This window comes from Arthrobacter sp. HY1533, from assembly GCF_027568515.1.
In the GTDB taxonomy this organism is placed as follows: Bacteria; Actinomycetota; Actinomycetes; order Actinomycetales; family Micrococcaceae; genus Specibacter.
This window is the reverse complement of the sequence record NZ_JANKZF010000021.1, coordinates 1-57671: the sequence shown is the minus strand read 5'-3', so window position 1 is coordinate 57671 and position 57671 is coordinate 1. Positions and strand designations below refer to the sequence as shown.

Below are 57671 nucleotides of genomic sequence, written 5' to 3'. Positions count from 1 at the left end.
GTCCGTGGCCATGATGGCGTCCAGTTCCGGGATCCTGTCAATGGCGATGACCAGCGGTGCGCGCCGGGCCCGGATGTTGACCTCAACGCCCCAGTCGGTGCTGCCGGCCACGAGCACGGCTTCGGGGTTGCCGGACAGCAGCGCCAGGGCCTGCGGCAGCGTTGTGGCGCGGACAAAGACCCCGTCCGTGCGTTCCAGCAGGGTGTTGCGGGGCGCCGGTGCCGGCGATTCCGCCCGGCCGGCCATGGCGTCGTTGCCGGGCGGGCCCAGTGCGTAGGCGGCATCGCGGATGGGGCGGTAGCCCGTGCAGCGGCACAGGTTTCCGCTGAGGGACTCCAGTTCGAAGCCGTTGGGGCCCGTTTCGCCCCCGCCGCCATCAGGCCCCTGCGGCGCCGGTGTTCTGTCCCTGCGGTAGTACTCCGAGGCCATGCTGCACACAAATCCCGGCGTGCAGTAGCCGCATTGGGACCCGCCGGCCGCGGCCATGGCCGCCTGGACGGGGTGCATGTGCTCCGGCGTGCCCAGGCCCTCGGCGCTCACCAGTTCCTGTCCATCCAGGGAGGCCATGGGCACCAGGCATGAGTTGACAGCCGTCCAGGATGTTCCACCGTTCCCATCGCCCTGGGCCACGAGAATGGCGCAGGCGCCGCATTCACCCTCGGCGCAACCTTCCTTGGCACCCGTGAGGCCGTTGTCCCGCAGCCAGTCAAGGGCCGTGGTGTGTGCGGAAACCTGGCCAAAGGGGCGCACGGTGCCGTTGACGGTGAATGCCGGCTCCGTGTCGGCCAGGGGGTCGGGGTTGTTCATGGTGGTGCTCCAACTTCATTGTCGAAAGCATGCAGTTCCTTATGACACAGAGCGTACATGCCTGTCAGCCCGGGGCAAGGGGGCAGGAGTGCCCGGGTTGCGGAGTGGCCAGGGAATTGTCAGCACTGGGGCGCGTTGCTAGTCTCAAGCCAAAGCGACCCAGTGGCCGGCCGGCCCCATCCCGGCGCACGAACACAAGGAAAAGCCCATGGACGATTCACAGCAGCCCAGCCACTTCCTCGCCAAGGCCGTTGAACTGGCCACGGAGAACGTCCGCAACAATGGCGGCCCGTTCGGGGCCATTGTGGTCACCGCCGACGGCCGGGAGTTTGCCGGGCTGAACCGGGTCACGGCCACCCTGGATCCCACCGCGCACGCCGAGGTGACAGCGATCCGGGCGGCCTGCCAGGGCGTGGGCAGCTTCGATTTGTCCGGGGCCACCCTCTACTCCAGCTGTGAGCCCTGCCCCATGTGCCTGGCCTCGTCGCTGTGGGCCCGGATCGGGCATGTCTATTTCGCTGCCGACCGCCATGACGCGGCGGACGCCGGATTCGACGACGCCTTGTTCTACGAGTACTTTGACGCTGCCGGCGACCGCGCCCTGATGCCGGTGGCCAAGGCGGAACCGGAGGCCGGGCGTGCCGTGGACCCGTTCGATGCGTGGCGGGCCAACACCGGGCGGATCGACTACTAGCGGCTGGGCCGCCTGTCGGGGCCTGGCCGGGCCAGGCCTTAAGCTGGTCCCATGAGTGCCCCCGTGACCCTTTGCTTCCTGCTGCGCACGTTCGACGGCGTGGAGCAGGTGCTGCTGGGGTTGAAAAAGACCGGTTTCGGCACGGGAAAAGTGGTGGGCATCGGCGGGCATGTGGAGCCGGGGGAGAGCACCGTGGCGGCCATCTGCCGGGAGGTCGCTGAGGAAACCTCCATCAGCGTGGCGCCCCTGGACCTGGAACCGGCCGGCACGGTTGAGTTCGTGTTCCCCGCCCGGCCCGAGTGGGACATGTTTACAACGGTGTTCCTGGCCCGGCGCTACGCCGGGGAGGCACAGGAAAGCAGCGAAATTGCACCCCGCTGGTACCCCGTCGATGAGCTGCCGCTGGAGAATATGTGGGCCGATGCCGGGCACTGGCTGCCGGCCTTCCTGGCCGGGGAGCGCGGCGACTGGCGCGTGGTGCTCAATGCCGACAATGAAACCGTGGCCTCCAGCACCCACACGGCGGCCCGCGGCGCCCTGCCCGGGGACGGGCAGGGCAGCTAGCAGGCTAGGGCTTGGCGACCGTCAGCAGGAACGCCGAGTCCTCCAGTGCGTGCACCGAATGCCGGGCCTGCGGCACCACGAGGTGGTCGCCGGGTGAGCCCTCCCATTCGACGTCGCCGCAGCGCAGCAGCACCCGGCCGCGCAGGACCTGCACGGTGGCCTCGCCCGGGTTGTCGTGTTCATCCAGCGAGTTCCCGGATGTCAGAGCCACCAGGGTTTGGCGCAGGACCCGCTCATGGCCGCCCACGACGGTCCGGGAGCTGCGGCCGCTGCTCTTGGTCTTCGCCGCGGCAAGGAGCTCCCGTGCCAGTGCTGTCAGGGACGATTTTTCCATGATGCTCCTTGTGGGCTGAACGGGGCGTTGCTTGAAGGGTACCCTCCCGCCTGTGGCCGTGGACACAGGCGGGCTTCCAACTACCCCAGGTGGCGCTCTGCAACCCCGTTGTAGGCGCTCAGGGGCCGGATCAGCGCATTGGCGGCGCGCTGTTCCATGATGTGCGCCGTCCAGCCGGTGATGCGGGCGGCAATGAAGATGGGCGTGAACATGTCGGTGTCAAAGCCCATCAGGTGGTACGTGGGCCCGGCCGGGTAGTCGAGGTTCGGCTTGATGGCCTTGGCCTCATCCATGGCCTGTTCGAGTCCGTCGTACAGGCCCATCATTTCCGGCCGCCCGTAGTGGGCCACCATGCGCTCCAGGGCGGCCTTCATGGTGGGCACGCGGGAGTCGCCGTGCTTGTAGACGCGGTGCCCGAAGCCCATGACCTTCTTCTTGGCGGCAAGGGCTGCCTCCATCCACTCCTTGGCGCGGGCAGCGGCCTCCTCCCGGGACTCGTCGGCACGGATGCCGATCTCATCGAAGGTGTGCATGACGGCCTCGTTGGCGCCGCCGTGCAATGGGCCCTTCAAGGCGCCGATGGCGCCCGTCACGGCCGAATGCAGGTCCGAGAGCGTGGAGGTGATGACCCTGGCCGTGAACGTTGAGGCATTGAAGGAATGCTCGGCGTACAGGACCATGGACACGCGGAACGCATCCACCACCTCGGGCGCCGCGGCCTCGCCAAACACCATCCACAGGAAGTTGGCCGAGTAGTCCAGGTCCACTCGGGGCTCCACGGGGCCCTGCCCGCGGCGCCGGCGCTGGTCGTACGCCACGACGGCCGGGAACTGGGCAAACAAGGACTTTGCCTTGTCCAGCTCCGCCTCGGGGGAGGAGTCCTCGGCCAGGGGGTGGGCCGCGCCCAGCACGGAGACGGCCGTGCGGCCCACGTCCATGGGGTGGCAGTCCAGGGGCAGCAGGTCGATCGCCGCCTGCACCCGGCTGTCCAGGGCCCGGTTGGCCCGCTCAAACGCCTCGAAGGAGGTCAGCTCCGCCTCGGAGGGCAGCTCGCCGGTCCACAGGAGCAGCGCAACCTCCTCAAAGGACTTGTGCGCTGCCAGTTCCTGCACGGGGTAGCCGCGGTAGAGCAGGGAATTGGATTCGGGGTTGACCTTGGAGACGGCGGTGTAGTCGGCAACCACACCGGCCAGGCCCTTGCGTACTTCTTCTTCGCCCACTGTGTGCACTCCTTCGTGAAACGTGTGTTGTTGTTCTAGAGGTTCGCGTTGTTGCCCGTGATGTCCAGGCCGGGGACCTGGAAGTTGAAGATGCCGGTGTCGAATTGGTTGTACGCCTCATAGTCAACCAGATCATAAAGGCGCGCCCTTGTCAGCATGTCGGGCACGGCGGATTCCTGTGTGCCGTGCGCGCTGATGGCGTCGAGCACGCGCTCGGCCGCACCCATGGCGCTGCGCAGCAGGGTGACAGGGTAGATGACCATGGCGACGCCCGCCGCGGCGAGCTGGTCACGGGTGAACAGCTCGCTTTTGCCGAACTCCGTCATGTTGGCCAGCACGGGGACATTGACGGCCTTGCACACGGCCTCAAACTCCGTCACATCCTTCATGGCCTCCGGGAAGATGGCGTCCGCCCCGGCGTCGACAAGGGCCTTGGCCCGCTCGATGGCGGCGTCCAGCCCCTCCACGGCCCGGATGTCCGTCCTGGCCATGATCAGGAAGTTCGGGTCCCGGCGGGCATCGGCGGCCGCGGCAATGCGCTTGACGGCCGTGTCCAAATCCACCATGTTCTTGCCGTCGAGGTGGCCGCAGCGCTTGGGGTTGAACTGGTCCTCGATGTGGCAGCCGGCCAGGCCCGCGTTCTCCAGTTCCTGGATGGTGCGGGCCACGTTCATGGGCTCGCCAAAGCCGGTGTCGGCGTCAATCAGGCAGGGGAGGTCCGTCATGCGGGCAATCTGCCCGCCGCGGGCGGCCACCTCGGTCAGGGTGGTCATGCCGATGTCCGGCAGGCCCAGGTCGTTGGCCAGCACGGCACCGGAGATGTACACGCCGTCGAACTTCTTCTCCCCGATGAGGCGGGCCGACAGCGGGTTGAAGGCCCCCGGGAACTGCACGGCCGCGCCGGGGACCAGCATGGCGCGCAGCTCCCGGCGCTTTTCCTCAGCGGACTTCTTGGAGTACAGCATGTTAGAACAGGCCCTTGGGTGCCGCGGCCAGGTCCACGACGCCGGGAGCTGCCGTGATGTTGAGCTGGTCCAGTTCCCCGGCGGCCAGGTTGGGAAGGTTCTCCGCTGCCGCGATGAAGCGGTTGATCTCCTCTTCCTCGACCAGGCCCGCGGCCAGGGTGCGGAACTTGTTGATGTACTGTTCGCGGGCAAAGGGCCGGGCGCCGAGCGGGTGGGCGTCGGCCACGGCGATCGACTCGGTGATGACAGTCCCGTCAGTGAGTGTGATGACCACCGTGCCGCCGAACGCCTTCTCGGCGATGTCCAGGGAGTGGTAGCGGCGCGTCCATTCCGCGTCCTCCTCCGTGGTCACCTTGTGCCACAGGGCCACAGTGTCGGGGCGGTTGGCTCGTTCGGGGGAGTAGGAGTCAACATGGTGCCAGGCACCGTCCTGCAGCGCCACCGTGAAGATGTACGGGATGGAGTGGTCAAGGGTTTCCCGTGAGGCGGAGGGATCGTACTTCTGGGGATCGTTCGCGCCGGAGCCGATCACGTAGTGGGTGTGGTGGCTGGTCTGGATCAGCACGCTCTCCACCTTGGCCGGGTCGGTGGCCTCGGGGTGCTCGCCGTGGAGCTTGCGGGCCAGGTCGATCCACGCCTGCGCCTGGTATTCGGCGGAGTGTTCCTTGGTGTAGGTGTCCATGATGGCGCGCTTGGCCTCGCCCGGGGCGGGCAGGGGCACGGTGTAGCTGGCGTCGGGGCCGTCCAGCATCCAGGCGATGACGCCGTCCTCGCCCTCATAGATCGGCACGGGGGAGGTCTGCCCGCGCATGGCACGGTCGGCTGCCTCCACGGCCATCTTGCCGGCAAATGCCGGGGCGTGGGCCTTCCAGGTGGAGATCTCGCCCTTGCGGGACTGGCGGGTTGCCGTGGTGGTGTGCAGGCCCTGGCCCACGGCCTGGAAGATGGTTTCCACCTCAAGGCCCAGCAGGGTGCCGATGCCCGCGGCCGCGGAGGGGCCCAGGTGGGCCACGTGGTCAATCTTGTGGGCATGCAGGCAGATGGCCTTCACCAGGTCCACCTGGACCTCATAGCCGGTGGCAATGCCGCGGATGAGCTGCGCACCGGATGCGCCGGTGTGCTGGGCCACGGCCAGGATCGGGGGAATGTTGTCGCCCGGGTGGGAGTAGTCGGCAGCCAGGAAGGTGTCGTGGTAGTCCAGCTCACGCACGGCCACGCCGTTGGCCCAGGCCGCCCATTCGGGGGAAACCTTTTCTGTGATGCCAAAGACGGAGGCGCCGGCGCCCCCCGTGGACGGGGCGTGGGTGAGCGCCTGGGCGCGGGCTGCAACGATGGGGGCGCGGTTCAGCGAGGCAATGGCCACGGAGGCGTTGTCGATGATGCGGTTGATGATCATGCCTGTGACCTCATCGGTCACGGCCACGGGGTCCGCTGCCACCTTGGCGATCTTGTGGGCCAGCTGGTCCTCACGGGCCAGGTTCTCTTCGCTCTTGTACACGCGCACGTTGTGCTCAATGGTCATGGTGTTCCTTTCAAAGGGTGTTCGCATTAGGGGCAATGCAGGTCAGGGAGCCGTACCCAGTAGGTGGCGCAGGCTGTTGTCCAGGTGGAGGGTGGTGGCGGCGCTCGCCACGGCGGGGTTGCCGTGGGCTATGGCCAGCGCAATGGCTGCGTGTTCGCGGGCGGCATCACGCAGCCGTTCCGGATTGTCCTTGCCCAGGCGGCGCACCCGCACCAGCTGCACGCGCAGCATCTTCAGCGCCTGGCGCAGGTAGTGGTTGCCGGCAGCGTCGTCGACGGCGGTGTCCAGCTCCGCTGCCAGCAGGTAGTAGCCGGAACGGCTGGGGTCGTCCTCGGTGATGAGGGCGCCGGCGTTGCTGAGCTGGCGGTGCAGGGCCAGGAACGTTGCCGGATCGCCGCGGCGGGCCGCAAGTTCCGCCGCCCGGCATTCCAGTGCGGAGCGGAGCTCAAACAGTTCATCGAGGTGGTCCAGTGAAATTTCGCTGACAACCGTGCCGCGCCCGCTCTGCGGCTCCGCCAGGCCCTCGGCCACGAGCCTGGCCAGTGCCTCGCGGATGGGGGTGCGTGAGACGCCCAGGCGCTCGGAGAGCTCCACCTCGCCAAGAACGGTTCCGGGGGCGAGCCTCCAATTGATGATGTCGCTGTACAGGGCGGCATAGGCCCGTTCGCCTGCGCGCATGGTCCCTCCCTGTTCTGTGTGGTGCGGCTGGGGCAGTGCACCAGCTTTCATCATCAGTGTATACAAAGAACACGCATTTTGGGAGAAAGGCTGAAAAATTCCCGGGCCGCGCCAAAACTATGTATACATCGAAGGCAAATGCCCGTTCGTCAGGTGGTCATGGGTTTTCGGCCCCAAACAGTGGCGGACGCGGCCCGGCGCTGATATGTTGTTAGTCACACCAAAATAGCGGCGCGAACGCAAGGGAGCCACAGCATGGCACAGCAGCAAACGCAGGGCAGGGAACGGGAAAGCAACTGGGCCGGAAACCACCACTACCGGGCTGCGGCGCTGCACCGGCCGGAGACCGTGGAGCAGTTGCAGGAGTTGGTGCGCGGAGCGGCGGCCGTGCAGGCACTGGGCTCCGGGCACTCCTTCAATGCCATCTCAGACTGCGACGGCATCCAGGTCTGCCTGGACAAGATGCCCCCGCTTGCCAGGATCGATGAACAGGCCATGACGGTCACCGTGGACGGAGGCAGCAGCTACGGAGCACTGGCCACGGCGCTCGCAGCCCGCGGCTTCGCCCTGGCCAACCTGGCCTCCCTGCCGCACATCTCCGTGGCCGGCGCGATTGCCACCGCGACCCACGGCTCGGGCGACGGCAACGCAAACCTGGCGGCCGCCGTCGTCGGCTTGACGCTGGTGGACGGGACGGGGGAGGTGCGCCAGGTGGACGCCAAGGACACCCCCGACTTTGCCGGGTACGTGGTGGGGCTCGGCGCGCTGGGCATCGTCACCGAGGTCACCCTGGCGATCGAGCCGGCCTTCACGGTGGCCCAGCACGTCTACCGGGACCTCCCCTGGGAGCAGCTGCTGGCGGACTTCGACGCGGTGACCGGCCGGGCCTACTCGGTCAGCCTGTTCACCGACTGGAGCGGGGACACTGTGGGCCAGGCCTGGTTCAAGCAGCGGCCCGGCGACGGGCGCACCGACGACTACCCGGCGGAACTCCTTGGCGGCACGGCGGCAACAGCTGCCATGCACCCGCTGCCGGGCGTCTCGGCGGTGAATTGCACGCAACAGCTGGGCGTTGCCGGGCCGTGGCAGGACAGGCTCTCCCACTTCCGGATGGCCTTCATGCCCAGTGCGGGTGAGGAAATCCAGTCCGAATACCTGGTGGACCGCGCCCACGCCGTGCCGGCCATCAACGCCCTGCGTGCCCTCTCCGGGATCATCACGCCCCTGCTGCAGGTTGCCGAGATTCGAACGGTTGCCGCGGACGGCCTGTGGCTGAGCACCGCTTCCGGGCGGGACAGCGTGGCCTTCCACTTCACCTGGCTCCGCGAGCAGGCCGCGGTGGAGGAGGTGGTGAAGGCGGTCGAGGCTGCCCTGGCGCCGTTTGGCGCCCGCCCGCACTGGGGCAAGGTGTTCGACGCCGGCTCCGGCGCCCTGGCCCCCCTGTACCCGCGCTTCGCGGACTTCGTGGAGCTCGCGCAGCGGCTGGACCCGGAGGGCAAGTTCCGCAACGCCTTCCTGGATGAAAAGGTGTTTGGCATTTAGCGAAAGTCCCAGGCATCCGGGGTGAGTACAAGGCTGGCTGCGCCAAGCCGAGGACAGCCGATGTGCCGGGCCTTGCCATGCCCTCCGCAGTGATATGTTGTCAAGATATTTGGCATCTTTTTCAATAGGGAGGGAAGTGCCCGTGTCAGAAGGTCAAGGCGCCGCCGATGGGTCCGATGAACGTTACAGGCCGGGCTATGAGCTTGTGGCGGAGCGCATCCTGGGCCACATTGGCGAATCTGGGTTGAAACCGGGCGACAGGCTCCCCACCGAAAAGGGCCTGGCCGCCTTGCTTGGTGTCACCCACAACGTCACGCGGGAGGCGCTGAAGGTCCTCGCGGCCATGGGCCGGGTCAACGTGCGCAAGGGTGCCGGAATTTTCGTTGCATCTCCCGTCAACACCTCGGCCGGTGAGCTGCTGGCCGACTTTCGGCCCACGGACATGGAGCATGTGCTCATGCTGCTCGACTACCGGGCGCTCGTCGAGACCGAGACAACGCGCCTGGCGGCGACGGCGGCGACACCCAAAGAGGTGCGCTTGATTCGCGAGACGGCAGCCCGCAGCCTGGAAGCCGCCAGGGTCAGCCCCGAGTCGTTCGCCGAGGCGGATGCCCTGTTCCACGATGCCGTGGGGGCGGCCTCGCACAATGTCTTCCTGCACGCGACGGTGTCCAACATCCGCAGGTATTCACACCAGACCAGCACGTTCCTGTTTCATGGCGAGGCGGCCGGCCCGCTGGAGACTGCCGGTGAACAGCACCAGGCCATTGCCAAGGCAATTGGGAACGGGGATCCGGAAGGTGCCATGGACTTGATGTCGATCCACCTGGAAACCACCAAGCAGCAGCTGGAGAGCAGGATCCACAACCGCCTGTTCAGCGGGGACCCCGCAACAGCCGCCCGTTCAAGCCGCTAACACAAAGCGCCCGCCACCCCACCTCTGCCGTTCTGGCAGCTGTGGGATGGCGGGCGCCTTGCTTTTTTGGGCGGGCCCTGTTGAGCGGCGTGCTACTTGGCCAGGGCGTGCTCCTCGGCCTCGCTGCCTTCAGCCGGGTCCACTACCTCGTCGGCAGGATCCTGGGCCTGGGCGCCGAGCCGGCCGCGGGTGAGCTTGTTCAGGACCATCGCGATCGCGCCGTCGCCTGTCACGTTGGTGGCCGTGCCGAAGCTGTCTAGGGCAATGTAGGCCGCAAACATGAGCCCCACCTCGACCTCGCCGAAACCAAGCATCTGGGCCAGCAGGCCGGCTGCCGCTGCAATTGCGCCGCCGGGCACGCCGGGGGCCGCGATCATCATGACGCCGAGCATCAGGATGAAGGGCATGTAGGCGCCGAAGGTGACGTCGCCGCCGGTGAGCAGCAGCACGGCGATGGAGAAGCAGGTGATTTTGACCATCGAACCGGACAGGTGGATCGTGGCGCACAACGGCACCACGAAACCTGCCACGGAGTCACTCACGCCGTTTTTCTTCGTCGAGGCCAAGGTCACGGGAATCGTGGCGGCCGAGGACGAGGTGCCCAGTGCCGTGAAGTAGGCATCGCGCATGTTCCACAGGGCCTTGAACGGGTTGGTCCCGTTCATTGCACCCGCAATGGAGTACTGCAGGATGAGCACCACGAAGGTCAGGGCAAAGGACACCAGGGCCACGAGCAGGAACTTCGTCACGACCGTGACGGCTGCGCCGCTGGCGGACAGGTCCATGAAGATGCCGAAGATGAACAGCGGCAGTGCGGGCACGATGATGCGCCGGATCACGGCCTCGATGATGGTGCGGAACTCAACAACGCCGCGGAACAGGACCTTGCTGTGGAACGAGGTCAGGCCGATGCCGATCACGAAGGCCAGCACCAGGGCGCTCATGACGTCGATGACCGGCGGCAGCACAATCTCCGTTGCGGAGCCGCCGGCCTTGCCCACGACTGTCAGGAACGGGGTGAAGCCAGAGCCGGATTCCTCACCCAGTGCATCGAGGCCTCCGCCTGCAAGCACCGGGGTGAACAGCCAACGGCTCACGAAGTACGCCAGCAGCCCGGCGATGATGGTGGAACCGTACGCGATGGCTGCGGTGATTCCAAGCCACTTGCCGGCACCCTTGCCCAGCTCCGCAATGGCGGGGGCAACCAGGCCCAGGATGATCAGCGGCACAACAAAACCGAGGAACCCCGAGAAGATGGAGTTGTACGTCAGGAACACCCCGCCGAGCCAGGCGGGCATCAGCGGGCCGGCCAGGATGCCCAAAACGATGGCTATGACAATCCAGCCGAGCAGGGGGATCGATTTCAAGAGCTTCAATGCAAGTCCTCAGGTTGTGGCGGGGGCGGCCCGGCCTGTGGGCAGGGGCACACCTGTGGCGCACGACACGCCCCAGCCATAGTAGGGGCTGCCGGCCGTTCCCCGAAATCCGCCGGCTGCCCTCACCGGGGCCGGGACCAGCTGTACTCCAGCTCGGGGCGCCCCGGTGAACCGTGCCGCGGCGCCTTGGCCGCCGAGCCGTTTTCCACCAGGTGGTCCAGGTAGCGGCGGGCCGTGACCCGGGACATGGACAGGCCCGCGGCGGCCTCGGTGGCCGACGCCGGCCCCTCCTGTTCCCGGAGCCAGCCGGCCACGGCGCGCAGGGTTTCCGGCAGCATGCCCTTGGGCAGCAGGATCTTCCCGGAGGGCCGCAGTTGCGACAGGGCCCGGTCGATTGCCTCCTGCGATGCGGGGGCCCGGTCGGTGAGGGCGTCGTGGTACTTGCGGTAGCTCTCCAGTTTTTCCCGGAAGGCGGCAAAGGTGAAGGGCTTGACCAAGTAGGCGGTGATGCCCAGCGCAATGGCGGAGCGCACCACGTGCACCTCCCGCACGGCCGTGATGGCCACTACGTCCGGCACCAGCCCCAGGCCGTGGATGCGGCGCAGCAGGTCCAGCCCGTGCCCGTCGGTCAGGTTCATGTCCAGCAGGACCAGCTGGATGGCGGGGACTGCCGGGTCGTGCAGCGCGGCAAGCGCCGCCCCCATGCCGTTCGCCTCCGCCGCCACCTCGAAGCCGTCCATTCGCCGGACGTAGTCCGCGTGGGCGGCCAGGGCGATGGGCTCGTCGTCCACCACAAGGACCCTGATGGGCGTTGTTCCCGTCATGGCGTGCCTCCCTCGGCTGCCCCGCGGGTGAGCGGCACGACGGCGGTCATGACGGCGCCGCCGTCGTTCTCGCCGGAGACGCTGCCGCCCAGGGCGGCCGCGGCGCGCCGGATCAGGGCCATGCCGTAGCCGCGCCCGCCCGGGGCAACAGAGGTCTTGCCCGTGGTGCCAATCCTGCCCAGCACATCGAGGTCGGTGGTGGGCAGGCCCGGGCCGTTGTCGGCCACCGTGATGGTCAGGGAACCGTCGGCCACCAGCAGGTCCACCCAGACCGTTGGGTGCGGGCCATGCGCCGCCGCGGCCTCGATGGCGTTGTCCACCAGGTTGCCCAGGAGGGTCACGAGCTCGCGGGCGTCGAGCATGTCCGGCGGCAGTGTGCCGGCGGCGGTGAGTTCCAGTTCCACCCCGCGTTCATCGGCCTGGGCGCGCTTGCCCAGCAGCAGGGCCGCCAGGAAGGGCTCGTCCAGGGCGCCGACGAACTCCCCGCCCAACTGCACGTTCTGGGCGTGCTCGGCGGCGGCAAAGTCCAGCGCCTCCCGCGGCCGGTCCAGCTCGATCAGGGAGATGATGGCGTGGAGCCGGTTGGCGTGCTCGTGGGTTTGCGCGCGGAGCGCCTCAACAAGTGTCTCGGTGCTGTTCAGGCGCCCGGCCAGCCCGGTCAGTTCGGTGTGGTCGCGCAGGGTGGCCACCGTCCCGGCGGGGGAGTTGGCTCCCGGGGCGCGGGCGGGACGTTGGCTGACGACCAGCAGCCTGTCACCGGCCAGGTGCACCTCGTCAGTGGCCGTGCGCCCGCTCGCCAGCAGCTCGCGCAGCGAATCGGGCAGACCCAGCGCGTCCAGGCGCGTGCCGCTTGCCTGGCCCCGGGGCCCCGGGGAATTCGACGGCGGCGGATCGATGCCCAGCAGCAGGGCGGCGTGGTCGTTGTAGAGGACCATGGAGCCGTGGGTGTCCAGCAGCACGAGTCCCTCGCGCACGGAATGCAGCACCGACTCGTAGTAGGCGAACAGCTGGCCCAGTTCCGCCGGGCCCCAGCCAAATGTCACGCGCTTGAGGTACCGGCCCAGGGCCCAGGCGGCCAGGGACCCGGCGAGCAGCAGCGCCGTGGCAAGGCCAAGCACCGCCGGGATCCGGGCCGCCACGAGGACCTGGACGTTGCTGACAGTCACGCCGGCGGCCACCATTCCGGTGACCGTGCCGGCCGCGTCCTTGATGGGCACAATGACGCGCACTGAGGGGCCCAGCGTGCCGGCCGTGGTCTCAAAATACGTGTTTCCCGCCTGGGCCTGGGCAATGGAGCCCACATAGGGCTTGCCGATTTCCGCCGGGTTGGGGTGGGTCCAGCGGATGCCCCGCGGATCCATGATGGTGATGAAGTCAACGTGGGCGTCGCGCATGACCTCCTGCGCATAAGGCTGGAGAACCGCCGACGGGTCGGGGGCCGCGGCCGCTGCCGCCACGAACGGGGAATCGGCCAGCGCCGTGGCCACCGAAAGCATGCGCTGGCTGGTCTGCTCGTGGGTGCGGGAGCCGGCGTCGGCCACCATGGCGGCGGCCAGGCCGGCCGTCAAAACAAGAACAAAGAGCAGATTTGCAGCAAACAGCCTGCTGGCAATGCTCCATCGCCGCCACACCATTGTGAACCCTTTCGTGCGACCAATATGAACACAACAGTGAGGTGTGTCACTTTCCGGGACAGTCTTGTGTGAGGCGGATCGCACGCCACACCCACCAATGCTAATCACCAGCGACACAAGGAGTCACCATGAGCTCTCAAGGACGAGGGACAGCCGCCACGGCAACGCCGCCGCGGCGCCGGATGGACAAGACCCATTGGCTTTACATTGCAGTCATCGCGGCGGTGGTTCTCGGCGCGGCGATCGGCCTGCTGGCCCCCGAACTGGGCAAGGCGCTCAAGCCGCTGGGCACCATGTTCATCTCGCTCATCAAGATGGTCATTGCGCCCATCATCTTCTGCACACTGGTGATTGGCGTGGGCTCCATTGCCAAGGCGGCGACGGTGGGCAAGGTGGGCGGCCTGGCGCTGCTGTACTTCATGACCATGTCCACCGTGGCGCTGGGAATCGGCCTGGTGGTGGGCAACATCATCCACCCCGGGGCCGGCCTGCACCTGCAGCCGTACAAGGCCGGCGGCGGCGCCGAGGAGAACTCCACGGTGAAGTTCCTGATGGAAATGATCCCGGGCGACATCCCCGTGCTGCCCACCCTGGTGCTGGCCCTCATGGTCGGTTTCGCAGTGCAGTCCCTGGGCAAGTCAGGCGAACCGGTCCTGAACGCCGTCAAGCACATCCAAAAAGTGGTGTTCAAGCTCATGACCATGATCATGTGGCTGGCCCCGATCGGTGCCTTTGGCGCCATTGCCGCAGTGGTTGGCGCCACGGGCTGGGCCGCGATTGGCTCCATGGCCATCCTCATGGGTGCGTTCTACCTAACCTGCGCCCTGTTCATCGTGGTCATACTCGGCTCCCTGCTGCGCCTGGTCACCGGCCTGAACATCTTCACCCTGATGCGCTACCTGGGCCGCGAATACCTGCTGATCTTCGCCACCTCCTCCTCCGAATCGGCGCTGCCGCGACTCATGGCCAAGATGGAACACGCCGGCGTGTCCAAGCCGGTTGTTGGCATCACGGTCCCCACCGGCTACTCCTTCAACCTGGACGGCACGGCCATCTACCTGACCATGAGCGCCCTGTTCATCTCCACCGCCATGGGCCTGCCCATGAACCTCGGCGAGCAGATCGGCCTGCTGGTCTTCATGGTGATCGCCTCCAAGGGCGCCGCCGGGGTCACGGGTGCCGGCCTGGCCACGCTGGCCGCAGGGCTCGCCGCCCACAAGCCGGTGCTGCTGGATGGCATGGGTGTCATTGTGGGCATCGACAAGTTCATGTCCGAGTGCCGCGCGCTGACCAACTTCACGGGCAACGCCGTGGCCACGCTGCTGATCGGCAAGTGGACGCGGGAGCTGGACGTTGACAAGGCCCGCGAGGTCCTGGCCGGCCGCGACCCCTTCGATGAGTTGTCAGTTGACGACGACGGCCACGGCTCGGACTCCAACGGCGCCGACAACGGGGGAGCCGGGGCGGAAAACGGGGGAACCGGGGCGCAGGATCCGGTGCGCGTGCCCGTCGCGGTCTAGTTCTCCCGGCCCCTGTTCGTCGATTCTGCGGGACAGGGCAGTGGGAGACGTTGCGCAACGTCTCCCTCGGCACTTCTCCGTCAGACTCGACGCGTGGGGCACCCGGGCGTGGGTCCTACTTGGCCGGTTGCACGGCAGGTTTTGGCTTGCGGATGTGGGTGCCCCACAGGAACGCCAGCCACGTGAGCGTCAGTTGGGCGGGGAACGCCACGAGCGGGACGCCGCCGGAAATGAGGCAGATTAGCACGGGCAGCAGCACAATGAGCGTCAGGTCCGGGCCAATCAGGAACGAGCGGATGGCACCTGTGGGAATGGGGCCGGTGGGGGAGGCCACGGCCGGCATGTTCCAGTCAGGGGCCGGGCGGAATGCCGCACGCAGCGTGGCCGCACCCAGGCCGGGCCCGGCCAGGAAGGCCAGCGTCAGCAGTGCCGGGGACCCCACGCCCAGGGCCAGCAGCAGCCCGAAGCACAGGGGCATCCAGACCGTCATGAGCACGCCGGGAACCAGGAAGTGCACCTGCCGCACGGTCTTGGCCGGCAACGGCATGAGCATGTCAACGGCGGGATTTCCCGCCGAAAAGCGTGCAGTGGCGCCCAGCGCCGTCGCGGCAAAGTGGGCGCACAGGTACAGGGCCACGGCGATCAGCACGGCGTTGCCCAAAAACTCCACGGACGCCAGTGAGGCCGGTATCGCGGCCAGCACCAGGACGCGCAGCAGCACGGCGGGGGAGCGCAGCGCCATGGTGGCATGCGTTGCCGCCAGGGTCTTGACGCTGCGGGCCAAGTCCGTCCCGCCCTTGAATGCCAGCTTGAGCCTCACCTTGGTGCTGCCCGTGGCCGTGCCTCCGCCCAGTGAGCGGGACAGCTCGGTGGCATCCATGGACAGCAGCGAACTGGCCGCGTAGGCGCCCGCCGCGGCCGCCTTCTTCAGCGCCGCCGTCGAAATCCGCTCCAGGTTGGCGTTGACCAGCACCAGCAACCCCAGCGCAAGGGCCACGATGAGCAGCGGCCAGGTGGCGCCGTCGGCCACCAGGAGGGGCCAGCTGGTGGGGAGGTATTCCATCCACGCCGTCTGGTGGCCCGTGATGGCTGCAGCCCCGGCACCGTTGTTGTAGAGGGCCGTGGCCACCAGCGTCAGCGGCGCCAACAGGGTGATGGCGCCCATGGCCTTGCGCAGCCACGCACCGGAGCCGGTCACCTGGCACCAGGCGGCAATGCCGTACAGCAGCCAGGCCAGCCCGGCACCGCACAGCACCGAAAGGGCCAGGCGGCCCGGCGTCGGAGAGCTGGCCATGCCCAACGCCATGGGCAGGACCACCACCACGGCCGCAATGGTGGGCCACAGCAGGGACTTGAGGAAGCCGGGCTGGATGAAGCCGCGGCGCCGCACGGGCAGGCCAAGCCACCAGGCAGTCTGCGGCAGTGTCATGGCCACCGGCCCCATGGTCATTTCCACGCTGAGCAGCGCGGCGGCCAGGGTCAGCAGCACGGTGGCACTGGCCTGCAGCAGCGTCACGGAATGGAATCCGGGGGCGACGGCGGAGGCCAGGAGGGCGGATTCGTCGCCAACGCCCAGGTTGTGGCGCAGGGCCACGATGAGGGCACCCGCCATGGTGAGCAGGGTCAGCCCGCCCAGGATGGAGGTGTACACCTCCGAGATGAGTTCCATGAGCCCGCCCTGGGTGCGGCTGAGCCCGGCCCGGAACGTGTATTGGCGGATTTCCCTGGCGCTGAAGCGCTCGCTCGTCTGCATGGCTGCCATGGCGGCTAGTCCGCGTGCGGGTTCTCGGAGGCGATGGCCGCGGCCGCCTGCCGGGGAGTCATGGTGTGGATGGTGTCGGCAATGAACAGGGCCTTGGTGGCCACGGCGGCCAGGAAGTCGGGGTCGTGCGTGACAACCAGCAGGGCCAGCCCGGCGTCCACCTCGGCGCGCAGCCGGTCCGCCAGCTTGTGCCGCATGGCCGTGTCCAGGCGCTGCTCGGGCTCGTCGAGCACCAGCAGCGACCGCGGGCGCACAAACGCGGCGGCCAGCAGCATGCGCCGGCGCTGCCCCGAGGACAGGTTGTAGGGACGGGACTTGGCCAGGGCGGCCAGGCCAAAGAACTCCAGCTCGGCGGCAATGACCGCCTCCACGTCTTCCACGCCATGCCCGGCGGAGACAATCGCCAGGTGTTCCTCCACCGTCAGGGCCGGGAAGAACGCGTCGTCGTCGAACACCACGGCAACCTCGCGGCGGAAGTCCAGCGTCCTGTCGTCAACCTCGGCACCATTGACCAGCGTGGTTCCGGAGACGGCCTCGAGCTGACCCACAACGGTTTTCACCACTGTCGACTTGCCTGCGCCGTTGGGGCCCACCAGGGCCAGGGCCTGGGCCGCGTGGAGGCTGAAGCTGACCACGCCGCACACTGCCTTTCCGGCATAGCCGGCCTGCAGTTTTTCGGCCCGCACCACGTCCCGCCGGGGGGACTGCGGGCTTTCTGGGGGAACGTTGTTCTGGGCGCCGCCTGCTTTGCTGTTCACCTTCGAAGTATAGGCGCGCGGTAACGTTCAGCCTCAAGTTGAGGGTCAAGGCTCAAAAGGTGATGGGCGCCAAATGTCCAAAACATGCCCCCGCCACCCGGTAACCTAGGAGATGGCAGTGGTGAGAAACAATTAAGCAGCGAAAGTGTGGACTGACAGGTGAGCAACGAGCAGGGTGCAACGGCATTCGCCGGCGAGGATGTATTGGGCCCCACCGGCCGGCCCCTGACCGAATTCCCGGAGCCCCCCGTCCTTAGCTCCCATGGCCCCGCACGCATCATCGCCATGGTGAACCAAAAGGGCGGCGTGGGAAAGACCACCTCCACCATCAACCTCGGTGCGGCACTGGCAGAGTCCGGCCGCAGGGTCCTCATGGTCGACTTCGACCCGCAGGGCGCACTCTCGGCCGGCCTGGGCACCAACCCCCACGAACTCGACATGACCGTCTACAACGTCCTGATGGACCGCAAGGTTGACATCCGCGACGCCATCATCCACACCGACGTGGAAAACATTGACCTGCTGCCGGCCAACATCGACCTCTCCGCCGCCGAGGTCCAGCTGGTCAATGAAGTTGCCCGCGAGCAAGTCCTGGCCAGCGCGCTGCGCAAGGTCGAGGACGACTACGACGTGGTCCTGATCGACTGCCAGCCCTCCCTGGGACTGCTGACCGTCAACGCCCTGACTGCCGCCCACGGCGTCATCATCCCGCTCATCTGCGAGTTCTTCGCCCTGCGCGCCGTGGCACTGCTCGTGGAGACCATTGACAAGGTGCAGGACCGCCTGAACCCGGGCCTGCAGGTGGACGGCGTGCTCGCCACCATGTACGACGCGCGGACCCTCCACGCCCGTGAAGTCCTGGCCCGCCTCGTGGAGGCCTTCGGCGACAAGGTCTTCGAAACAGTCATCAAGCGCACCATCAAGTTCGCCGACGCCTCCGTGGCCGCCGAACCCATCACCTCCTACGCCGCCAACCACCAGGGCGCCGAGTCCTACCGCCGGCTGGCCAAGGAACTGATCGCCCGCGGCGGTTCCCCCTAACTTGAATTCACCATCGGAGGCCGCGGGGATCGCGGCAGGGCCCGCCCGGGAGGGCGGCGAGAACCACGGCGCCAGGCGCTTTGAGGTGCGGCTGGAGAATTTCACCGGCCCCTTTGACCTGCTGTTGGGGCTGATTTCCAAGCATGAGATGGACATCACCGATGTTGCGCTGGCCACTGTCACGGACGAGTTCATCAGCTACCTGAAGGCACTGCAGGACCTGGGCCAGGAGTGGGCGCTCGACGAGGCCAGCGAGTTCCTGGTCCTCGCCGCCACCCTCCTTGACCTGAAGGCCGCCCGGCTGCTGCCAGCCGGCGAGGTGGAGAACGACGACGACCTGGCACTTTTGGAGGCACGGGACCTCCTGTTCGCCCGGCTCCTGCAATACAAGGCATTCAAGGAAGTGGCCTCCCTCATGGGTGCCGAACTGGACCGCGAAGCGCGGCGCTTCCCCCGCCAGGCCGGCCTGGAACCCCACTTTGCGGCCCTTCTGCCGGAGCTTGTCTGGCGCCACACGCCCCAACAGTTCGCAGAACTGGCGGCCAAGGCCATGGAACCCAAGGAAGCCCGCAGCAGGGAAGTCGGGCTGGCCCACCTGCACGTTCAGCCCGTCAGCGTACGGGAACAGTCCGCGATCCTGGTGGCCATGCTGACCGAAGGGATGCCCGAGGACGCCGACGCCCCCGCCGGCTGGGAGGGCGCCCCCCTGTCCTTTGCCCAGCTCAGCGCCGACGCGGAATCGTCCGTGGTGGTCATTGCCCGCTTCCTGGCGCTGCTGGAACTGTTCCGCGACCAGCTGGTGGCCTTTGACCAGCCCAACCCGCTCGGTGAACTGCTGGTGCGCTGGAGCGCCGGGCCATCCATCGCCGCCGGCAGCGGCAGTGACTTTGACGACGACAGCGACGGGGAGGAACTGCCATGAGCGAAGAGCAGGCAACGCAGGAATCTCGCGCCCACGTGCGGGCCGCACTGGAGGCGGTCCTCATGGTGGTGGACGAGCCCGTGTCCGAGGAGGCCCTGGCGTCCGTGGTGGGCTTGCCCACAAACGCGGTGCGTGAGCTATTGCACGAACTGGCGCGGGAGTACGACGGTTATACTGGAAAAGGTGGCACTGTACCCGTGCGCGGCTTTGAACTACGGCAACTTGCCGGGGGATGGCGTGTTTATTCACGCGCTGCGTACGCCGATATCGTGTCACAGTTTGTTGTGGACGGCCAGACAGCCCGTCTCACGCAGGCAGCCTTGGAGACATTGGCGGTGATTGCCTACCGCCAACCCGTGTCCAGGGCCCGCGTTTCCGCCATTCGAGGCGTCAACGTGGATTCTGTGGTGAGGACGCTGGTGCAGCGCGGGCTGATTGAGGAAGTGGGCACCGATCCGGTGTCCGGGGCATTCCTGTACCGGACCACGGCGTACTTTCTGGAAAGGCTGGGGATGGGGAGCGTGGACGAGCTGCCGCAAATTGCACCTCACCTGCCCGGCCTGGAAAACCTCCAGGATTTTGACGAACCACACTTTTAGCACGACCCACACATTCAAGTATTTTAAGGATTGAACCTCATGACTCCGTCACCCCGCTCCGGAAGCTCTTCCGGCAACAACCAGCCCCGTGGCGGCAAGCCCCGCTCCGGCGCGCCCAAGGCCGGCGGCTTCAAGTCCGGTGCCCCGAAGTCGGGCGGCTTCAAGTCCGGTGCGCCCAAGGCCGGCGGCTCCAAGTTCGGTGCCCCGAAGGCCGGCGGCTCCAAGCCCGGCGCCCGCAAGCCCAGCCAGAGCGGTGCCCGCCCGTACAACAACGAGCAGTACGGCCGCACCGTAAGCTCCAGCAAGAACCGCCCCACCGAGCAGAACCGCCGCCCCGAGCGCACCACCGATGACATTGACATCCACAATGCCGAGGGCGTGCGCCTGCAAAAGGTCATGGCCATGGCCGGTGTGGCATCGCGCCGCCTGTGCGAGGACATGATCCTTGAAGGCCGCGTCCAGGTCGACGGCGTGACCGTCAACCAGCTGGGCCTGCGCGTTGACCCCGAAACCGTTGAAATTGCCGTGGACGGCATGACCATCCAGACCAACGACTCCATGGTCTACATGGTCTTCAACAAGCCCCGCGGCGTTGTCTCCACCATGGATGACCCCGAGGGCCGCCCGTGCATCAGCGACTTCCTGAAGAAGAAGCAGACCCGTGAGCGCCTCTTCCACGTGGGCCGCCTGGACACCAACACCGAGGGCCTGCTGCTGCTGACCAACGACGGCGAGCTGGCCAACCGCCTCAGCCACCCCAAGTACGGCATCCCGAAGACCTACCTGGTGCAGGTCCGCGGCCCGATGGCACACGGCGTCGGCGCCCAGCTCAAGGACGGCGTGGAGCTCGAGGACGGCTGGCAGAAGGTTGACTCCTTCCGCCTGGTCGACTCGACCCCCGGCCACGTCCTGGCCGAGGTTGTGCTGCACTCCGGCAAGAACCGCATTGTGCGCCGCATGTTCGACGCCGTCGGCTACCCCGTGGAGCGCCTGGTGCGCGTCAAGTTCGGCCCCATCTCCCTGGGCGACCAGCGCCAGGGCAGCGTCCGCGTGCTGGGCCGCCACGAGGTGGGCTACCTGCTTGCAGACGTGGGGATGTAGGACGCATCCATGAATCCTTCGCACTTGAGCGGACCGGTGCTGGTCCTCGGCACCGGTCTGCTGGGGGCCAGCATTGGTTTGGGGCTGCGTGCCCGCGGCCTTGACGTTGTCCTGAGCGACCCCTCGCCGTCGGCCCAGGCCGTGGCCGTGGACATTGGCGCCGGGCGCCCCTTTGACGCTGCCGAAAAACTCGATCCCCAGCTGGTGGTCGTGGCGGCACCGCCGGATGTCACGGCGGCCGTGGTGGCCGGCGCGCTCAAGGCGCACCCGTCCGCCGTCGTGGTGGACATTGCCAGCGTCAAGGGCGCCATCCTGGACGAACTTGCTGCGATGGATTCCCTCGGCGGGGCGGAACTTTCCCGCTACGTGGGCACACACCCCATGGCCGGCCGCGAACGCTCCGGCCCCGTGGCCGCCCGCGGCGAGCTGTTCAACTCCATGCCGTGGGTGCTGTGCGCCTCGGATGCGAGCACGCCGCACGCCGTCAAGGTGGCGCACTCGCTCGCGATTGACCTGGATGCGGTGGTGTTCCGCTTCACCCCCGAGGAGCACGACGGCGCCGTGGCCCTGGTCTCGCACCTGCCGCAGGTCATGTCCTCCCTCGTGGCCAGCAGGCTGCAGGAGACCCCGTCGCACGCACTGTCACTGGCGGGCAACGGGCTGCGCGACGTGACACGCATTGCCGCCAGCGACCCCTCACTCTGGGTGCAGATCCTGGGTGCCAACGCGCCCAAGCTGCTGGAGATCATGCAGGGCGTGCGTGCCGACCTGGACAGGCTCATCAACACGCTCAGCGCCCCCACGGCGCCGGGCGCGCGCCTGGACCTGGCCCAGCTCATGGCTGAGGGCAACGCGGGCCAGAGCCGGATCCCCGGCAAGCACGGCGGCCCCGCCCAGCAGTACTCCTGGCTCACCGTCCTGGTGGACGACAAGCCGGGCCAGATTGCCAGGCTGCTCACCGAGATCGGCGAGATCGGCGTGAACGTCGAGGACCTGCGCCTGGACCACTCGGCCGGGCTGCAGGTGGGCATGGTGGAACTTTCCGTGTTGCCCTCGCGCAGGGTGGCACTGGTGGATGAATTGACGCAACGCGGTTGGAAGGTACTTCAATGAGCAACACGGAAGCAACGCAGGAACACTCCCCGGAGCAGACGCTGCGCCAGGGCAAGCCGCTCGTGGTGGCCGTTGACGGGCCCTCCGGCTCGGGCAAGTCCAGTGTCAGCAAGGCCGTGGCCAAGCGCCTGGGCCTGGCTTTCCTTGACACTGGCGCCATGTACCGCAGCGTGGCCTGGCACTGCCTGAACGGCCGCATCAACCTGGAGAACGCGGCAGCCGTGGAGGCCGCCGCACGCACCATCACCATGGAGCAGACCATGAGCCCGGACGTGGAGCTGTTCCGCGTCAACGGCATCAACGTCACCGACGCGATCCGTGAACCCAAGATCTCCGCAGCCGTCAGCGCCGTGGCCACGAACCTGGGCGCCCGCGCCGAACTGGTGCGCCGCCAGCGTGCCTTGATCGCCGAGCACCACCGCCGCATCGTGGTCGAGGGCCGGGACATCACCACAGTGGTGGCCCCCGACGCCGAGGCACGCCTGATCCTGACTGCCAGCGAGGAGGCCCGGCTGCGACGCCGCGGCCTGCAGCTCGGCGGCACCCAGAGCGCCGAGCAGCTGGTGGAGCAGGTCCTGGCCCGCGACGCCAAGGACTCCACAGTGGTTGACTTCCACCGTGCCGCCGACGGCGTGTACACGGTGGATTCCTCGGACCTCGACTTTGAGCAGACCGTTGACGCCGTCATCGCCGTGGTGCGCCAGGCCGTCAACGCGGGCCCGGCTGCATGAGCGGAGGCAACAAGCCGCTGCGCGTGCTGACGGCGGCCCCGCCCCGCTGGAAGACCCGTTGGAGCCGGCCACTGGGCCGGGTCCTGGACCATATTGTGTACAGCACAAAGGTTTTAGGGCGCGAAAACATCCCGGCCACCGGTCCCGTGGTGTTCGCGGCAAACCACCTGAGCTACCTTGACGGGCCCGTCATGGTTGGCGCCAGCAGCCGGTACATGCACGTCATGGTCCGCCACGACATGTTCAAGGGATTCCTTGGCTGGGTGCTGCACGCCTCGGGGCAAATTCCGGTCAACCGAAGCGGCGACCGGGCAGCCCTCGCCTACGCCAGGGAAGTCCTGGACCGCGGCGACTGCATCGGCATCCTGCCCGAAGGAACCCGGGGGACAGGCGATGCCTCAACCATGAACAGCGGGGTGGCGTGGCTGGCACTGAACTCGGGTGCCGCCGTCGTTCCCGTGGCCATCCTGGGCACCCGACGCAACGGCGAACACCGGGACACCATTCCGGCCCCGCGCCGCAGGCTGCACGTGGTGTTTGGGGAGCCGCTGCAAATTGGGCGTGAGCCGGGAGTTTCCGGCCGTGTTTCAATGGACAGGGCAACAGAACACATCCGCCTGCGGCTGGCGGCGCACATTTCCGCGGCACAATCCGCAACCGGGCAGCAACTGCCCGTGCACGACCACCCATCTTCACAGCAAAAAGGACAGCAACAATGAGCGACTCCACGTCAGCAAAACCCGCAGGTGCTGGTGAGCTTGGCCACCAGGACTACGAGCCCACAGGCACTGACCAGATTGCTGAGCGGCTAGCGGCGATCTCCGATGAGGACGCCGATGCCCGCGCAGCCAGCCTCCTCGCCGGCCTGGCCAACTACGAGCTCGACGCCGAGGATGCAGCCCTGCTCTCCGGCGAGTTCGACGACGGCACCAGCGCGGACTCGCTGCGCCAGGACCCCGTGCTGGCCATTGTGGGACGTCCCAACGTTGGCAAGTCCACGCTGGTCAACCGCATCCTGGGCCGCCGCGAGGCCGTTGTGGAGGACACCCCCGGCGTGACCCGCGACCGCGTCCAGTACTCCGCCGAATGGAACGGGCGCAACTTCACGCTCGTTGACACCGGCGGCTGGGAACGCGACGCCCGCGGCCTCGATCTGCGCGTGGCCGAACAGGCCGAAATCGCCGTGGAAATGGCCGACGCCGTGCTGCTGGTGGTGGACGCCATTGTTGGCATCACCGCCTCCGACGAGGCCATTGTGCGCATGCTGCGCAAGTCCAAGAAGCCCGTCATCCTGGTGGGCAACAAGGTTGATGACCTGGTGCAGGAAGCCGACGCAGCATCGCTGTGGGGCCTGGGCCTGGGCGAGCCCCACCCGGTTTCGGCCGTGCATGGCCGCGGCGTTGCCGACATGCTGGACCGCGTCATGGACGTCCTGCCCGAGTTCTCCGCCGTCGCCGGCGTCGAGCGCACGGGCGGCCCGCGCCGCATCGCCCTGATCGGGCGCCCCAACGTTGGCAAGTCCTCACTGCTGAACAAGCTGGTGGGCTCCGAGCGCGTTGTGGTTGACAACGTGGCCGGCACCACCCGCGACCCCGTCGATGAGCTCATCGAACTGGGCGACCGCACCTGGCGCTTCGTCGACACCGCAGGCATCCGCCGCCGCCAGCACATGGCCCAGGGCGCCGACTTCTACGCCTCCCTGCGCACCCAGGGTGCCCTGGAAAAGGCCGAGGTGGCCCTGGTGCTGCTGGCCGTGGACGAGGTCCTCAGCGAGCAGGACGTGCGCATCCTGCAGCTGGCCATCGAGTCCGGCCGCGCCCTGGTGCTCGCCTTCAACAAGTGGGACCTGCTGGACGACGAGCGCCGCAAGTACCTGGAACGGGAAATTGAGCAGGACCTGGCCCACGTGGCCTGGGCCCCGCGCGTGAACATGTCGGCCAAGACCGGCTGGCACAAGGACAAGCTGGTGCCCGCCCTGGACCTGGCGCTGGAAAACTGGGACCGCCGCATTCCCACGGGCCGCCTGAACGCGTTCCTGGGCGAGCTGGTTGCCGAGCACCCCCACCCGGTCCGCGGCGGCAAGCAGCCCCGCATCCTCTTCGGCACGCAGGCCTCCAGCCGGCCGCCGAAGTTCGTGCTGTTCACCACCGGGTTCCTGGATCCCGGCTACCGCCGCTTCATCACGCGCCGCCTGCGCGAAACGTTCGGCTTCGAGGGCACGCCCATCGAGGTCAGCATGCGCGTGCGCGAAAAGCGCAGCCGAAAGAAGTAGCAAAGCCCCCATTTCCCGGCCGGATTCCACTCCGGCCGGGAAATGAGATGGCCATCACAGCAGGATTGGTCAAAGCGCCCCAAAATATGGGGTAAGCTTTTTCCGTTGGTTCAGCCGGTGGAGATAATCTCCGAGGGAATGAACTTTCGGGCTGTAGCGCAGCTTGGTAGCGCACTTGACTGGGGGTCAAGGGGTCGCAGGTTCAAATCCTGTCAGCCCGACCGAACAAAAACCGCTCAAACACTGGGAACACCCGGGGTTTGGGCGGTTTTTTGTTGCCCCGGCACTTTCTGACGCCGATCCCGCCTTTCGATCCCGGGATTCCGGGATCAGTTTGGGGGACCGGTGTCATTTCCCGGATGCGGAGCGGGAACCCCGGCCTGGGGCGGCTCAGCCGCCGGACAGTGTGACGCGCAGGCGCCCGTCGCCGGCCACGTCCACGCGCACTTGCGCCAGGCTGTGCACCAGGAAATCGGCTTCCAGCTCCGAGGCCTCGCTGGTTCCCGCCACGGCCAGTGTCACAGCCCCGGCGGCGCGCCCCGCGGCCAGCCCCGCCGGGGCGTCTTCCAGCACCAGGCAGCTGCCAATGTCCACACCAAGCCGGCTGGCGCCCAGGAGGAACGGCTCGGGGTGGGGCTTGCCCTTCGAAACCTGGTCCGCCGTGACCATGTGGGGAGGCTGCGCTAGCCGGGCGGTCCCCAGGCGGGCCTGTGCAAGGCCCTGCGTGCAGGAGGTGACGATGGTCCAGGATCCCGGCGGCAGCCCCTCCAGCAGCGCCTTGGCGCCGTCCTTGCACACCACGCCTGCGGTGTCGGAGGTTTCGAGCTCCTTGATCAACTCAAACGCCTCGGCCCAACGGGCCGGTTCCACCACCTGTTCCACGAGGGCCTGGGCCGGGATGCCGTGTGCGCCGTAGCTGAAATTCTCCAGCCCCATGCGCAGGCCCCACGTGCGCCAGGCCCGCTCCGTGGCGGGGGTGGAGTCGATGAGCGTGCCGTCCAGGTCGAACAGCAGCGCGTCGACGATGAACTGGCGCACGCCAGGGGATGTCACGTGGGTGGATTTGTCGGTGGCCATGGCACCACCCTAACGGCGGCATACGAAGTTGCACGCCCGGCTGGCGCTGCAGGAGGGCCGCCGGCCGGCCGAAGCGTATCGAAGAATGTGACTAATACTCCACGATTGACCTGTCCAATCGGCTAGTTGTTCGGAAATTGTCCCGTCATGCCGATTAAATGGCTGAAGTCAACCCTTGTTCGCCTGAAATTGATCTGATCTACTTCCTTTCGACGCGATGCATTAGTTTCGATGCATACCGTTCTCCGGCGGCCTAACGCCGCCAACTCAACGAAGAGCTAAGGACGCAATGATGAAGAGATTGCGCATTGCAGCGCACAGAACGGCAGCCGTGGCCATGACCACGGCCCTGCTGGCCTCCGGCGCAGTGCTGGCGACGCCGCCGGCACAAGCCATGCAGACAGGCGGCACCGCGCCCTACCAAAACCAGTGGCTGGTCTCGGGCCCGTTCACGGCGCCCGTGGCCGAGGGCAACGCCGGTGCCGTGACACCCGTGCTTGGCGCCAAACTGGCGGCACCCGGCAGCGCCGAAGAATCCAGTTGGCAGTATTTCGACGACCGGATATTCAACCGCAACTACGACGACTACAACGACCTGATGGGCTACTTCGACGTCAAGCAGGGCCAGCCCACCGACGACAAATGGGTCCTGGCGGCCACGTACGTCTTCAGCCCTACCGCCAAGGACGTGCAGTGGCAGCTTGGCGGGTCAGGTGTCTACCGGGTTTACGCCAATGATGCGCGCGTGGGCGCCCAAACGGCCATAGCGAACCGGGTGAGCAAGTCCGGGACGCGCTACCCGGTCTCGCTGAAGGCCGGCTGGAACAAGTTGGTCCTCGAGATCCAGCACAAGGACCCCGGGGCCAACAAGAATTTCCTGGGCTTTTATTCACGGATCTCCGACACCGCCGGCAACGAGGTGCCCAATCTGAGCTATTCCGTGGCGGGCGGCACCGGCGGGCTGTCCATCGCAACAGGCGGGCTCGACGTCGACAAGCAAGCCTTCGAGGCGCGCAACGCCAACGTGCCTGCCAACGAGTTCCCGGCCAACGTCCTGCCGTACGCCTACGACGAGAACCCCTATGTCGCCATGAAGGCCACCCTTGACGGCAAGGCAAACACCTCCTCAATCGCGCCCCAGGCCTCGGCATTCACCTTCCAGGCCGCGGGCGGAGCGCCCGGCTACAGCTGGAGCCTTGCCGGCGGGGACCTTCCTCCGGGCCTGGCCCTTGCAGCCGATGGCCGCATCGAGGGCACGGTCAAGGACGGGGCCCACGGGAGCGGGGCCAAGGACTACGCCTTCACAGTCAAGGTCACCGACGCCGATGGCGGCACCGCGAGCAAGCAGTTCACCATCACGGCCAAGAAGAACCCCGTGGACTGGTTCATCGACGGGAAAATGTCCGCACTGTCGCACACCACCGGCACCATGCCCAACCTCTATGACCCGAACTACAACTATGACGAGTGGGCCCAGACGGCAAAAGAGATGGGCATGACCATGCTCTCCACCGAGACCGTCCAAAACACCGTGTATTTCTGGCCCTCCCCGAACGCCAACCTGACACCGAACAACGGCAACAAGCTGTTCAAGTACAACGCCCTGCAGCAGGCCGGCGACGGCAGCTGGCATGTGCGCGACCGGGTCCAGCAGGCAAAGGAAGCGGCCGAACGCCAAGGCCTGAAATTCGGCGTCTACCTCTCCTCGCTGTACGAAGGCCGTGAAATCCTTGAAAGCGACATCCAAGGCCTGGTGGCAAAGTACGATCCCTGGTACGTGTTTGCCGACGGCGGCCCCGAGTCATACTCCAACGTTGACGTGGCCTGGAGCTCGGCCCGTAACTTCAATGACCGGGTCCTGATCGATGCAAACCCCAATGCCCAGACTGGTGACCAGGACATCACCTTGCACGAGCGGCCCTTCTGGCACGCCGAACCTTACAACGAGGGCGGCTGGGTCAACGGCATCCTCAAACAGGGCCGCAAGACCGCCCACGAAGAGTGGAACGATCCCTACACCACGGCCCTGGACGTCTGGACTCAGTACGCCAAGGGCAACGAGCGTGATGACTGGACCCAGGCCACCAAGGAGATGATCAACCAATACGGCCACGGATACGTCATGAATTATGACTCCTCGATCACCGTCAGCCGCGGCATGGACAACCTCAGTTCCAACCTGGACAACGAGAACATCTTCTCCATGGTGCCCATCTCCTCCCAGCAGCTCTCGGACATGCGCAAGTCAATCATCACCTGGATGGACAACTCCGGTGGACCGGACCTGCGCGAGTCCCTCTATGGCACCACGCCCTACACGCTCGACTACGACCTCAAGCCGGGATGGTTCGAGGACCCCCAGAAGGCGATTGCGTTCGGGCAGGGGCCCGACTGGGGCTACGCCATGGCCCGCGACCAGTACGTCTACCTGCACCTGATCGAGAACTACATCAAGGGAACGGCCAAGTCCGGGTTGGCCGGCCAGGAACAATTGAGCGAAATTGGACCGTTCAGCCACCCCGTCACGAAGGTCGAATGGCTCAACGAAGGCAAATCATTGGACTTCACCTCCAAGAGGGTGGGGGAGAAGTACTATGCCACCATTGACAGCTCCACGGTCAGCGCCGATCCGATCGACACCATCTTGAAGGTCACCACGGACAACCCTGTGCGCGACTACAAGCTGAGCGGCGTCAAGGCCTTCAGCAGCCAAAAGGATGCAGGCACCCTGCAGCTCCGTGCCGAAAGCTACCTGAACGGCCTCACCAACGTCCTGGCACCGGCAAAGTTGACGTACAGCAGCGACAACAAGTCGGTCGCTTCGCCCAGCGGGGCGAGCGGAAAAATCAAGGCCAAGGGTGACGGCACAGCGACAATCACCGTCACCGCAACTTACAAGGACGGCGTGAATGCGGCGCAGGTGAAGACAGACACCTACCCGGTGATCGTCCGCGACGGCGTCATCTCACCAAACCTTCCGCTCACCGGCGTCGAGATGACAACCGGCGGAGCGCAGTTCTGGAAGGAGCTGCAGGTCCGCCAGCAGGTGCCCGTTGCCTTCCAGGCGTACACCGAGAAGGGCGGCCAGGTCGACATCCCGAATGCGGGCGACGTGAAGTACCACTTTGCGACAGTCAATGGACGCCGCGACATCCCCTCCGGCAAGGTTGACATCAGCGAGGTCACAGCCGACAAGGTGCCCTTCGACGTCAAGGACGGGGTCCTGGAAGTCACCGGCAGCGTCACCAAGCCCACCATGTACAGCTACTGGGCCGATGTCACCATCGACGGCAAGGCCTTCACCTCGACCCGCAACTTTGTCACCATCAAGCCGGACAGCAACGCGGCGGCCGGAATTGTTCCTGAGGTTTCCACGGACACCGACCATGCGAAGAGCCTTTCGAATGGCACGATCAATGATGCCGCAGGCGGCAATGCAGACAAGTGGGTGGTTCCCGCAGGGGAGGCCGGCAGCCTGAGCTACGACCTGAAGTCAGTCCAGGACCTCAGTCGCGTGAATGTCTTCTTCAACCACCACATGCCCAACCGGGACAATGTCACGTACTACAACGTGCCGAAGCAGCTGAAGATTGAGTACAGCAAGGACGGTGAGAGCTGGACAACGGGAACGGAAACCTCGGAGCTCTCCGGCGGCGGGCTTCCCACCCAGCGCAACACCAAGGCAGTGCCCAAGAGTGACACCACGCTGTATGGCTGGGAACAGGAAGGGCTCTACTACAACTACCCCGTGGATCCGAACCACACCACCGTGCAGGCCCGGTATGTCCGGGTGTCCTTCCCCGGGGGAGGCCAGGACGGCAGCCCCGTCGACGTCCTGGAAGTGCAGGTCCACTCCCTGCGTGACATGACGGCGCTGGGAAGCATCGCCCTTGAGGCGGATGTGGCCAAGGACCGCCGGACCGCGAAGATCAAGAGCCAGGGCAAGTCCTTCATGGACCAGCCCGTTGACCTGAAGAAGGGTGAGCTGGCCTACTCCAGTGCGAACCCGGCCGTTGCCACGGTCGACGCGCGGGGGACTGCCACCGCTGTTGCGCCGGGGCGGGCCAAGATTGCCGTGGCTGCCAGCCGCAATGGCTACCGCGCCGCTGGGGAACTGTACGTGGACGTGGACCAGGACCTGCGCATCACGCTGCCCACGTACCTGACCTCCGCAACACTGAAGCTGGACAAAGCGAACATCCGCGTCGGATCCCCTGTGGTTGCCACCCTGGAAGGGGTCTTGAACACAGGTGAGCCGGCCAACGTGGCAGGCGCGGAGGTAACCTATTCCTTCAGCGACAACCGGCTCCAGCAAGTGCCCGGCAGCAACGTCATCGTCCTGAAGGAGCCCATTGCGGGAACGTTCAGCTCAAGCGTTGTGGCCACCGTGACCCTGGACGGCGTGGTTGTCAGCACCAACACCGCAACCCTGCAAGCCAGCGGCGACAACCTCGCCGGACTGGCCGAAGTGAGCGTGTCATCCGTGCGTGACCGCAACGGCAACCCGGACGGAAACGATGCGGACTCACGCTATGTGGGAGCCAAGGCCCTCGATGGGAACAAGTCGACGTCCTGGGCGGCAAAGAAGTCCGACGCGACACCCACCATTACCCTCCGCTTCCCCAATCCCGTGCAGATTGACCGGATCAACCTGGTGGAGCGCGGCGCCGCGGTGGACCGCGCCGGTGAAGGCCTGCTCGAGTGGGAAGGCGGGTCCAAGATGGTCACCGGCATGAAATGGGATGGCCAGCCGGACAACATCGTGCAGCTCGATGCCCCAGTCACCACCTCGTGGCTGAAGTTCACCATTGACCCGAACATGCCCTTTGACAATGTGGCGATCGGATCCGAATCCGGCCTGGCCGAATTCCAGGTCTTCGGCCCGCAAACTGAACGGGCCGTCGCCGACGCCATCACCACGGTGGCGGACACGGTTGTCGGTGCCCTGCCGGCGCTGCCGGCACAGGTCAATGCGGTGTTCACCGACGGCAGCACCGAAGCCGTCCCGGTCAGCTGGGCACCAATCCCGGCAGCCGACGTCGCCGCGGCCGGATGGTTCGCCGTCGAGGGCACCATTGCCGGCACCCCGGTCAAGGCCAAGGCGGTGGTGACCGTCAAGCGGCCGTAGTTCCAGTCCCGTGGCGCGGATCCCCGCGCCCGGGACGCAAGTGACAGGCTCAAGCGCCCGGTGCTGCCCCCAAGGCGGCGCCGGGCGTTTCTGTGCCCACGGGATCACTGTTAATTTATCCAAGGTCACTGCTTCGGGCGTGCCAACGCCGAAGTTGCATGCGCTGCGTGAAGAGTTGCGCAAGGCTGCACCGGAGGACTTCGTGGCAGTGGCTCAACGGCTACCGCGTGTCGGCACACCCGCTGCCCCAGATGCACGACCACGCATGGGCAGCCATGGCAGCCGCGGATGCGCCTCTACGTCCCGTGACCGGCAACCCGGCCTCGGCTGAACCGGGACCCCGCACAAGCAATGAGGCGCCGCACCCAGAAGGGGTGCGGCGCCTCATTTCTACTTGCCGTTGATAGCGACCTCGAGCAGGTCCAGGGTGGATCCCTGCGAACCCTCCGGGAAGGAAACCCGGACATACTTGGCCGAGCCCGCCAGCGGGTAGCTGTTGATGGTGCCGAAGTAGGACTGGCCGCCAGGGCCGTTCACGGTCCCCGCATCAACCCAGGTGGCACCGTCGGCGCTGGTCTGGAGGTTGATCTTCTTCGGAGCATTGACGTAGCGGTGGTTGGCCACATTGAACTTCAGCTCGACGCCGGACAGGACAGCAGTCTTGCCGAGCTCAAACTGGACCCAGGAGGCCTTCTCGCCCGGTGCCGACCAGCCGGAACCGGCGAGGTTGGCAGCATCGATGCCGATCCCGTCGACCAGCTTGGCCGCTGAGGGGGAGTTGTCGCTGGCCGTGGCCTTCGCTGTTGCGGCGAGGTTGCCTGTGGGCAGCATGTCGAAGAACACCCGGTTGCTGGTGACGGACTTTCCGCCCAGCTTGACCTCGGCCCAGACAACGCCGCGCGTTGTTGACGAGACGTGGGGCATGGTGACCTTGCCGTCGGCAATGGTGAACGTGTCCACCTCGGTGATGGCAATGGGTGCCGTCTTGGTGCCGCCCGACAAAGCGACTGTGCCGGTGTGCCACGTAATGTCGGCTGCATCCAGGCGGACGGACTGGCCGTTCACCGAGCGCCCGTCGAGTGCATAGGAAGCTGCCGCGCCGTTGCCAAATGTCCCGAACGCCTCCTTGCCGTCGAGGCGCAGCACGGCCCCGGTCAGGTCCTCGCCGATGAAGGCAACACCGTTGAGGACCGAGACCTTGACCTCTGTGGCCTTCTTGACACCGCCGGACTCGGCCGTGATGGCGACCGTTGCCGTGCCGTCCGCGCCGGGCTCCACCACGCCGTCCTTGCGGACCTTGGCGACCTTGTTGCTGGAGGACTTGAACTTGACCTTCTCCACCGAGGTGGCCAGCGAGGGGTACTTCATGTATCCGCCGGCACTCAGCGCCAGCTTGCCCTCATCCAGCGGCTGCGCATCGACTGTCAGGTTCGTCAGCTGGTACTTGCGTGCCTTGTCGTCGGTTTCGATCTTGATGATGGTGTCGATCGGGTCTGCGGCGATGCCGGACAGGTCAATGGCCAGCGATGCGCCGTCTTGCTTGAAGGACTTGACCGGCTTGTTCGTGTTGAGCAGCGTGACGGACTTGACCTTGTGTGCAATGCCGCCGACGTCCAGGGAATTGCCCGTGATGGCGTCGAAGCCCTTCTTGCCGTCGGGGCCCTTCACGATGTGAAGGTAGATGTTGTTGTCGCGGCTTGTTGCGTAGCCCCACTGCGGGCCGGTGGCCGCGTTCGGGTGGGCGAATTTGTCGTAGTTGCCCTGCCCGTCGTCTTCGTAGCCGTATCCGGGCAGGAAGCGGGGGGTCGTGCCGGTGATCGATTCATGCAGGTTGATGCCCGCCGCCGGCTGCCACCAGTCGACCATGGCTTCGCGCACATCGATGAATTCCTGGACACCCTTGGGGTAGCGGGTTGCCATCTCCGTGGGGGAGTGCCAGTTCGGTCCGCGGCTGTCGATCACCGTCTGGTCGTTGTTGTCGACGTAGCCGCGCCCGGCGTTCATGATGGTCTCCTGGGCCACCATCCGGAAATCGTCGCGCTGGCCGTAGTACGGTGACTGCTGGTTCTGGGTGCGGATCATCTTCCAGGGCTCCACCGGTGTGCGCTTGGCCAGGTGGTTGGCGCCTGCATTGGAGAACATGCCCGAGGCCTCATCGGTGCGGATGTCTGGATCGCCGAATTCCTCGCCCCAGGCATTTGAATCAATGACGACGTCGTTGCCGTGGTTGCGCACGGCGCTGTACATCACGTCGTAGTTCGCCCCGGGCATGGCCTGCGGGCCGTCAAAGTAGAGGTAGCTGGGGTTGTAGCGCTCCAGCAGGTCCTCCACGTTCTGCACGAAAACATCCGTTGAGTAGTGCTGGAGCCCGCCGCCCTCGGTGGCGTAGTAGATTCCCAGGTCCATGCCGTAGCGGCGCACGGCGTCGGCGAACGGCTTGAGTCCGTCCACCACCTTGCCGTTGGCATCCTTGGGCATGTACTGGTTGCGGTCATGCGCAGGATCGGCAAACTTTGACGGCCAGTGGTAGTTCTGCTGCAGGGCCTCGAGGGCAACGAGTGAGTGGCCCTGCTTCTGGGCCCGCTGGGCCCACTGGTCCACCGAGTAGTTCGGGTCCACAAAGTAGTTGTAGATGGGTGTTGCGTGCGTCAAGGCACTGACGCGCCCCTCCTCAAAGTCACGGTTGGGCCGGTCCTTGACGGTGAGCGTGAACTCCTTGTTCACTGTTGCGCCCGAGGCATCCGTGACGGCCAGGGTGAACTTGTAGTCGCCAATGCGTGCAGAGGCGCTGATGATGCCCTTGCCGCTGGCGAGGTCGGGCTTGCCGTTAACGAACCCGTCGGCGATCCGGCCGTCCGGGGTCAGCTCCAGCCCGTCGGGGAGTGCGCCGTCCACCAGCTTCCAGGTGTAACCGGGCTGGCCGCCGCTGGCGATGAACTGGAAGGCCGAGGCCGAGACGCCGTAGCGGTTGTTGGTGACCGAGCCGTTCCATACATACGGCCACTCGAGGTAACCGGTCGGTAGTGTTCCGGACGGCAGTGAATCCTCCCCGCCACCTTGATTCTTCAGCGCCTGGGTGTCGATCGACAGCGCCTTGCCGGGGCCCTCGACGGAGCTTTGAATCCCGTCAATGCGGTTGCCGTTGGCATCACTGATGCGGCCATAGAACCCGAGGTAGGCCACATTCTGGTCCTTGGCGGCCGGGACGCCATTGGCGTTCAGGTCCTCGGTGTACGTGTGCTGGATCTGGAGCAGGACCTTGTTCCAGCCTGCCTTGAGCTCAACTTCCTGCCGCGTCTGGTCTTTCTGGACCTCGGCGGGGGTGCTCGGTGCCGTCATGCAGCGGTCGTTGACGTAGAGGCGGTATGAACCGCTGGCGCCGACGTTGACAAATGCCTTCCGGGCCTCGGGGCTGTACACGTAGCTGTGGGCGTAGACGTACTTGTTGCGGGTGTCTTCGCCCTTTTTGACCGAAAAGTAGCCGTACAGGTCCTGGTAGTCGTCGTAGTTGCGGTTGTACACGCGGTCATCGAAGTACTCCCACTTGCCGTCCGTGGCGCCGGGGGTGAGCTGTCCGCCGAGGGCAGGGGTGATCGGTTCCTTGCCCTCTGCCGGCTGCGACCGTTCATAGACCTCGATCTCGGACAGGCCCGTGATGGAGGGGTAGGGGACCAGGCCCGGGTCAACGGCCACCGTCACCGACACGACGCCCTGCAGCGTCGAGGGATGGGTGTAAATCGTGGGTGAGGTGGGGGAGCCGGACGTGCTGGCCACCCGCGGCGACTCGACACTCGAGCCGTCGGCGAGCGTGAACGTGAGCTGGTAGGCGCCGTTCACATGGCGGCCGTCGCCCCATTGCGCGATCCGGACCTCGTTCAGGGAGATGGGCGATGCCCACGTCAACTTGGCCCAGGGGGCCGTGTCGCCCTCGGCCACCCACTGCTTGCGGACGTCGCCGTCATTGAGCTGTGCCGCCGGATTGGGCGCCAGCGCAGAGGAGGCCGTCGCTGTTGCGGACCTGGCGAGGTTGCTGACCGTGGGCACAGTGCAGCCGTAAATCCCGTCGGCCACGGCCGTGTCGTAGGGGCCGGAGACCAGCCACGAGTTGATGAAGGGGGCGTTGCCGGGGACTTGCTGCGCTTGCGCAGCACCCGGCAGGGCCAGGCCCGCGGCGATGAGCGCTGCAGCCCCGGTCAGGGCAACACGCCGCAGGGCGCGCGGTGGACTTGCTGACATCATTGTCATTCCTTTTGTTCTCTGTTGGGTGGGGAACATGCCTATCAGGGGAAGACAGGCAATTCTTCGACGAACTCAGAAAGCTCGGCGGGATAGTCGATGAACGCCGGCAAGGAGATGCCGGGTGAGGTGGGTGCGTGCAGCATGCCGTTGGCGTCGATGTGCGGGTCGCGCACCACGGCGGTGCTGGTGACGAGGGACTCGAAGTAGGTGGCGTTGGGGACGGCCATGCACAGGTGGTGTGTTGGCAGGTCGGAACCGTGGGGTTCTGCGCGGAGGCGGAAGGAGTCTGCGAGGTGCGCCGTGCGCATGGCACCCGTGACGCCACCGCGCAGATTCGTGCTGATCCTTACGCCGAAGGTGGCGGCGCCGGCAGCGATGAAGTCGGCGGAGTTCATGTGGGCGCCATCGGAGGTCTCGGCCACCAGGAGCGGCACGCGCACGGTTTCGGCCAGGCGCCGGTAGGCGGTGATGCTGAATTCGCGCATGGGTTCCTCGTACCAGAGGTAGCCGGCGTCGGCGAGGGCATGGCCCAGGTAGGTGGCGTCGGGCAGGTCAAAGCCGGCGGATCCGTCGTACATCAGGGGGACGTCCCCGCCTACGTGCTCGCGCAGGGCCTGGGATAGCTTGGCGTCGCGGCGGGCGTCGCCCCAGGCGTGGAGTTTGATGCCCTGGTATCCGAGCTCGAGGCATTGTGTGGCGACGTCGAGAAATTCCGGGATGTTGGCGAAGGTGGATGTTGATGCGTAGGCCGGGATCTTGTCACGGAAGCCGCCCAAAACTTCCCACAGGGGTAGGCCTTGCAGCCGGGCGGCCAGGTCCCAAAGGGCGGTGTCCACCAGGCCAAGGGCTGGAAGCGGGATTTCGTCGATGCGGTCCAGTTCCCAGAGGCGGTGCCACAGGTATTCGCGGCGCAACGGGTCCTGGCCAACGAGTTCCGCGCGCAGGAGCCTGTCCACCAGGTCCTGCAACATGGTTGCGGCGCCCGGACGGGCAAAGACGGCAACGCCTTCTGCCCCAACATCGGTGGAGATGCGCAGGACGGCGCCCTCATAGGGGCCCGAACTTCCCGGTAGGCCATCGCGCCATTTGAAGGCAGGTTCGGCTGCGGGCACCTTGACAGGCACAACGCGCACGTGGGTGATTTTCATCGAATGGGCCCTCCCCTGGAAGTTGTGCCCTCAAACGGGGCCTATTCGTTCGCTGCGCCACCCCTGGCCATGGCCCGGGCGGCTCACATTGGCCGCCGTTCGCAGGACTCCAATGGATCTGATTCATTGTGGCAATGATGGGCATTTGGAAGCAATAGAGTCGAACTAAGCTAAGCCAAAAGGACAATAGATATGAGTTATATTGGAAATATTGTTGCTTCCGGGAAGAAAATGGTGTTCATCCTGTAACGGCGCCACTTTGTGCCGGCGGCCCAGCTGACCCCTTGGTGCCGGCGGCAACCATGCACTAGCCTTCAAGCGACCGCCCGGGCCGGACACGGTCCGGACCGGGATTGGAACAAGAACGAGAGGCATGGGGAACATGGGTGTGCTTCGGCATGAAGGCAAGGTCGTCATCGTCACTGGCGGGTCAACGGGGATCGGGCGCGGTGCCGTCGAGGCCTTCGCAGCCGAGGGTGCCGCCGTCGTGGTCCACGGACTGACGCAGGCGCCGGTGGAATCCGCGGTGGCCCAGGTCCTCGGGGCCGGCGGCAGGGCCGTGGGAATCTGGGGAGACGTCGCAAGCGAGGATGTGCACCGGCGCACAGTTGCACTGGCCCTGTCCGAGTTTGGCCGCATCGACCACCTGGTCACCTCGGCGGGCATCCAAACATACGGGGACGCGGAGACCACCACGCCGGAGGACTTTGACCGCGTCTACGCCGTCAATGTCCGCGGCGTCTTCCTGGCAGTCCACGCGGCCATCGCGGAAATCCGCCGCACGCAAGGCACCATCACCCTCATCTCATCCGTGCAGGGTGTCGCGGCGCAAAACAATGTGGTTGGCTACGCCATGACCAAGGGTGCACTTAACGCCATGGCCCGCGCACTCGCCGTCGACGAGGCCCGCCATGGCGTCCGGGTCAACTCCCTGCTCCCGGGCTCCATTGACACGCCCATGCTGCGGCAGGCGGCCGCCGACTGGTCAGACGGCTCTCCCGAGGGCATTGAGCGGACCATCGCCAACTGGGGCACGGCCCATGCGCTGGGCCGGGTGGGGCAGCCCCTGGAAGTGGGCAAGGTGGCCTGCTTCCTGGCCAGCAGCGAGGCCAGCTTTGTCACCGGCGCCGAGATCAGGGCCGACGGCGGCATGCTCGCCCGCATCCCCGCCGCCCTTCCGGAAAAGGACTAGCGGCGCGTGGAAAAGTATGACATCAAGAGGGCACACAGGGAGTTGTACGCCCCCAGTGCGCGAAGCTTCTCAATCGTCCAGGTCCCGCCGCTGGCATACCTTGCCATCGACGGCCATGGCGACCCCAACACCGCGCCCGCCTACACCGAGGCGCTCGAGGCCCTGTACTCCGTTGCGTACGCGCTGAAGTTCCACGGCAAAAAGGAACTGGGGCAGGACTGTGTCGTGGCACCCCTGGAGGGCCTGTGGTGGGCGCGGGACATGGCGGCCTTCACCGCACGCGACAAGGCAAGCTGGGATTGGACCATGATGATCGCACTGCCTGGTTGGGCCCCGGCGGACCTCGTGGCGCCCATGGTCCGGCTGGTGGCCGGCAAGAAGGAGCTGCCGGGGTTGCCCCGCCTGCGCGTTGCGGAGCTCGATGAGGGCCTGTGCGTGCAGATCATGCACATTGGTCCCTATGATGCCGAGGGCCCCGTCCTGGAACGCCTCCACCACGAATTCATGCCGGAGCACGGCCTGCACTTCAACGGCAGGCACCATGAAATCTATCTGGGCGACCCGCGCAAGGCCGCCCCCGAAAAACTCAAGACCATCCTGCGCCAGCCCGTGGCCCGAGGCGGGGAACCGCCCGCGGGCCACGGCCAGGCGGCAGCAGGCTAGCGGCGCACCTTGCGGGCCGTGCCGGCGAGCCCGGCGGCGTCGAGCGCGAACAGGTCACCGGAACCGGCCGTGGCGGCGCCCAGCAGGCCGGCGCACTGCGGCAGGACCTGGCCGGCGTAAAAGCGGGCCAGGACCAGCTGCTCGCGGGCCAGCTCGGCGTCCCCCGTCCCCGCGGCCGCGACTGCGGCACGGGCCAGCATCCAGGCGCTCGTGCACAGCCCCCACATGCGCAGGTACGGCGTCGATCCGGACAAGACGGCATTGGGGTCGGCCAGCCCCGTCTTCAGCATCCAGTGCGTGGCCTGCTCCAGGGCAGTGAACTGGCGCCCCAGCTCCTCGCGGATGCCTTCGAAGCCGCTGCCGGCCGCCGCCAGCTCCGTGTCAATCTCCCGCATGGTGGCCAGGAACTCCAGCACTGAGGCGCCGCCGCGGACGCCGAGCTTGCGGCCCACAAGGTCCGCGGCCTGGATGCCGTTGGTCCCCTCGTAGATGGCGGCGATCCGCACGTCGCGCACGTGCTGGGCGGCGCCGGTCTCCTCGATGAAGCCCATGCCGCCGTGGACCTGCAGCGCCAGGGACGTGAGCTCGTTGCCCATGTCCGTGCCGAAGGACTTGCAGATGGGCGTCAGCAGGCCAACAATCTCCTCGGCCCGGGCCCGCCCGGCGGCGTCGGGGGCCTTCATGGACAGGTCCACATACTTTGCATCAAGGAGCATGAGATAGCGCAGTGCGGCAATGCCGGCCCGCTGCGTCAGGAGCATCCGGCGCACGTCGGGGAATTCAATGATGGCGGAGCCGCCGCCCGTGGCACCGATGGCCTGGCCCTGCACCCGCTGCTGCGCGTACTCCAGCGACTGCTGGTATGCGCGCTCCGCCAGGGAAAGGCCCTGCACGCCGACGCCGAGCCGGGCGCTGTTCATCATGACGAACATGATCCGCATGCCCTTGTTTTCCTCGCCAATGAGGTAGCCGGTGGCGTTCTCGTACTGCAGCACGCAGGTGGGGGAGGCGTGGATGCCCATCTTGTGTTCCAGCGACACCGTCTCCACGGCGTTCCGCGCGCCCAGCGATCCATCGTCGTTGACGGCGAACTTGGGCACAATGAAGCAGGAAATGCCGCGGGTGCCCTCGGGCGCCCCCGGCGTGCGGGCCAGGACCAGGTGGACAATCTGCCCGGCCATGTCATGGTCGCCGTAGGTGATGAAGATCTTTTGGCCCGTGATGGCGTAGCTGCCGTCGGCGTTCGGCACGGCACGGGTGGTCAGGGCACCCACGTCGGAGCCGGCCTGCGGCTCGGTCAGGTTCATGGTGCCGGTCCACTCGCCGCTGACCATCTTGGGCAGGTAGCGCGCCTTGAGCTCGTCGCTGCCGTAGTGCAGCAGGGCCTCAATGGCGCCCTGGGTGAGCAGAGGGCACAGGGAGAACGCCATGTTGGCGCTGGTCATGAGTTCCTGGATGGCCACGCCAATGGTCCGAGGGAAGCCGCCGCCGCCGAACTCCTCCGGCAGCGGCACCGAGCCCCATCCGGCGTCGGCGTATTGCGCATACGCCTCCTTGAAGCCGTCGGGGGTCACCACCGAACCGTCCGCCAGGAGCCGGGAGCCCTGCACGTCGCCCTGCCGGTTGAGCGGTGCCACGGCCTCGGCCATGAACTCCCCGCACTGCTCCAGAAGCTCGACGGCGGTGTCGAGGTCTGCGTGCTCGAAGCCCGGCAATGCGGCTATGTCCGGGTATCCCACAACATGCTCAAGGGCGAAGGCTATGTCTGCAATTGGAGGTTGGTATTGGCTCATGGACGCCAGCGTACCCCGGCCGATCGCGTTTGGGGAGGCATTTTGTTACTTGTCAGTAATGTTGCGTGGGTCACCCCCAAAAACAGCCCTTTCCACCACCGCGCCACGGAGCCTAAACTGGCCCAGTTCCCCATCCAACCCCGCCGGGAGGAATGCCATGGAAAACCAGCACGTCATTGCCACAGGGATCGGCATGGGGGAGTCGGCGCGCTGGCACGGGGGACGGTTTTGGTTTGCGGACTGGAAGGCACTGCTCATCCACGTGGTGGACCCGGACGGCACCGAGCACCAGCGCTTTCCTGTCCCGTCCTTCCCCATCACTTTTGACTGGCTGCCCGACGGCGAGCTCCTGGTGGTTTCCGGGGCCGACGGCGAGCTGCTGGCGCTGACGCCCGCGGGCACGCTGGCCAAGTTTGCCGCCCTGGACGGGCTGTCCGGCACCCCCTGGAATGAGGTCGCCACGCATGGCGGCAACGCCTATGTGAACTGCATCGGCTACAACTACCCCGGACCGGCGTCGGCGCACGGGCTCATTGCCCTCGTGACGCCCGACGGCGGTGCCCGGGTTGTGGCGCGGGACCTCGCCTTCCCCAATGGCATGGCCATTGCCGACGGCGGCCGCACGCTGGTCGTTGCCGAATCGAACGCCGGCTGCCTCACCGCCTTCGACATCCTGCCCGACGGGTCCCTGGCCGGTCGCCGGGTCTGGGCCGCGGTGCCCGGCAGCGCACCCGACGGCATCTGCCTGGGTGACGGTGGCATCTGGTATGCAGATGTGCCCAATGCGAGCTGTGTGCTGGTGGCCCAGGGCGGGGACGTGCTCCGGCGGGTGGACATTGGCCAGGGGGCGTTCTCCTGTGCCGTGGGCGGGGAGGAGGCGGACACGCTGCTCGTCATGGTCGCCGACTGGCCCGGCGCACTGGACCCCGCGGCGTCGGCTTCGGGGCGGGCGGTGCTCATCGGCCTCGGTGGCGGTGCCGCGCAGCTGTGACTTCCGGCTCAATGCCGTCTGTGGATGCGCGCCTTCGCCCCGGAGGCAGGTAATGTTCTTTCTAGCCAATGCGCTCTTCTCAGAGTTAGCTGCGGTTAGGCCCGTACGAGTATCTCGCCGATGCTCGCACGGGCTGACTTGTTTAAGCTGCGCGACATTTCCCTCAATTTGTACAAATGTAGCCACGATATGGGCAGGCCCCGGAGCAATCCGGGGCACGCATGGCAAAGTATGGTTATGTTGTAAACATATTCGGGGCCTGCCCCCGGGTCCGCGGCGGCCCGGGCGGCACGGCCGTGGCCCACAACACGCGGGGGAAGCCCTTTGGCCTCACATGACGCGCTGCTGCAAGCGCTGCCGCCCAGGCTGCACTGGCCCATCGTGGGGCGCGAGGCTGAAATTGCCCTCCTGTCCTCCCGCTTGGCCGGCGGAAGCGGCGGGACAGCCATCATGGGCTCCCCGGGACTGGGCAAGTCCACGGTGGCTGCCAGGGCCCTTGCCGGGCTGGAAGCCGAGGGCTACGCCGTCGTGCGCTTGCCTGCTCCCCAGGAACACGGCACGGGTGCGGTCTACATCGAGCAATGGCTGGGCATTCCGGTGCCATCGTCCGCGCCGCCGGAAATGCTCGCCGCGCACGCAGCCGCCATCATCGGTGCCATGGTGCCCGGTGCCGTGCCGCTGCTTGGCTGCGACGACCTGCACCTGCTCGACGACGTCAGCGCCGGCGTGCTGGCGAGCCTCGTAGCGGGCGGGGCGGCCCGGCTGGTCGGCTCAGCGCGGGAGAACCCCGGCCTGCCGCGGGCGCTGGACGCCCTGTGGCGCAGCGGGCACCTGGACCGCACCGACCTCACGCCGCTTGCCTACGACGCCGTCCGGCTGATCCTTGGCAAGGTGCTGCCCGGCCCGTCATCCAACGAGATGGCTTACCGGCTGTGGCACGCCACGGGGGGCAACCCGCTGCATGTCCGTGAGCTGCTGTTTTCCATTGTGGAGGCCGGGGACGTGGTCCATTCCGGGCACGCCTGGACTTGGACCGCCCCCTTGCGGAGCAACCGGCGCCTGGCCGACCTGCTGGCCGCAGACGTCACGGCGCTGACTGGACCCGCCCGCGACGTGGTGGACCTTGTGGCCCTGGCCGAGGCCGTGCCGCTGCACGCACTGGGGCCGGCGGCCACGGACGCGGACCTGAAGCACCTCGTGGAGCGCGGCCTCGTCACCATATCCGCCGCGCAGGGCCCGGAAATCGTGCGCATCGGCCACCCCCTGTACGCCGAGACACTCCGCGGGCTCCTGTACCCCCGCCGCCGCAGGGCGCTCTTTGACCTCCTGCCCGCACCCGAGCCCGGCCCCCACAACCACCAGGAACTGGCACGCTGGGTGGAATGGGCCATGGAATGCGGAGCCAGCCCGGGGGTGCCCGTGCTCCTGGCCGCGTCGGCCGCGGTGGAGTCCATGTCGCAGCCGGAACGGGCCGCAGCCATGGCCACGGCCGCCCTGGCACAGCCGCGCATTTCCGCCGCGGAGCGCACGCAAGCCCTGCTGCAGCGCGCGCGGGCCAACCGCGACGCCGGCTGGGGTGAAAGCGCCGCGGCCGACCTGGACCTGCTCGAGGCCGGCACGGAGCCCTTGCCCGAGGGCGTCCTGGTGCAGGTGGCACGCATCCGTGCCGACCTGCGCCAGTTCCACCGGCGGGACCTCGAGGGCGCCCTTGAGCTGCTGGCCGCCGCGGCCAAGCAGCTGGACCCCGCCGGTGTGGCAGCAACCGAACTGTCCGTGGAGCATCTTGCCCGGCTGGGTCATGGTGGCCGCTTTGCGGAGGTGCTGGCCGGCTGGGCACCCCAGCTGGCGGCAGCCGACATCCCCGCCAACATGACCCTTGCGCCGTCGTACATCTTCGCCCTGGGCCAGTCGGGAAAGCCCGTGGCGGCCTTTGAACTTGCCGATCTTCAGCTGCAGCTCGTGGGTCCCGCGCACGCCGATTTCCCGCTGGTGCGGGCCGCGATCATCGGTGCCCGGTACTGGGCCGCCGTGTGGTCCGGCAATCTGGCCGCGGCGCTGACCTTCCCGGAGCTGCCCGAGGATGCACACCAACGCCACCACGCGGCACTCATCCAGACCGGCGAGGGCTACAGCGCCGTGCTGCTGGGTGCCTGGGACCATGCCGTGGCGCACCTGCGCGGCGGGCTCTCACGCATGGGCCAGGGTGCGCCCTCGGGCCTTGAGGCGACAGCCTGGGCGGGGCTTGCCCAGGCCTACGCCATGCTGGGCGAGCGCCGCAACACCCAGCAGGCTTGCCGGGAATACCGCAACAACGCGCCCTACTCCGACCGCAACATTGAATGCGACAGCCGGTACCGGGTGCTGCTGGCCGAGAGTGCGCTGGGCACGCCCGGGCTGGAGGTGCTCGTGGCCGACTACATCAACTGGTCCGATGCCGGCGGCCTCGCCCTCGGCGTGCTGCTGGGAACGCACCTGCAGCTGGCGCAGGCCCCCGCCGCGCGGAGGGCTGCCCTGCTGCCGGGGGTTGAGGCGGCCGCGGCCCGGGTCGAGGGCCCGCTGCCGCACGCCCTGCTGTCCCACGCCAGGGCCCTCATCGAGGCCGAGCCGGGCATGGTCGGCGCGGCGGTGGCCGGACTGAACGCGCTGGGGCTGTGGTTCCCGGCCCCGGCCGCCCGGGCCGAACTCACCAGGCGGCAACACGAAATTGCCGCCCTCGTGGCCGCGGGCATGTCCAACAAGGCTGTTGCCCAAAAGCTGCACTTGTCGGTGCGCACCGTGGACACGCACGTGGGCAACATCCTTGCCCGGCTCGGTGTTGCCAGCCGTGCTGAGCTGGCTGCGGCCCTGGCCGGGTAGCGTTTTGGCCACGCGACGCCGTGTTTTGCCTCAGGCGTACTCGGGGCGGCCGCCCATCCTGTAGCTGAGGGCAACGATGCCCGTGCCGAACACGCGGGAGTCGGTCAATTCGAGGGCGAAGTCGGTACCCTGCTCAGGGAACAGGCGTTTGCCCTCGCCGACGATGACAGGAAACTGGAGCAGGTTCAGCTCGTCGACCAACTCATGCTCCAGCAGCCACCGCGCCAGCGCCGCGCTGCCAACCACCAGCAGCTCGCCGCCGGGCTGCGCCTTGAGCTTGCGTACATGATCCGCGACATCTCCGGAGATGACTGTGGTCTGCTGCCACGCAGGGTTGCTCACGGTGGTGGAAACGAGGTACTTCGGCTTCGAGCTGATCGCCTCGCCGAAGCTGCCGTCGTCGCTGCGGGCACCCCAATATGTCTCAAACAGGCTGTACGTCTTCCGGCCGAGCAGGAACGCGTCCGGACGCTGCCAGGTCTCCAGGATGTACTGCACGGCATCGTTGTCGTTGTGCGGGAGCGCCCAGCCGCCGCGGGTGAAACCGGGGTCCATCTCCTCGTTGTTGCCGCCGTTTGTCTGGGCGACGCCGTCGAGGGTGAGCTGCAGGCTGACAGTGAGTTTCATGGTTGCTTCCCTTCAGTGTCACGACACGGGAAGTTTATCAACGATAGCCGTCCGCGATCATTGTCCACCTCTCATCCGTAGCCTGCTGCTCAGGAAGCAGGCAGGCCGGTGGCCAGCGACCCCAGCCACCAGCCCAGGGCCGCGGCCCCCGTGCAGGCGGCAAGGACCCCAGCGGCGTTGGCCAGCGAGGCGGCGTAGCGTTTTTCGCCCAGCAGCCGCACGGTTTCGTAGCTGGCGGTGCTGAAGGTGGTGTATCCGCCCAGGAAACCTGTGCCCAGCACCAGGGCCCAGGCGGGGTCCAGCAGCCGTCCGGCCGACAGGGCGGTCAGCAGCCCCAGTGCCAGCGAGCCCGAGAAATTGATGGTGAACGTGGCCCAGGGGAAGGCAGTGCGGACACGGGCGCTGATGGCGGAATCGAGCGCGAAGCGGGCGCACGCGCCGGCACCGCCGGCGGCGGCCACGGCCGCGAAGAGCAGCGGCGTCACGGCTTCCGGCCCGCCGTGCCCGTGCCCAGTGCCAGCCCGGCCCAGGTGGCCAGGGCGCCGGCGGCAACCGTGCCCAGCCCGTAGGCCGCGGCCCAGCCCGGACCTGAGGATCCGGCCAGCAACACCACTCCCACCGCGAGGGTGCTGTAGGTGGTGAAGCCGCCGCAGAAGCCCGTGCCCAGCAACAGCCGGAGCCGGCGGGCAGACGGTGCCTGGGTCCGGGCCAGGGCCGCGTACAGCCAGCCGAGTGCAAAGGCCCCGGAGAGGTTGGCGGCAATGATGGCCCACGGCAGTGCTCCCGCGTCCGGGATGGCCAGGACCAGCCCCTCCCTGGCGGCGGCCCCGGCGGCGCCGCCGGCGGCCACCAGCCCAAGCGAACGCAGGAAGGCGGTGCTCACGGCCGCTCCGGGCCGCTGCCCGCCGGGCTGGGCTGGGCCGTGTGGCCGTGGTGGGTCGGGACAACGTGGACCGGCCGCAGCTGCCTGCGGGCCAGCCGGGCCGCCACCGAGCGGCCCAGAATCTCACGCAGGGGCGCCTGGCTGGAGCCGTGGGTGCCCACCACGATCATGGCGGCGTCAACCGCTTCGGCGCACCGGGCCAGGGCGTCGGCCGGATCGCCGGCCAGCAGCACTGTCCGCCAGCCGGGCCCGCCGTCCACACGTTGCGGCAGGGAGTGGCCGACCAACTGTGCCAGCTCGGTGGCGAGGTGCCCGGGAAAGGAGGTGCCGGCGTCGTCCGGAATGTCCGGGTCAACGGGGGCGGAGGTGACGGAGCCGTCGGGGGACTGCGCCAGGGTGAACCTGGCGGGGTCGGCGTAGGCGCACACCAGTGGCAGGCCCAGCGCGGCGGCCATCCGGACGGCCTCCAGCACCACGACGGGGGACTGGCCCGGGTGCACCCCGGCCAGGACGCAGGGCTCCGTGGCGTCCACTAGGCCTGGGGTGTGCCGGAACCGGTGCCGGTGTCCTGCGGGTCCGTGTCAGGGGCCGGAGCATCCGTTGCCGGCTGCCTCCTGCCGGCCGCGCGGGCTTCCTTCTCCGCGGCGCGGGCTGCGGCCTTGGCTTCCTTGTCCTTGGCCTGCTGGTTTTCGCGCACGAGCTTCTCGGCGGCCTTGATCTCACGGATCTTCCGGCCCCGGCGCAGCCACACGCGGCCCAGCACAATGATTGCCACGGCGCACACCACGCCCACCAGCATGAAGATCTGGCTCCAGGTGCCAAACCAGTTGGCGCTGTTGGCCCAGATGGAGCGGGCGTCGGCGGCGGTCTGGGTGCCGCCGTAGAGAACGCCCAGCGTCAGCAGGTTGGGGATGGTCAGCAACACGGCAGCGGCGGCAAGGGCAATGCGCACCCACTTGTTGAGGTTGCGCCGGCGGACCTGCCACGCCAGCAGGACAGGCACGAACGAGAACACAAAGCCGTAGAACATGCCCAGCGGGATGCTGTTGCCCAGCTGCCCGCCGATCTGGTCGCGGATGGAGGTGGCCCACATGAGCGGCACCGTCACCGAGCCAATGAGGTAGCCAAGCACCAGGACGACGGCGGCCACGGCACCCAGGATGGTGCGAAATGCCCACACGGGCATTTTTTCCTTGGTGGCGGGCGCGGGCGCCCCGGGCGGGGGAGTGACGGGCGTGGAATCAGTCATGGTTGAATCATGTCAGAACCGCACCCGCGGCGGCGTGCCATTTCTCTAAAAACCGGGTTGTGGCGCCTTCGACTTGTCAAGACGGCCCACACCCTAAAGACTGGTTGTGGACCGGCGGAAAAGTATCCGCCGCCGACCGTGATTTACTGTATGTTTTGCCCTAGACTTCAGTTTTCCCCGCACGGCAGCGAAGAACCATGAAAGGTGCGCACCAATGAGCAACATCCCCGCAGACCTGTCCTACACAGCAGAGCACGAATGGGTCGTGGCCCCCACCGCCGAAGGCGTGGTGCGCATCGGCATCACCGATTTTGCCCAGGATGCCCTGGGTGATGTTGTCTACGTGCAGATGCCCGAGCCCGGCACCGAGGTCACCGCCGACACCGTTGTGGGAGAGGTGGAATCCACCAAGAGCGTCAGCGACATCTACGCCCCGCTCACCGGCACCGTCACGGCACGCAACGAGGCACTCGACGCCGACCCCGCCCTCATCAACTCGGATCCGTACGGTGACGGCTGGCTCGTGGAAATCACACTCGCCGACGCCGCCAGCTACGGCACCCTGCTCAGCGCGGCCGACTACCAGGAAAAGGTAGGCTAGACGCTAAGAAAGTTCCGTGGGACGGCCGGATGCGCGACTGCGCCGGCCCGTCCACCAGTCCTTTCCCAGCAACGGCCCGTACGTTGTTAACACCTGGACCCAACAGGGATCCAGGCCAGCATTTTTCTGCAAGGAGGAGTACCAATGGTTGACACGGGTAACGGCGCCGGGGTGCATGGTCAGGCGGGCTCCCAGGATCAGCCAGGTGCAACGGATACCACCTCGATCCAGCTCCCTCCCGTCCAGTCCGGACCGACATCCATCCCGGTTCTGGCCCCCGACGAGCAAACCGCTGTGAACTCGCTTCCCGCCGGTTCCGCGCTGCTCATCGCCCACATGGGTCCGAACGAGGGTGCACGCTTCCTGCTGGACAGCCAGGTCACCACGGCAGGGCGGCACCCGGACGCGGACATCTTCCTGGACGACGTGACGGTTTCCCGCCGGCACGTGAACTTCATGAAGTACGACGGTGGATTCGAAGTCATTGACGCAGGCAGCCTCAACGGCACCTACGTCAACGGCGACAGGGTGGATGCCGTGCGGCTGCGCAACGGCAATGAAGTGCAAATTGGCAAGTTCCGGCTCACCTACTACTTCAGCCCCAACAGCGCTCCCGCGGATTCCTAGGGCGCCGTGGCGAGTGTGAATTCCGGTGCGGGACGCCGGCTGGTGGACGTGCAGTCCGCCGGCCGGCGTTCCGGCGCCGCCGCAGTCCTGAACATTGGCGAGGTCCTGGCACAGCTGTGCGCGGATTTCCCGTCGGTGACTGCCTCCAAGATCCGCTTTTACGAGGAAAAGGGCCTGATCACCCCGCAGCGGACCCCGGCGGGCTACCGCCAGTTCCGGGAGCACGACGTCGAGCGCCTGCGGTTTGTGCTGGCCCTGCAGCGCGACCACTACCTGCCGCTGAAGGTCATCCGCGAATACCTGGACGCGATTGACGACGGACGCACCCCCGACAACCTGCCCCCGGGCGTCTCCATCGCCCCGCGCATGGTCCCCGATGAGGTGCTCAGCCGCTCGCGCAGACTCACCGCCGAACAGCTGTGCGCCGAGTCAGGCGCCGGCCCCGAACTGTACGAGAGCCTGCTCAGCTACGGACTCGTGGAAATGCGTGACGGCGCCTTCGACGACCACGCGCTCAAGGTGGCCCAGGCCTGCACCGCCCTGGCCGCCCACGGCCTGGAGCCGCGCCACCTGCGCCCCTTCCAGGCTGCGGCGGAGCGGGAGTTCGGTCTCGTGGAACGCGCCGTGGGCCCGCTCTCCTCACGCCGGGACGGCACCTCGGCCATGCGGGCTGCCGAAGCGGCCCGGGAAATCGCCGGGCAGTGCCTGAACCTGCACAGCGCCCTGGTCCAGGCCCGGATCTCGCACATGGAAACGCCATGATTGAGGTCGGCATCGTCGGTGTCCGCATCGAAATGCCCTCGAACCAGCCGCTGGTGCTGCTGCGTGAACTCCACGGCGAACGGCACATCCCCATCTGGATCGGCGCGGCCGAGGCCACGGCCATTGCCCTCGCCGAACAGGGCGTGGTGCCGCCCCGCCCGCTGACCCACGACCTGCTCTGCGGCGTGGTGCGGGCCCTGGGCCACAACATTCTCCGGGTCAACCTGACCAAGGTCGAGGAGGGCGTGTTCTACGCCGAGCTGGTCTTTGACAACGGCACCACCGTCAGCTCCCGCGCCTCCGACGCCATCGCCATCGCGCAACGGGCTGAATGCCCCATCTGGGCCTCCGAGGCCATGGTGGAGGAAGCTGGTGTGGTCATTGGCGGAGACGCCGATGCCCCCGAGGACGACGAGGCCAAGGAACGTGAGGTTCGTCAATTCCGCGAATTCCTCAACGACGTCGAACCCGAGGACTTTGACAAATAGTCCGCGCCATTCCGGGGATTTTCTGCGATCTCTAACCTTAAAGCTGAGGGTGAAACTTTCGACACGCCCAAATAGTTGCCCCCACGTCTTTGACCTTGGTCCCGTGCGGCTCTAACGTCAAAGTATTGAGTTCCCCATTGCAAGCTTCGGCGGGCACAGGCACACTTGAGGAAGAGCCCCAACAGCTCGTCCCGCAGCCGTGCGTGTCCACCGAGTGTGCGCATGACTTCCATCAGGGGACGCTGAACAGGAGGATCCACGTGAGTGCCAACAGTGACGCCGGCGAATTGGCGCCCGCCGTTGTGCCCAGCTCCGCCCTTGGCGCAGGCGCCCAGGGCCTGCTGTTCACCGAAGACCTTCCCGTCCTGGACGAGCACGCCGGCTACCGCGGGCCCACGGCCTGCAAGGCCGCCGGCATCACCTACCGCCAGCTGGACTACTGGGCACGCACCGGCCTGGTGGAGCCCGCCGTGCGCGGCGCCGCCGGCTCCGGTTCGCAGCGCCTCTACGGCTTCCGCGACATCCTGGTCCTGAAGGTGGTCAAGCGGCTGCTCGACACAGGGGTTTCCCTGCAGCAGATCCGCACGGCCGTAGAACACCTGCGTGAGCGCGGCGTGGAGGACCTGGCCCAGATCACCTTGATGAGCGACGGCGCCTCCGTCTACGAATGCACCTCCGCCGACGAGGTCATTGACCTGGTCCAGGGCGGCCAGGGCGTGTTCGGCATTGCCGTGGGCCGTGTGTGGCGTGAGGTTGAGGGCAGCCTGGCCGCCCTCCCGAGCGAGCACGCAGCCGTTGAGGCCTACCCCGACGACGAGCTCAGCCGCCGCCGCGAGGCCCGCAAGATCTCCTAGCCAAAAGAAATGGCCCGTCACCACAGCTGCGAAGCTGGTGGTGACGGGCCTTTCCTTTTTGGCTAGCCGCGGTAGAGGCGGCTGCGCGTGGCGCTCTGGTTCAGCACCGAGTCCAGAAGCCGGTCAAACAGCGCCGAGGCGTTCTTCGCCGAATCTCCGGGCCACTGGTGCACGGGGTGCGCGGCACCCTGGATCTGCTGCCAGTTGGCCTGCTCGGGGATGGTGGGGGAGAGCAGCAGCTCACCAAACATGGTCTTCATTTCGCCCAGGCGGTACGCGTGCTCGTTGGAGCCGGTGCGCACCCGGTTGGCCACGATGCCGGCCGGCACCAGGGCCGGGGCAAATTCGGTGCGGAACAATTCAATGGCGCGCAGCGTGCGCTGCGTCCCGGCCACGGAGAACAACCCGGGCTCGGCCACGAGCAGCACGCGCGAGCTTGCCGTCCAGGCCATGCGGGTCAGGCCGTTCAGGGACGGCGGGCAGTCGATCAGCACCAGCTGGTAGGGGGCGCCGCCGTCGCGGTCCGCATTGGCCAGCACCGTGGCAAGCCGCTTGAGGTCGCGCTTGCCCAAATCGGGGCGGTCGTAGATGCCGCTGTAGGCCGAGCCCATGGCGACGTCGAGCGTGGGGAGGGGCCCGCCGTCGTGCTTGTGCGCGGCAAGCCAACCGCTGGGCACAACGTTCGCGGCAAGGTCGGCCTTGCGGGAATTCTTGATGAGCTGGCCAATGTCCAGGTGGCCCCGTGCCGCAACGCCCAGGCCTGTGGTGGCGTCGGCGTGCGGGTCGAGGTCGATCACGAGGGTTGGGATGCCGGCTGCCAATGCCGCCGATGCCAGCCCCAGGGTGACAGAAGTCTTGCCGACGCCGCCCTTGAGGCTGCTGATGCTCACTACTTGCACGGATGAACCATAACCCTTTGCCTTGCGTACCCAATCATGTGCGGCTGCTATTAGCTCTGACACATACAATAGCTGTGGAACGTTCGCGACTTGGAGATCCCATTGACAAACACCCCTGATAATTTGCCCGGGCGCCAGAACACAAACAGCCTTGTGTCGGCCCTTTTTAGTGATCGACACATCGGGGTTGCCACGCAGCCCCACGTTCATCATATGTTGAGCACCCTTGGATTTGGTTCTTTGGAAGAGCTTTCAACGGCCGCGCTGCCGAAATCCATCTACACCACCGAGCCGATGAAGCTTGCCCCGGGCGTGTCCGAGGAGGCCATGCTGGCCGAATTGAAGGCCCTTGCCGGCAAGAACACCGTCAACAAGTCCTTCATTGGCCAGGGCTACTACGGCACCCACACCCCCGGCGTGATCCAGCGCAACGTCCTGGAAAGCCCGGCCTGGTACACGGCCTACACGCCTTACCAGCCCGAGATCTCCCAGGGCCGCCTCGAAGCCCTGCTGAACTTCCAGACAGTGGTGTCCGATCTCACGGGCATGGTCACCGCCAACGCCTCCATGCTGGATGAGGGAACCGCCGCCGCCGAGGCCGTGGCCCTGATGCGCCGCAGCAACCGCACCGCACCGGCCGACGCCGTCCTGCTGGTCGACGCCGACGTCTTCCCGCAGACCCTTGCCGTGGTCAACACCCGCGCCAAGGCCATGGGCATCCCCGTTCTGGTCCACGACTTCGACGCCGCACTGCCGGACGTTCCGTTCTTCGGCGTGCTGCTGCAGTACCCCGGCGATTCCGGCCTGGTCCGTGAGATCGCCCCGATCATCGCCGCAGCCCACGCACAGAAGGCAGTTGTTGCCGTTGCCGCGGACCTGCTAGCCCTGACCCTGCTGGAATCTCCCGGCACGCTTGGCGCCGACCTGGCCGTGGGCTCCTCGCAGCGCTTTGGCGTGCCCATGGGCTTCGGCGGCCCGCACGCCGGCTACATGGCCGTGCGCCAGGGCCTGGAGCGTTCACTGCCCGGCCGCCTGGTGGGCGTGTCCAAGGACGCCGCCGGCAACCAGGCCTACCGCCTGGCCCTGCAGACCCGCGAGCAGCACATCCGCCGCGAGAAGGCCACCTCCAACATCTGCACCGCCCAGGTGCTGCTGGCCGTCATGGCCGGCATGTACGCCGTCTACCACGGCCCCGAGGGCCTGAATCGGATCGCCACCCGCGTCCACGCCCTGGCGCTGGCCGTGGCCGACGCCGCAACGGCCGCCGGCCACACAGTGGTCCACGCCAACTTCTTCGACACCGTGAAAATCAAGGTCACCTCGCAGAGCGGCCACGCCTCGGCCGAACTGGTTGCCGCCGCCCACCGCGCCGGCTACCTGCTGCGCCAGGTTGACCACGACCACCTGCAGGTCGCCGTGGACGAGACCACCACGGAAGCCGACGTTGCCGCGCTGGCCACCCTGTTCGGCACCCAGGCTCCGGCAGTTGCCCAGTCCGCGGACGCCGTCGTGCTTCCGGCACCGGCACGTGCCACGGACTACATGACAAACCCCGTGTTCCACGCGCACAACTCCGAGACGCAGATGTTGCGCTACCTGCGCAAGCTCTCCGACGCCGACTACGCGCTGGACCGTGGCATGATCCCGCTGGGCTCCTGCACCATGAAGCTGAACGCGACGGCCGAAATGGCGGCCGTGACGTGGCCCGAGTTCTCCAACCTGCACCCGTTCGCCCCTGCCTCGGACACCGTGGGCATTGTGGAGATGGCAACGCAGCTGGAGGCCTGGCTGGCGGAAATCACCGGCTACGACGCCGTCTCCGTGCAGCCCAACGCCGGCTCGCAGGGCGAATTCGCCGGCCTCATGGCCATCCGCGCCTTCCACGTGGAAAACGGCAACCCGCACCGCGACATCGTGCTCATCCCCACCTCGGCGCACGGCACCAACGCCGCCTCCGCCGTCATGGCCGGCATGAAGGTAGTCCCCGTGGCCACCGACGGCTTCGGCAACGTGGACATTGACGACCTCAAGCGCCAGATCTCCGTGCACGAGGAAAACCTGGCCGCCATCATGGTGACCTACCCGTCCACGCACGGCGTGTTCGAGACCGAGATCAGCAACATCTGCGCCATGATCCACGACGCCGGCGGGCAGGTTTACGTCGACGGCGCCAACCTCAACGCCCTGGTGGGCCTGGCCCAGCCGGGCAAGTTCGGTTCCGACGTCTCGCACCTGAACCTGCACAAGACGTTCTGCATCCCGCACGGCGGCGGCGGACCCGGCGTGGGCCCGGTTGCCGTGGGCGCACACCTGGCCAAGCACCTGCCGGCCCGCGAGCTCGGTGCCGACACCTCCGTTGGCTTGGTTTCCAGCGCACCGTACGGCTCGGCGTCGATCCTGCCCATCTCCTGGGCCTACATCCGCATGATGGGCCCGGACGGCCTGCGCCTGGCCACCCAGACAGCGATCCTGTCCGCGAACTACATTGCGCGCCGCCTCAGCGAGCACTACCCCGTGCTGTACACCGGCGCCAACGACCTCGTGGCGCACGAATGCATCCTGGACCTCCGCGGGATCTCGGCGGACTCCGGCGTCAGCGTTGACGATGTGGCCAAGCGCCTCATCGACTACGGCTTCCACGCACCCACCATGTCCTTCCCCGTGGCCGGCACCCTCATGGTGGAGCCCACGGAGTCCGAGGACCTGGCGGAGATCGACCGGTTCATCAACGCCATGATCTCCATCCGCAAGGAAATCGCGGCCGTGCAGGACGGGCTGTGGCCGGCAGACGACAACCCCCTGGCCAACGCACCGCACACGGCCCAGTCCATCACGGGGGAGTGGGAGCACCCCTACACCCGTGAAGAGGCCGTGTTCCCGGCAGGCGTGGACCCGCGTGCCAAGTACTGGCCCGTGGTGCGCCGCATCGACCAGGCCTACGGCGACCGCAACCTGGTCTGCTCCTGCCCGTCCATTGAGGAACTGGCAGAGGTCTTCTGACACACCCCGGGCGCCTGTCCTGCGGACCCTTTCAGGGCTCGCGGGACGGGCGCCCGCAGTTTACTTGTGCCCGTTGCTTTGTTACGCGGCAGAAAGTGAAGTGCGCCACAGTACTTGCCGCATGGTGGCCAGTGGCGCCAAACTGGCAAGACTTTGCGCAGGCCCCGGATTCCGGGGGATGCACAGCATGGCTTTACACGATCTGACCCAGAGTGGCCAGGCGGTCCCCGCTGCGCCATCATTCACACAGGAGTGAAATGTTTTCCAAGATTCTGGTTGCCAACCGCGGCGAAATCGCCATCCGGGCCTTCCGTGCCAGCTACGAGCTCGGCGCCAAGACCGTTGCTGTGTTCCCGTATGAGGACCGCACCTCCATCCACCGGCAGAAGGCCGACGAGGCGTACCTGATCGGCGAGGAGGGGCACCCCGTCCGCGCCTACCTGGACGTGGCCGAGGTGATCCGGGTGGCCAAGGAGGCCGGTGCCGACGCGATCTACCCAGGCTACGGATTCCTCTCGGAAAACCCGGAGCTGGCGGCCGCGGCGCGCGACGCCGGGATCACCTTTGTGGGCCCGCCCGCCGAGGTGCTGGAACTGACCGGCAACAAGGTCCGCGCCCTCGAGGCCGCCCGCAATGCTGGCATTCCCGTGCTGCAGTCCAGCGAGCCCAGTGCCGACCTTGACTACCTGATCGGCGCCGCCGCGGAGATTGGCTACCCCATCTTCGCCAAGGCAGTCGCCGGCGGCGGCGGGCGCGGCATGCGCCGCGTGGAAAAGGCCGAGGACCTTGAGGATGCCCTCAAGGCCGCCATGCGCGAGGCCGACGCCGCCTTTGGCGATCCCACCATGTTCCTGGAGCAGGCAGTGCTGCGCCCGCGCCACATCGAGGTGCAGATCCTTGCCGACGGCGAAGGCAACGTCATCCACCTCTTCGAGCGCGACTGCTCCCTGCAGCGCCGCCACCAGAAGGTTGTGGAGATTGCCCCGGCCCCGAACCTGGATGAAAACATCCGCAAGGCCCTGCACGCCGACGCCGTGAAGTTCGCCAAGGCCATGGGCTACGTCAACGCCGGAACTGTCGAGTTCCTCGTCGACACGGTCGGTGAGCGGGCCGGGCAGCACGTCTTCATTGAAATGAACCCGCGCATCCAGGTCGAGCACACCGTCACCGAGGAAATCACCGACGTCGACCTTGTCCAGGCCCAGCTGCGCATCGCCGCCGGCGAAACACTCGCCGACCTCGGCCTGAGCCAGGACACCGTCCACGTCAAGGGCGCCGCACTGCAGTGCCGCATCACCACTGAGGACCCCGCCAACGGCTTCCGCCCCGACGTTGGAAAAATCACCACGTACCGCTCGGCCGGCGGTGCGGGTGTGCGGCTCGACGGCGGCACCATCTACGCGGGCGCCGAGATCAGCCCGCACTTCGACTCCATGCTGGTCAAGCTGACCTGCCGCGGCCGCGACTACTCCAGCGCCGTGTCCCGTGCCCGCCGCGCCCTGGCGGAGTTCCGCATCCGCGGCGTCTCCACCAACATTCCGTTCCTGCAGGCCGTGCTGGCCGACCCCGCGTTCAACGCCGGCGACGTGGCCACCTCCTTCATTGACGAGCGCCCCGAACTGCTCACCTCCCACGTTTCCTCGGACCGCGGCACCAAGCTGCTGACCTGGCTGGCCGATGTCACGGTGAACAAGCCGTACGGCGAGCTTGCCGCACTGGAAGACCCGGCGCGCAAGCTGCCCGCGGTGGACCTGGCCACGGCCCCCGCAGGATCGCGCCAGCTGCTGGCCGAGCTGGGCCCGGAGGGCTTCGCCGCCGCCCTGCGTGCGCAGACCGCCGTGGCCGTCACGGACACCACGTTCCGCGACGCCCACCAGTCGCTGCTCGCCACCCGCGTGCGCACCCGCGACCTGCTGGCCGCCGGCCCCGCCGTGTCCGTGCTGACCCCGCAGCTGCTCTCGGTCGAGGCCTGGGGCGGCGCCACCTACGACGTCGCACTGCGCTTCCTCGGGGAGGACCCGTGGCAGCGCCTGTCGCAGCTGCGCGAGGCCCTGCCGAACGTCTGCCTGCAGATGCTGCTGCGCGGACGCAACACGGTGGGCTACACGCCGTACCCGGCCGAGGTCACCGACGCGTTTGTGCAGGAAGCCGCCGCCAGCGGCATTGACATTTTCCGCATCTTCGACGCCCTCAACGACGTGGACCAGATGGAGCCGGCCATCAAGGCCGTGCGCGCCACGGGAACCGCCGTGGCCGAGGTGGCCCTGTGCTACACGGGCGACCTGCTGGATCCGGCCGAGGACATCTACACCCTTGACTACTACCTGGAACTGGCCCAGCGCATCGTCGATGCCGGGGCCCACATCCTGGCCATCAAGGACATGGCCGGCGTGCTGCGACCGGCCGCCGCGGCCAAGCTGGTCACGGCCCTGCGTGAACGCTTCGAGCTGCCCGTGCACCTGCACACCCACGACACCGCGGGCGGGCAGCTGGCCACGCTCATGGCCGCCATCAATGCAGGGGTCGACGCCGTTGACGTCGCCTCCGCGTCGCTGTCCGGCACCACAAGCCAGCCGTCCGCCTCCTCACTCGTGGCTGCCCTGGCGCACACCGAACGCGACACCGGGATCGACCTGGCCGCCATCAGCTCGCTTGAGCCGTACTGGGAGGCCGTGCGCCGCCTGTACGCCCCGTTCGAGTCCGGCTTGGCCTCGCCCACGGGCCGCGTCTACCAGCACGAAATCCCCGGCGGCCAGCTCTCCAACCTGCGCCAGCAGGCCATTGCGCTGGGCCTGGGGGAGCGCTTCGAGGAAATCGAGGACATGTACACTGCGGCGGACCGCATCCTGGGGCACCTGGTCAAGGTCACGCCGTCGTCCAAGGTGGTGGGCGATTTGGCCCTGCACCTGGTGGGCATCAAGGCCGACCCTGCCGACTTCGAGGCCAACCCGCAAAATTACGACATCCCGGATTCCGTGGTGGGCTTCCTGGGCGGCGAGCTGGGCACACCTCCGGGCGGCTGGCCCGAACCGTTCCGTACCAAGGCCCTTCAGGGGCGCGCCATTGTGGAACGCATGGGCACCCTCACGGCCGATGACAGCGCCCAGTTGGCTGGTGACAGCGCCACCCGCCGTGCCGCCCTGAACCGCCTGCTGTTCGCCGGCCCCACGAAGGACTTCGACGCCGTCCGTGCCACGTACGGCGACGTGTCCGTGCTGGACACCCGCGACTACCTGCACGGCCTGCGCCGCGGCGTGGAGCACGTCATGCCCCTGGGCAAGGGCGTGCGCCTGATCGCCGAGCTGGAGACCGTTTCGGAGCCTGACGAGAAGGGCATGCGCACAGTGGTGGCCAAGCTCAATGGCCAGAGCCGCCCCGTCACCGTGCGAGACCGCAGCATTGAAAGCACCGTCAAGGTTGCCGAGAAGGCCGACGAAGCCGTGCCCGGACAGGTCGCTGCACCGTTCGCCGGCGCCGTCTCGGTCAAGGTAGCCGTGGGCGACGTGGTGGAGGCCGGCGGCACCATCGCGACCATTGAGGCCATGAAGATGGAAGCCTCAATCACCTCACCGGTGGGTGGCACCGTGGCACGCCTGGCCGTGTCCGGGGTTGCCCAGGTGCAGGGCGGGGACCTGCTGGTGGTCATCGCCTAGCAACGCAAAAAGGGGCCTCGACGGGCTCGACCCCCCGGGGGAGAAT

Annotated in this window: 46 protein-coding genes and 1 tRNA gene (1 of these 47 running past the window's edge); 26 read left to right on the top strand and 21 right to left on the bottom strand. The window is 67.1% G+C overall.

The features are described from left to right. Nucleotides 1–807 carry the 5' portion of a xanthine dehydrogenase small subunit gene (locus PCK14_RS15390; RefSeq protein WP_269939390.1) on the bottom strand. Its footprint begins 666 nt before the window's first position, so only the first 807 of its 1473 coding nucleotides appear in the window; it begins with the start codon at nt 805–807; its stop codon lies off the left edge, out of view. Between the two features lie 208 nt (nt 808–1015). Between PCK14_RS15390 and PCK14_RS15385 the strand changes: the two genes are divergently transcribed. Continuing rightward, entirely contained in the window at nt 1016–1501 is a 486-nt protein-coding gene (locus PCK14_RS15385; RefSeq protein ID WP_269939389.1) for a nucleoside deaminase, read from the top strand. A gap of 51 nt (nt 1502–1552) precedes the next feature. Beyond that, entirely contained in the window at nt 1553–2065 is a 513-nt protein-coding gene (locus tag PCK14_RS15380) for an 8-oxo-dGTP diphosphatase (RefSeq protein WP_269939388.1), read from the top strand. Between the two features lie 4 nt (nt 2066–2069). On the opposite strand, the gene PCK14_RS15375 is transcribed toward PCK14_RS15380, so the two are convergent. The 5 genes from PCK14_RS15375 to PCK14_RS15355 form a co-directional block, all read right to left on the bottom strand. Continuing rightward, nucleotides 2070–2399, bottom strand: a complete 330-nt coding sequence (locus PCK14_RS15375; RefSeq protein ID WP_269939387.1) for a cupin domain-containing protein — start codon at nt 2397–2399, stop codon at nt 2070–2072. Nucleotides 2400–2479: 80 nt separating this feature from the next. After that, entirely contained in the window at nt 2480–3619 is a 1140-nt protein-coding gene (locus PCK14_RS15370) for a bifunctional 2-methylcitrate synthase/citrate synthase (protein ID WP_269939386.1), read from the bottom strand. Between the two features lie 35 nt (nt 3620–3654). Next, entirely contained in the window at nt 3655–4584 is a 930-nt protein-coding gene (prpB, locus tag PCK14_RS15365; protein ID WP_269939385.1) for a methylisocitrate lyase, read from the bottom strand. Between the two features lies 1 nt (nt 4585). Next, nucleotides 4586–6106 (bottom strand): MmgE/PrpD family protein, encoded by a 1521-nt coding sequence (locus PCK14_RS15360; RefSeq protein ID WP_269939384.1) that lies wholly within the window; start codon nt 6104–6106, stop codon nt 4586–4588. A gap of 42 nt (nt 6107–6148) precedes the next feature. Further along, complete coding sequence (locus tag PCK14_RS15355; RefSeq protein WP_269939383.1) at nt 6149–6784, bottom strand: GntR family transcriptional regulator; 636 nt, start codon at nt 6782–6784, stop codon at nt 6149–6151. 255 nt (nt 6785–7039) lie between these two features. Here PCK14_RS15355 and PCK14_RS15350 point away from each other — a divergent pair, with 255 nt between their 5' ends. Continuing rightward, a complete protein-coding gene (locus PCK14_RS15350) occupies nt 7040–8326 on the top strand; it encodes an FAD-binding protein (RefSeq protein ID WP_269939382.1) in 1287 nt (428 codons plus the stop codon). Between the two features lie 142 nt (nt 8327–8468). Beyond that, nucleotides 8469–9242 (top strand): FadR/GntR family transcriptional regulator, encoded by a 774-nt coding sequence (locus PCK14_RS15345; RefSeq protein WP_269939381.1) that lies wholly within the window; start codon nt 8469–8471, stop codon nt 9240–9242. A 92-nt stretch (nt 9243–9334) separates the two neighbouring features. Here PCK14_RS15345 and PCK14_RS15340 read toward each other — a convergent pair whose 3' ends face one another. From PCK14_RS15340 to PCK14_RS15330, 3 genes are all read right to left on the bottom strand, one after another. Next, nucleotides 9335–10618, bottom strand: a complete 1284-nt coding sequence (locus tag PCK14_RS15340) for a dicarboxylate/amino acid:cation symporter (RefSeq protein ID WP_269939380.1) — start codon at nt 10616–10618, stop codon at nt 9335–9337. A gap of 122 nt (nt 10619–10740) precedes the next feature. Beyond that, nucleotides 10741–11442 (bottom strand): response regulator, encoded by a 702-nt coding sequence (locus tag PCK14_RS15335; protein ID WP_269939379.1) that lies wholly within the window; start codon nt 11440–11442, stop codon nt 10741–10743. Further along, the gene (locus PCK14_RS15330) at nt 11439–13076 is read right to left on the bottom strand and encodes a sensor histidine kinase (protein WP_269939378.1); all 1638 of its coding nucleotides are present in this window, start codon (nt 13074–13076) and stop codon (nt 11439–11441) included. Before PCK14_RS15330 ends, PCK14_RS15335 begins: the two co-directional genes overlap by 4 nt. Nucleotides 13077–13204: 128 nt before the next feature. Between PCK14_RS15330 and PCK14_RS15325 the strand changes: the two genes are divergently transcribed. Further along, nucleotides 13205–14596 carry a cation:dicarboxylate symporter family transporter gene (locus PCK14_RS15325; protein ID WP_269939377.1) on the top strand — a complete coding sequence of 464 codons (1392 nt, stop codon included), beginning with the start codon at nt 13205–13207 and terminating at the stop codon, nt 14594–14596. Nucleotides 14597–14711: 115 nt separating this feature from the next. On the opposite strand, the gene PCK14_RS15320 is transcribed toward PCK14_RS15325, so the two are convergent. Both PCK14_RS15320 and PCK14_RS15315 read right to left on the bottom strand, forming a co-directional pair. After that, nucleotides 14712–16358 carry a DUF6297 family protein gene (locus PCK14_RS15320; RefSeq protein WP_269939376.1) on the bottom strand — a complete coding sequence of 549 codons (1647 nt, stop codon included), beginning with the start codon at nt 16356–16358 and terminating at the stop codon, nt 14712–14714. Nucleotides 16359–16363: 5 nt separating this feature from the next. Next, complete coding sequence (locus PCK14_RS15315; RefSeq protein WP_269939375.1) at nt 16364–17116, bottom strand: ABC transporter ATP-binding protein; 753 nt, start codon at nt 17114–17116, stop codon at nt 16364–16366. 159 nt (nt 17117–17275) lie between these two features. On the opposite strand from PCK14_RS15315, the gene PCK14_RS15310 reads away from it, so the two are divergent. From PCK14_RS15310 to PCK14_RS15270, 9 genes are all read left to right on the top strand, one after another. Beyond that, nucleotides 17276–18157, top strand: coding sequence for a ParA family protein (locus tag PCK14_RS15310; protein ID WP_269939374.1), 882 nt, complete (start codon nt 17276–17278; stop codon nt 18155–18157). Between the two features lie 28 nt (nt 18158–18185). Then, entirely contained in the window at nt 18186–19079 is an 894-nt protein-coding gene (locus PCK14_RS15305) for a segregation and condensation protein A (protein WP_269939416.1), read from the top strand. Beyond that, nucleotides 19076–19678, top strand: a complete 603-nt coding sequence (gene scpB / locus PCK14_RS15300; RefSeq protein WP_269939373.1) for an SMC-Scp complex subunit ScpB — start codon at nt 19076–19078, stop codon at nt 19676–19678. Before PCK14_RS15305 ends, scpB begins: the two co-directional genes overlap by 4 nt. Nucleotides 19679–19717: 39 nt before the next feature. Beyond that, on the top strand, nt 19718–20779 hold the full coding sequence (locus PCK14_RS15295) for a pseudouridine synthase (RefSeq protein ID WP_269939372.1): 1062 nt from the start codon (nt 19718–19720) through the stop codon (nt 20777–20779). 9 nt (nt 20780–20788) lie between these two features. After that, nucleotides 20789–21892 (top strand): prephenate dehydrogenase, encoded by a 1104-nt coding sequence (locus PCK14_RS15290; RefSeq protein WP_269939371.1) that lies wholly within the window; start codon nt 20789–20791, stop codon nt 21890–21892. Beyond that, complete coding sequence (gene cmk / locus PCK14_RS15285) at nt 21889–22623, top strand: (d)CMP kinase (RefSeq protein WP_269939370.1); 735 nt, start codon at nt 21889–21891, stop codon at nt 22621–22623. The genes PCK14_RS15290 and cmk overlap by 4 nt, the downstream gene beginning before the upstream one ends. Beyond that, nucleotides 22620–23342, top strand: coding sequence for a lysophospholipid acyltransferase family protein (locus PCK14_RS15280; RefSeq protein WP_269939369.1), 723 nt, complete (start codon nt 22620–22622; stop codon nt 23340–23342). Before cmk ends, PCK14_RS15280 begins: the two co-directional genes overlap by 4 nt. Further along, nucleotides 23339–24895 carry a ribosome biogenesis GTPase Der gene (der, locus tag PCK14_RS15275; protein ID WP_269939368.1) on the top strand — a complete coding sequence of 519 codons (1557 nt, stop codon included), beginning with the start codon at nt 23339–23341 and terminating at the stop codon, nt 24893–24895. The genes PCK14_RS15280 and der overlap by 4 nt, the downstream gene beginning before the upstream one ends. A gap of 147 nt (nt 24896–25042) precedes the next feature. After that, nucleotides 25043–25116 (top strand) — tRNA-Pro (locus PCK14_RS15270). Between the two features lie 169 nt (nt 25117–25285). On the opposite strand, the gene PCK14_RS15265 is transcribed toward PCK14_RS15270, so the two are convergent. Further along, on the bottom strand, nt 25286–25972 hold the full coding sequence (locus tag PCK14_RS15265) for an HAD-IA family hydrolase (protein WP_269939367.1): 687 nt from the start codon (nt 25970–25972) through the stop codon (nt 25286–25288). A 292-nt stretch (nt 25973–26264) separates the two neighbouring features. Here PCK14_RS15265 and PCK14_RS15260 point away from each other — a divergent pair, with 292 nt between their 5' ends. Further along, nucleotides 26265–31100, top strand: a complete 4836-nt coding sequence (locus PCK14_RS15260; protein WP_269939366.1) for a DUF7402 domain-containing protein — start codon at nt 26265–26267, stop codon at nt 31098–31100. Nucleotides 31101–31490: 390 nt separating this feature from the next. On the opposite strand, the gene PCK14_RS15255 is transcribed toward PCK14_RS15260, so the two are convergent. Together PCK14_RS15255 and PCK14_RS15250 are read right to left on the bottom strand one after the other, a co-directional pair. Next, complete coding sequence (locus tag PCK14_RS15255) at nt 31491–35336, bottom strand: discoidin domain-containing protein (protein WP_269939365.1); 3846 nt, start codon at nt 35334–35336, stop codon at nt 31491–31493. Between the two features lie 44 nt (nt 35337–35380). Further along, complete coding sequence (locus PCK14_RS15250; protein ID WP_269939364.1) at nt 35381–36487, bottom strand: enolase C-terminal domain-like protein; 1107 nt, start codon at nt 36485–36487, stop codon at nt 35381–35383. 373 nt (nt 36488–36860) lie between these two features. Between PCK14_RS15250 and PCK14_RS15245 the strand changes: the two genes are divergently transcribed. Together PCK14_RS15245 and PCK14_RS15240 are read left to right on the top strand one after the other, a co-directional pair. Next, nucleotides 36861–37679 (top strand): SDR family NAD(P)-dependent oxidoreductase, encoded by an 819-nt coding sequence (locus tag PCK14_RS15245; RefSeq protein ID WP_269939363.1) that lies wholly within the window; start codon nt 36861–36863, stop codon nt 37677–37679. A gap of 6 nt (nt 37680–37685) precedes the next feature. Continuing rightward, nucleotides 37686–38342 (top strand): GyrI-like domain-containing protein, encoded by a 657-nt coding sequence (locus tag PCK14_RS15240; RefSeq protein WP_269939362.1) that lies wholly within the window; start codon nt 37686–37688, stop codon nt 38340–38342. On the opposite strand, the gene PCK14_RS15235 is transcribed toward PCK14_RS15240, so the two are convergent. Further along, nucleotides 38339–40135, bottom strand: a complete 1797-nt coding sequence (locus tag PCK14_RS15235; protein WP_269939361.1) for an acyl-CoA dehydrogenase — start codon at nt 40133–40135, stop codon at nt 38339–38341. The two genes, PCK14_RS15240 and PCK14_RS15235, sit on opposite strands and share 4 nt — an antisense overlap. 157 nt (nt 40136–40292) lie before the next feature. On the opposite strand from PCK14_RS15235, the gene PCK14_RS15230 reads away from it, so the two are divergent. Further along, on the top strand, nt 40293–41126 hold the full coding sequence (locus PCK14_RS15230) for an SMP-30/gluconolactonase/LRE family protein (protein WP_269939360.1): 834 nt from the start codon (nt 40293–40295) through the stop codon (nt 41124–41126). Between the two features lie 324 nt (nt 41127–41450). Then, nucleotides 41451–43982, top strand: coding sequence for a helix-turn-helix transcriptional regulator (locus PCK14_RS15225; protein WP_269939359.1), 2532 nt, complete (start codon nt 41451–41453; stop codon nt 43980–43982). 30 nt (nt 43983–44012) lie between these two features. On the opposite strand, the gene PCK14_RS15220 is transcribed toward PCK14_RS15225, so the two are convergent. The 5 genes from PCK14_RS15220 to PCK14_RS15200 all read right to left on the bottom strand — a co-directional run bounded on the left by PCK14_RS15220 (nt 44013) and on the right by PCK14_RS15200 (nt 46741). Beyond that, nucleotides 44013–44609, bottom strand: a complete 597-nt coding sequence (locus PCK14_RS15220) for a dihydrofolate reductase family protein (protein WP_269939358.1) — start codon at nt 44607–44609, stop codon at nt 44013–44015. A gap of 89 nt (nt 44610–44698) precedes the next feature. Next, the gene (gene crcB, locus PCK14_RS15215) at nt 44699–45094 is read right to left on the bottom strand and encodes a fluoride efflux transporter CrcB (protein ID WP_269939357.1); all 396 of its coding nucleotides are present in this window, start codon (nt 45092–45094) and stop codon (nt 44699–44701) included. After that, nucleotides 45091–45492: a fluoride efflux transporter FluC gene (locus PCK14_RS15210; RefSeq protein WP_269939356.1), complete on the bottom strand. Its 402-nt coding sequence runs from the start codon at nt 45490–45492 to the stop codon at nt 45091–45093. The genes crcB and PCK14_RS15210 overlap by 4 nt, the downstream gene beginning before the upstream one ends. Further along, on the bottom strand, nt 45489–46025 hold the full coding sequence (locus tag PCK14_RS15205; RefSeq protein ID WP_269939355.1) for a universal stress protein: 537 nt from the start codon (nt 46023–46025) through the stop codon (nt 45489–45491). Before PCK14_RS15205 ends, PCK14_RS15210 begins: the two co-directional genes overlap by 4 nt. After that, entirely contained in the window at nt 46025–46741 is a 717-nt protein-coding gene (locus PCK14_RS15200; protein WP_269939354.1) for a hypothetical protein, read from the bottom strand. The genes PCK14_RS15205 and PCK14_RS15200 overlap by 1 nt, the downstream gene beginning before the upstream one ends. A gap of 214 nt (nt 46742–46955) precedes the next feature. On the opposite strand from PCK14_RS15200, the gene gcvH reads away from it, so the two are divergent. The 5 genes from gcvH to PCK14_RS15175 all read left to right on the top strand — a co-directional run bounded on the left by gcvH (nt 46956) and on the right by PCK14_RS15175 (nt 50073). Further along, on the top strand, nt 46956–47342 hold the full coding sequence (gene gcvH / locus PCK14_RS15195; RefSeq protein WP_269939353.1) for a glycine cleavage system protein GcvH: 387 nt from the start codon (nt 46956–46958) through the stop codon (nt 47340–47342). A gap of 144 nt (nt 47343–47486) precedes the next feature. Next, on the top strand, nt 47487–47969 hold the full coding sequence (locus PCK14_RS15190; RefSeq protein WP_269939352.1) for an FHA domain-containing protein: 483 nt from the start codon (nt 47487–47489) through the stop codon (nt 47967–47969). Nucleotides 47970–48017: 48 nt separating this feature from the next. Next, nucleotides 48018–48731: a transcriptional regulator FtsR gene (gene ftsR, locus PCK14_RS15185; protein ID WP_269939415.1), complete on the top strand. Its 714-nt coding sequence runs from the start codon at nt 48018–48020 to the stop codon at nt 48729–48731. Then, entirely contained in the window at nt 48728–49219 is a 492-nt protein-coding gene (locus tag PCK14_RS15180; protein ID WP_269939351.1) for a bifunctional nuclease family protein, read from the top strand. Before ftsR ends, PCK14_RS15180 begins: the two co-directional genes overlap by 4 nt. A gap of 260 nt (nt 49220–49479) precedes the next feature. Then, a complete protein-coding gene (locus tag PCK14_RS15175; protein ID WP_442864742.1) occupies nt 49480–50073 on the top strand; it encodes a MerR family transcriptional regulator in 594 nt (197 codons plus the stop codon). Nucleotides 50074–50135: 62 nt separating this feature from the next. Here the strand turns inward: PCK14_RS15175 and PCK14_RS15170 are convergent, their stop codons facing one another. After that, entirely contained in the window at nt 50136–50972 is an 837-nt protein-coding gene (locus PCK14_RS15170; protein ID WP_269939350.1) for a ParA family protein, read from the bottom strand. A gap of 153 nt (nt 50973–51125) precedes the next feature. Between PCK14_RS15170 and gcvP the strand changes: the two genes are divergently transcribed. Next, nucleotides 51126–53972: an aminomethyl-transferring glycine dehydrogenase gene (gene gcvP, locus PCK14_RS15165; RefSeq protein ID WP_269939349.1), complete on the top strand. Its 2847-nt coding sequence runs from the start codon at nt 51126–51128 to the stop codon at nt 53970–53972. Nucleotides 53973–54229: 257 nt separating this feature from the next. Then, the gene (locus PCK14_RS15160) at nt 54230–57625 is read left to right on the top strand and encodes a pyruvate carboxylase (RefSeq protein ID WP_269939348.1); all 3396 of its coding nucleotides are present in this window, start codon (nt 54230–54232) and stop codon (nt 57623–57625) included. Nucleotides 57626–57671: the final 46 nt, after the last annotated feature.

Coding starts and splice junctions, on each gene's coding strand:
- PCK14_RS15380 (WP_269939388.1), top strand. CDS start 1,553: ATGAGTGCCCCCGTGACCCTTTGCTTCCTGCTGCGCACGTTCGACGGC.
- PCK14_RS15230 (WP_269939360.1), top strand. CDS start 40,293: ATGGAAAACCAGCACGTCATTGCCACAGGGATCGGCATGGGGGAGTCG.
- PCK14_RS15220 (WP_269939358.1), bottom strand. CDS start 44,609: ATGAAACTCACTGTCAGCCTGCAGCTCACCCTCGACGGCGTCGCCCAG.
- PCK14_RS15385 (WP_269939389.1), top strand. CDS start 1,016: ATGGACGATTCACAGCAGCCCAGCCACTTCCTCGCCAAGGCCGTTGAA.
- PCK14_RS15180 (WP_269939351.1), top strand. CDS start 48,728: ATGATTGAGGTCGGCATCGTCGGTGTCCGCATCGAAATGCCCTCGAAC.
- PCK14_RS15330 (WP_269939378.1), bottom strand. CDS start 13,076: ATGGTGTGGCGGCGATGGAGCATTGCCAGCAGGCTGTTTGCTGCAAAT.
- PCK14_RS15295 (WP_269939372.1), top strand. CDS start 19,718: ATGACTCCGTCACCCCGCTCCGGAAGCTCTTCCGGCAACAACCAGCCC.
- PCK14_RS15245 (WP_269939363.1), top strand. CDS start 36,861: ATGGGGAACATGGGTGTGCTTCGGCATGAAGGCAAGGTCGTCATCGTC.
- PCK14_RS15260 (WP_269939366.1), top strand. CDS start 26,265: ATGAAGAGATTGCGCATTGCAGCGCACAGAACGGCAGCCGTGGCCATG.
- der (WP_269939368.1), top strand. CDS start 23,339: ATGAGCGACTCCACGTCAGCAAAACCCGCAGGTGCTGGTGAGCTTGGC.
- PCK14_RS15265 (WP_269939367.1), bottom strand. CDS start 25,972: ATGGCCACCGACAAATCCACCCACGTGACATCCCCTGGCGTGCGCCAG.
- PCK14_RS15335 (WP_269939379.1), bottom strand. CDS start 11,442: ATGACGGGAACAACGCCCATCAGGGTCCTTGTGGTGGACGACGAGCCC.
- PCK14_RS15160 (WP_269939348.1), top strand. CDS start 54,230: ATGTTTTCCAAGATTCTGGTTGCCAACCGCGGCGAAATCGCCATCCGG.
- PCK14_RS15200 (WP_269939354.1), bottom strand. CDS start 46,741: ATGACTGATTCCACGCCCGTCACTCCCCCGCCCGGGGCGCCCGCGCCC.
- PCK14_RS15290 (WP_269939371.1), top strand. CDS start 20,789: ATGAATCCTTCGCACTTGAGCGGACCGGTGCTGGTCCTCGGCACCGGT.
- PCK14_RS15190 (WP_269939352.1), top strand. CDS start 47,487: ATGGTTGACACGGGTAACGGCGCCGGGGTGCATGGTCAGGCGGGCTCC.
- PCK14_RS15235 (WP_269939361.1), bottom strand. CDS start 40,135: ATGAGCCAATACCAACCTCCAATTGCAGACATAGCCTTCGCCCTTGAG.
- PCK14_RS15325 (WP_269939377.1), top strand. CDS start 13,205: ATGAGCTCTCAAGGACGAGGGACAGCCGCCACGGCAACGCCGCCGCGG.
- scpB (WP_269939373.1), top strand. CDS start 19,076: ATGAGCGAAGAGCAGGCAACGCAGGAATCTCGCGCCCACGTGCGGGCC.
- PCK14_RS15255 (WP_269939365.1), bottom strand. CDS start 35,336: ATGTCAGCAAGTCCACCGCGCGCCCTGCGGCGTGTTGCCCTGACCGGG.
- prpB (WP_269939385.1), bottom strand. CDS start 4,584: ATGCTGTACTCCAAGAAGTCCGCTGAGGAAAAGCGCCGGGAGCTGCGC.
- PCK14_RS15350 (WP_269939382.1), top strand. CDS start 7,040: ATGGCACAGCAGCAAACGCAGGGCAGGGAACGGGAAAGCAACTGGGCC.
- PCK14_RS15280 (WP_269939369.1), top strand. CDS start 22,620: ATGAGCGGAGGCAACAAGCCGCTGCGCGTGCTGACGGCGGCCCCGCCC.
- PCK14_RS15250 (WP_269939364.1), bottom strand. CDS start 36,487: ATGAAAATCACCCACGTGCGCGTTGTGCCTGTCAAGGTGCCCGCAGCC.
- PCK14_RS15320 (WP_269939376.1), bottom strand. CDS start 16,358: ATGGCAGCCATGCAGACGAGCGAGCGCTTCAGCGCCAGGGAAATCCGC.
- cmk (WP_269939370.1), top strand. CDS start 21,889: ATGAGCAACACGGAAGCAACGCAGGAACACTCCCCGGAGCAGACGCTG.
- PCK14_RS15355 (WP_269939383.1), bottom strand. CDS start 6,784: ATGCGCGCAGGCGAACGGGCCTATGCCGCCCTGTACAGCGACATCATC.
- PCK14_RS15360 (WP_269939384.1), bottom strand. CDS start 6,106: ATGACCATTGAGCACAACGTGCGCGTGTACAAGAGCGAAGAGAACCTG.
- PCK14_RS15375 (WP_269939387.1), bottom strand. CDS start 2,399: ATGGAAAAATCGTCCCTGACAGCACTGGCACGGGAGCTCCTTGCCGCG.
- gcvH (WP_269939353.1), top strand. CDS start 46,956: ATGAGCAACATCCCCGCAGACCTGTCCTACACAGCAGAGCACGAATGG.